A 44,094-nucleotide genomic window follows, 5' to 3' on the forward strand; every position below is an offset into this window, starting at 1 on the left:
GGATGTCAACATATCTGGCGTTGACTTTTGGCACGCTGTTGAGTTCTCAAGGAACGGACACTTCCTTCGGACCGCCTTCCAGCGGGCCCTCCGGGTGCTTCGTTCTTTCGTGTTTCCAGCTTATCAGATCCTCGCGGCCGTTCTTACCGGCTTCGTTTCTCCGAATTCCCGCTGGCGGGATTTCCTTCGAACTTCGCTCCGAAGCTTATCAAAGCTTTCGATGTGCTCAGTCCGCGGGATTTTGCTTCGTCGAAGGATGTGCATTCATAAAATGCGCTCACCTCGATTTGGCGGTGTCGTAGACACTAACGCCCGGGACTGACCGTTGTCCAGTCTGTCCCAACCGTTCAAACCTACTAGCCCACCCTCACCACGTCAATGGTTTGGTCGGGATGCGAGAAGAGTACCAGGTCAGAGGCATGTGGATCACCTCGCCTCAGGCCGCGACGGGTTGCAGATCCGCCCGATCCGCCGCGTCCAGATCACCGACTTCGCCGGCCTCGGCGGCCTTTCGGCCCCACACCAGCGCGTAGAGGAGGAATGCCGCCTCGGCCAGCACTCCGATCGAGATGCGTGCCCAGGTCGGCAGCCCGGAAGGGGTGACGAACGCTTCGAGCACACCGGAAACGGCCAGCACCGTGGCAAGGCCGATGGACATGCCGATGATGGAGCGGCCCTGTTCGGCCAGGGCCGTTCCACGGGTGCGCGGGCCGGGGTCGATGACCGTCCAGCCGAGGCGCAGACCGAGGCCGCCGGCCACGAACACCGCGGTCAGCTCCAGCAGGCCGTGCGGGATGAGCAGGCCGAGGAAGACGTCGAGTCGCCCGGCGGAGGCCATCAGCCCGACGCCGACACCGAGGTTGACCACGTTGGTCCACATCACCCAGAGCACCGGGAGACCCAGCGCGATCCCGAACAGCAGGCACTGCACGGCGATCCAGGCGTTGTTCGTCCAGACCTGCGCGGCGAACGAACTCGCCGGGCGGTCCGAGTAGTACGACTCGTACTGCCCGCCCGGGCGGGTCATCTCCCGCAGGTGATCCGGGGCGACGAGGCTGTTGCGGACCTCGGGGTGGGTGGCCATCCACCAGGCGAGCACCGCGGTGGCCAGCAGCGAGACGACCGCGACCGGCACCCACCAGCGGCGCGCGCGGTACAGCGCGGCCGGGAAGCTCACCGTGTAGTACCGGGCGACGTCGTGCCATCCGCTGCTGCGCGATCCGGTCACCGCGCTGCGGGCCCGCGAGACCAGGCCGGTCAGCCGACTGAGCAGGGCAGGGTCCGGTGCGGCGGCCTGGACCTTGGCCAGGTGGCCGGTGGCGCGCTGGTACAGGGTGACCAGCTCGTCGGCCTCCTCTCCGCCGAGCCGGCGCCGTCGGGCGAGGGCGTCCAGCCGTGCCCACTCCCCCTGGTGGGTGGCGACGAAGACGTCCAGGTCCATTCGGCGGCTCCATGGTCGGCGGTGGGCGCGAGGGGCCCGGTCGCGGGCGGGTGGACGGGCGGGTACGTACGGACACGCGCGGCCCAGCATGCCAGCAGCGGTGGGCCCCCCGACCGCCGGGATCTCACTTCCCGTGCGACCACCGGGCGCCGTATGTTTGCGGCTGCGGATCAGACTGCGGAGAGCAGGTCGTGGGGGCCGGTCCGGATGACGCCCCTCCCCTCGTCCGTGCCGCCCTCGGCGGCCTCCATGAGTGAGCTGTACGGCTCCACGAACGTGAACGGACAGGTGTCTTGAGCGACCTGGTGACGGGTGAGGCGGTCGTCCTCGACCTGCAGACGGCGAAGCTTCCCAGCCGGGCGCTGGCGATCACACTGGACCTGCTCGTGGAGTTCGCCGCCCTGTTCCTGGTCTCGCTCACCCTGAGCGTCGCCCTGATCGGACTGGACGGTGCGGCGCTGGCGGCCACCCTGATCGGGCTGCTGGTGTTCTTCCTGGTGGCCGTGCCGGTGATGGTCGAGACCTTCACCCACGGGCGCTCGCTCGGCAAGGCCGCGCTCGGCCTGCGGGTGGTGCGCACCGACGGCGGACCGGTGCGGTTCCGGCACTCGCTGGTGCGCGGGCTGGTCGGCTTCATGGAGCTGGTCGCCATGACCGGCGTGCCGGCGGTGATCACCTCGGCCGTGAACGTGGACGGCAAGCGGCTGGGCGACATCTTCGCCGGGACGGTGGTCGTCCGCGAGCGCACCCCGGGCGGGGGGACGCCGCCGCTGCCGCCCGTGCACCCGCACCTGCTCCAGACGATGGGCCGGGAGCTGGTCGCGATGGACCTGTCCGCCGTGCCGGAGCCGCTCTGGCTGGCGATTCGCCAACTACTTGGCCGCATAGGCCAGTTGGACCCCACGGTGGCGCTCCAGATGTCCACCCGGCTGGCCGGCGACCTGGCCGCCCGGACCGGTCATCCGGTGGCGCAGGGGCTGCACCCGGCGGCATACCTGGGCGCGGTGCTCACCGAGCGCCAGCGCCGGGAGTGGACGCGGGCCCAGGCCCAGTGGCAGCGGCAGCGGACCGCCGCCCCGGCACCCGCCGCGTGGCCGGCTCCCGCTCCCCAGCCGCCCACCGCGGACGGCGGGCCGCTGCGCGTCCTCGGCGTCCCGACGACGACCGCGGCAACGACCCCGCCGACGACCGCGGCCCCGGCCGCCCCCTCCTTCGAGAAGCCCGCCCCGCCCACCGCCGACCAGCCGTCCCCGACACCGGCCCCAGCCCCGACACCGGCCCCCGGCACCGGCTTCGCGCCGCCCGCCTAGGCTCACCGTGCCGTCGGGCCCGCCGCCCGACCCACTCAGCCCGGACCTACTCCCCGAACTGCGCCGGCCAGGCGTTCGGCGGCGACGCCAGCTCCTCCAGTTCGATCCCGTCGGCCGCCAGCACCACGTCCCCCGCGAGGTGCACGACCTGCTGCTCGCCGGTCTCCAGGTCCGCGACCTGGTACCGCTCGACCAGCAGCGGCCCGGAGTCGGTCTGGTGCGTGTCGACACCCTCCAGCAGCCACCCCTGGTCGAAGGTGCGCGGCGCCAGCACCGGTTCGGTGAAGGCGACCAGCCGCACCCGTGCACTCGCCCCCTCCCGCAGCCGCAGCAGCCGGGCGGTGGCGACCAGGAAGGCCGGCGAGCCGCCGGTGAACCCGTGCGCCCGGTCGTGCCCCTCCACGCTGTGCTCGCCGCCCGGGTCCGCCGCGTCCGTCCGGACCCAGGCGACGCCGTCCACCGCGCCGCCGCGCACCTGCCAGCCACCGGCCCGCAGCTCCATCCGCAGCGGGCGGGCCCGCGAGTCCAGGGTGAGGTCGACGCTGCCGATCACCCGCCCGTCCGGCGCGTAGGTCTTGGAGACGTACCGCCAGCCGGCCGCCCCGGGGGCGCAGCTGAAGCGCTCCTCCCCGAGCAGCACGCGGTCGTGACCCAGAGGAGTCATGGCTGTATGGAGCGAGTACCGGCCGTTGGGCATGCCCGAAAGCCTACGTGCGCACTTCGCATGCAACGTTCGGGGCGGGTGCCCGCATTAGGGGGGTGGACGGCGCGCACGAGCGCCGACGGTACGCGGGAGAAGGGGGGCGCAGATGGCGAAGCAGGCACGCGACGAGGAGTTCACGGAGTACGTGGCTTCCAGGAGCGGCTGGCTGCGCAAGGTCGCCTATCTGCTGTGCGGGGACTGGCACCGCGCGGACGACCTGGTCCAGGAGACCATCACCAAGCTGTACGTGAACTGGTCGCGGGCAGGCCGCATGGAGAACCTGGACGGCTACGCCCGCAGGGTGCTGGTCAACACCTTCCTGGCCGAGCAGCGCACCTCCTGGTGGCGACGGACCAGCCGGCCGGGCACCGACCTCGACACCGAGTCCGTACCCGTCGACCTCGATGCCTCGCTGGACCTGCGCCACGCCCTGGCGACGCTGCCGGCCCGCCAAGGGCGGCCGGCCTACTGGCTGGTCGACTCGGGTGGTACGGCCGCCCCGACGCTGCGCTGGCTGACCCCCGACGGCCGGTGGGCGGAGATCAGCGGAAACGGTGGCGGCCGCCTCGAAAACCTCTCCCAGGAGGTTCTGCTCAGGGTCGCGGCCGATGTCCGGTACGGCCACTGGGACGTCCCGCTGCCGGTGCGGTTCACCGGCCTGCCCGAGACGTTCAAGGCCACCGACGTCTCGCTCTGGCGGCCGGACACGGACGGCGTCGGCGCCTGGAGCCTGTGGCTGATGTTCCAGGTCGAGGGGAAGAACGTCTCGGTCATCCTGCGGCCGATCGGGCCGCGCCCGGTCCACACCAGCACGGACGGCTCGCCCTACACCGACCCGCACCCGCCCTTGGAGTCCGTCCAGAACGGGGTGGAGGTCTCCATCGGCACCGGAGCCGGCGATCCGCCCTCCCTGGAGCAGCTCGGCGGCCTCCCCTGGATGCTCGCCCACACCGAGGCCCTCGGCCCGGACGCCACCGACTGGACCACCGACGTCATCGTGCCCTGAACCGCCGACGGCCGACCGAACGCGCCGGTGGCCGGCACCCCTGCGCAGGGGTGCCGGCCACCGGCGTACGGCTCACCGCATCAGTAGCGGTACTGCTCCGCCTTGTACGGGCCCTCGACCGGGACGCCGATGTAGTCGGCCTGCTCCTGGCTCAGGGTGGTCAGCTTCACGCCGAGCGCGTCGAGGTGCAGCCGGGCGACCTTCTCGTCCAGGTGCTTGGGCAGCACGTAGACGCCGATCGGGTACTGCTCGGTCTTCGTGAACAGCTCGATCTGGGCGATCGTCTGGTTCGCGAAGGAGTTGGACATCACGAACGACGGGTGGCCGGTCGCGTTGCCCAGGTTCAGCAGGCGGCCCTCGGAGAGGACGATGATGGTGCGGCCGTCGGCCTTGCGCCACTCGTGGACCTGCGGCTTGACCTCGGTCTTCACCACGCCGGGCAGCTGCGCCAGGCCGGCCATGTCGATCTCGTTGTCGAAGTGGCCGATGTTGCCGACGATGGCCTGGTGCTTCATCCGGGCCATGTGGGAGGCCATGATGATGTCCTTGTTGCCCGTGGTCGTGATGAAGATGTCGGCCGTCTCGACGACGTCCTCCAGGGTGGCGACCTGGTAGCCGTCCATCGCCGCCTGGAGCGCGCAGATCGGGTCGATCTCGGTGACGATGACGCGGGCGCCCTGGCCGCGCAGCGACTCGGCGCAGCCCTTGCCGACGTCGCCGTAGCCGCAGACGACGGCGACCTTGCCGCCGATCAGGACGTCGGTGGCGCGGTTGATGCCGTCGATGAGCGAGTGGCGGCAGCCGTACTTGTTGTCGAACTTCGACTTGGTGACCGAGTCGTTGACGTTGATCGCCGGGAACAGCAGTTGGCCGTCACGGTGCATCTCGTACAGGCGGTGGACACCGGTGGTGGTCTCCTCGGTCACGCCCTTGATGGTGGCGGCGACCTCGGTCCACTTGTTCGGGGAGTCCTTGAGGGTGCGGTTGAGCAGCTCCAGGATGATCCGGAACTCGTCGTTGTCCGCGGTGGACGGGTCCGGCGCGGCACCGGCCTTCTCGAACTCGACGCCCTTGTGGATCAGCAGGGTGGCGTCGCCGCCGTCGTCCAGGATCATGTTCGGGGTCTTGCCCTCGGGCCAGGTCAGGGCCTGCTCGGTGCACCACCAGTACTCGTCCAGGGTCTCGCCCTTCCAGGCGAAGACCGGCACGCCCTGCGGGTTCTCCGGGGTGCCCTCCGGGCCGACCGCGATGGCGGCGGCCGCGTGGTCCTGGGTGGAGAAGATGTTGCAGGAGCACCAGCGGACCTCGGCGCCCAGGGCGGTCAGGGTCTCGATGAGGACGGCGGTCTGCACGGTCATGTGCAGCGAGCCGGTGATGCGGGCGCCGGTCAGCGGCTTCGACTCGGCGTACTCGGCGCGGATCGACATCAGGCCGGGCATCTCGTGCTCGGCCAGCTGGATCTCCTTGCGGCCGAACGGCGCCAGGGAAAGGTCGGCGACCTTGAAGTCACCGGTGGTGTCGGTCGACATGCGTCTGCTCCTCGCTGATGGGGTGGGCGTGGCCAAGGTCCTGTGTGTGCGGTCGCAGCGGGGGCGGGGCCGTACGGGTGCACGGCTACGCCGGGGCGGCCGGATCCGTGGTGGTGGACCGGTTCCCTGCTGCGCAGCACAAACCGTCGGAGGACCTCTCTCCCTCGACCGGGGCACACCCCACAGGGGCGGACCGCCGATCAACCGCCATCAGCAGCGACGTTCTGGCTCTGGTGACGAATCTACACCGGCGGCCCCACCGGCCGTCCGCCGATGAGCGATTTCGGCCTCGGACCGGACGGGTCCTCAAGCGGATCCCAGCCGGCCCCGGCCGGCGGCGGTCAGTGCGAGGCGCCGGGCCCGGGCCCGCCGGGGGTGGCCGCCGGGTCCTCGCCCGCGGCGGCCTTCTCGGCGCTGTAGACGTCGGGCTCCAGGTAGATCGCCCGCGCGATCGGGACGGCGGCCCGGACCCGCTCCTCCGCCGCGTCGATCGCCCGCGCGACGCGGGCCGCGCTGTCCTCCGCGTTGACGGCGATCTTGGCGGCGACCAGCAGTTCCTCCGGCCCCAGGTGCAGGGTGCGCATGTGGATCACGCCGGTGACGGCCTCGCCGTCCACCAGCGCCTCGCGGATCCGGCGCACCGAATCCCGGTCGGCGGACTCGCCGAGCAGCAGCGACTTGGTCTCCAGGGCGAGCACCACCGCGATCAGCACCAGCAGGACGCCGATGCCCAGGGTGCCGACACCGTCCCAGACGCCGTCACCGGTGACCACGGTGAGCGAGACGCCGAGCAGCGCGAGCACCAGGCCGATCAGCGCGCCGGCGTCCTCCAGCAGCACCACCGGCAGCTCCGGGGCCTTGGCGGTGCGGATGAACTGCACCCAGCCCTGGCCGCCCTTGGCCTTCGCCGACTCGCGCATCGCGGTGAGGAAGGACCAGCCCTCCATCGCGACGGCGAAGATCAGCACGCCGACCGCCCAGCCCCAGGAGTCCAGCTTCTCCGGGTGGTTGACCTTGTGCCAGCCCTCGTAGATCGCGAACAGGCCGCCGACGCTGAAGAGGACGATCGCCACCAGGAAGCCGTAGACGTAGCGCTCGCGGCCGTACCCGAACGGGTGCTCCTCGTCCGCCGCCCGGCGCGCCCGCTTGCCGCCGATCAGCAGCAGCACCTGGTTGCCCGAGTCGGCGACCGAGTGCACGCCCTCGGCCAGCATCGACGAGGAGCCGGTGAAGCCGAAGGCGGTGAACTTGGCCGCCGCGATCGCCAGGTTCGCGGACAGTGCCGCGACCAGTGCCTTGGTGCCGCCTTCTGTACTCATGCTCCGGGTCCCTCCGCCGCAATGGCTGGTCGCGCTGCTCCGTCGAGCGCTTACCGTACCGGCCGTACGACGCCGGCTCAGGACTGCGCGGCGGCGAGCCCGAGGTAGACGGCGGCGAAGTCGGTCAGCGCGACCAGGTCGGCGAGCGCGTGCAGCGGGTCCGGCCGGGTGGTCGCGTACTCGGTCAGCCGGACGTCGTGGGCGCCGGCCAGCCGGTGCGCGCGGGTGACGCCGAAGCTGCGCGGGCCCGCGTCGTCCTCCGGCACCTCGGCCGGCCCGTCCGCCTCGTCGGCCGCGCCGCCGGGCTGGGCCCCGGGCCGACCGCCGGGCGCCCCCGGGACGTGCCGCAGCAGCAGGACCTGGAGGTGCAGCGGATCCGGCTCGTCGACCCGGTCGCGGAAGAAGTCGTCCGGGTCCGCGCCCGCGCCCAACTGGCCGGTGAACATGCCGCGGTGGGCGGTGAGCACCTGCGGCAGCGGCCCGGCCAGCGCCGGGCGGCCGGCCCGTTCGGCGAGCTGGGCGGCGAAGCGGGTGACGACGGCCCCGGCGATCGGGCCCTCGGCCCACAGCAGCGGGACCGTCCCGGCCAGCCGGGCGGCCAGGCCCTTGGCCGGGTTGGTGTACGCGGCGGCGTCGGGGCGGCAGCGGACGGCGGTCGCGTCCAGCAGGTCGGCGACGGCCGGCAGCGCGTCGTACGGCAGCTGGGTGATGCCGATCTTCTGGGCGAGCGCGAGCAGCGGGGTGAGGTGGGACCACAGCGCGGCCGGGTCCTCGGCGGGGAGGTCCGGCTCGGCGGCCGGGCGGGCGGGCGCCTCGTCCTCGGGCAGCGCGGAGGCCACGTACGGCAGCGGCAGCGCGCGCACCTGCAACGCGGCCTCGGCCAGCGGGCTGCCCACCGGGGCGGTGACCGCGATCGCGCAGCCGCGCGCGTAGGCCTGCTCGGCGAGGCTGACCAGGCCCGGTTCGCCGCCGTCGGCGGAGCTGACCACCAGGAGGTCCAGCGGGCCGGCCCAGCCGGGCAGTTGCCAGCCGAGCCCGGTGGTGAAGGCGGGCGGCGCGCCGGCCCGGTCGGCGCGCGGGGCGGCCGCCTCGGTCGGCGGCAGCGTGGTGATCAGGCCGGCGCTGCCGGCCAGCGCGGTCAGGATCTCGCCCGCCGTCAGGGCGCTGCCGTGGCCCGCGACCAGGACGGCGCGCGGGCGGCCGTCCGGGCGCAGCCGGTCCAGGCCGGCCGCGTCGGCCAGCCGCAGCGCGGTGCGGACCCGCGCGCCGGCGCCGGCCAGGGCCAGCAGGGCGCGGTCGCGGTCGGCGCGCTGCAGGGCGGCCGGGTCGTCGAGCAGGGTGTCGTCGAGCATGCGGCGGGCCTCCGGCTGCTGTCCTGTGCGCGCTGGGCTGACGGGGTGGGGGCTTCGCCCCAAGGATCAGGCCGGGCGGCGGGCCTCGTCCACCAGCAGGACCGGAATGCCGTCCCGCACCGGGTACGCGAGGCCGCAGTCCGCGCCGGTGCAGAGCAGCTCGGGCTGCTCCTCGGTGCCGCCCTCGGTGAGCGCGGCCCGGCACTGCGGGCAGACCAGGATCTCCAGCAGGAAGGATTCGAGCTTCATGGGGCTCTCCAAAAGTCGGGGGGTGGCACGGCGGTGCCCCGGCCGATAGGCAACCCTACCGGCCGGGGCACAGCGGGCCTCGGTCAGGCGCGGACGATGGCGAGCACGCCGTCGCGCAGCTCGGCCATCTTCGCCGGGTCCTTGGCCTCGGCGTTCAGGCGCAGCAGCGGCTCGGTGTTGGAGGCGCGCAGGTTGAACCACCAGTCCGGGCCGGCCACGGTGAGGCCGTCCAGCTCGTCGACGGTGGTGCCCTCCAGGCCGGCGTAGGCGGCGCGGACGGCGGCGGTGCTGGCGGCCTGGTCGGCGACGGTGCTGTTGATCTCGCCGGAGGCGGCGTAGCGGTCGTACTCGGCGGTGAGCGCGGACAGCGTGCCGGGCTGCCCGCCGAGCGCGGCCAGCACGTGCAGCGCGGCCAGCATGCCGGTGTCGGCGCGCCAGAAGTCGCGGAAGTAGTAGTGCGCGGAGTGCTCGCCGCCGAAGACGGCGTCGGTGACGGCCATCTCCTGCTTGATGAAGGAGTGGCCGACCCGGGTGCGCACCGGGTTGGCGCCGAGCTCGCGGACCACCTCGGGGACGGTCCAGGAGGTGATCAGGTTGTGGATGACGGTCGGCTCGGCCTCGCCGGCGGCCTGGGCGCGGGCGATCTCGCGGGCGGCGACCAGGGCGGTGATGGCGGACGGGGAGACCGGCTCGCCGCGCTCGTCGACGACGAAGCAGCGGTCGGCGTCACCGTCGAAGGCCAGACCGAGGTCGGCGCCGACCTCGCGGACCCTGGCCTGGAGGTCGACGATGTTCTTCGGGTCGAGCGGGTTGGCCTCGTGGTTGGGGAAGGTCCCGTCCAGCTCGAAGTACATCGGGACGAGCTCGATCGGCAGGCCGTCGAAGACGGTCGGCACGGTGTGGCCGCCCATGCCGTTGCCCGCGTCCACGACGACCTTGAGCGGGCGGATCGCGGTGAGGTCGACCAGGCCCAGCAGGTGGTCGGCGTAGCCGCGCAGGGTGTCCTGCTCGGACAGCGCGCCCGGCTTGACGTCCTTGGCCGGGACGGTGACGGTGTCGTCCTCGCCCGTCCAGGACTCGACCAGCTCGCGGATCTCGGCGAGGCCGGTGTCCTGGCCGACCGGGGCGGCGCCGGCCCGGCACAGCTTGATGCCGTTGTACTGGGCCGGGTTGTGGCTGGCGGTGAACATCGCGCCGGGCAGGTCGAGCTTGCCGCTGGCGTAGTAGAGCTGGTCGGTCGAGCAGAGGCCGATCTGGACGACGTCGGCGCCGTAGGCGGCGGCGCCCTCGGCGAACGCCCGGGTGAGCGACGGGGAGGAGGGGCGCATGTCGTGGCCGACGACGATCGCGGACGCGCCGGTGACCTGCACGAACGCGGCGCCGAAGGCCCGGGACAGGTGCTCGTCCCACTGGTCCGGGACGACGCCTCGGACGTCGTAGGCCTTCACGAGCTGCTTGAGGTCGCGCACTGCGGCTCCACCCTGGTCTCTGTACTGGTCGGTGTGCGTGTGATCGGCGGCTGGCCGCCCACGGTCACGATACGTCGGGGTCACCGCCCGTTCGGTCGACGGTCCGCGGTGACGGTAGACGGGCAGCGTACCCAAGTCGGACGAACGCCCGGTGCGGGCCCGGGCGGGGTACGGCGTCGGCTGTGCGGCGTCAGTTGTCCGGCGAGCGCAGGACGCGCAGGTGGCCGCGGCGGCCGCCCTCGGTGGACTCGCCCTCGGACCCGCGGCCCTGACGGGGGGTCTGCGGCCGGGCGGCCTCGCGGACGGCGTTGGCGAGGGCCTCCAGGTCGTCGCTGCTGCGGCGCAGCGGCCCGGCCTCGGCGGCCAGCCGGACGACCTCCCAGCCGCGCGGGGCGGTGAGGCGCTCGGCGTGCTCGGCGCACAGGTCGTAGCAGTGCGGCTCGGCGTAGGTGGCGAGCGGGCCCAGGACGGCGGTGGAGTCCGCGTAGACGTACGTCAGCGTCGCGACGGCCGGCCGGCCGCACGCGGTCCGCGAACAACGACGTACAGAGCTCACGAAGGTGGACGGTACCGCACTCCTCGCCGGGGAGCGAAGACCGCCTGTCCGGCGGGTGTGCCGTGTCGCGGTCCGCACGCCGGTCCGCGCCCCGCCGCCCCGGGCGTTTCCCCGTCGGAGTAGTCCACTTCCGACCGTCCAAGGACTACCCTCGGCAGTGATATGGACAGCTCTGCACCGCAGTCATCGACGGGACCCTCGCGCCGTCCCCGGCATCGCGACCGGCACGGCAGGGGGCTGCGCGGCCCGCTGGCGCCGCCCCAGGTGCCGATCTCGCTCACCCGTTCCGAACTGTTCGACGACTACGTGCGCGAATCGGTGGAGCGTCTTGAACGGCGCTGGCCGCAGTTGATCGAAGTGGAGTTCGCCGTCCAGGAGGTGCCGCTGCACGAGCCCGACGCGGCCGACGGCGCGGACGGCGTGCCGCTGGGGCGGGTGTTGCCGGGCAAGCAGGGGCGCAAGAGCCAGATCGTGGTGTACCGGCGGCCGGTGGAGATCCGGGCGAAGACCCGGGAGGACCGCGCGGCGCTGGTGCACGAGATCCTGATCGAGCAGGTGGCGGAGCTGCTGGGGCTGTCCCCGGACGCCATCGACCCGCGCTACGACGAGGACTGAGCACGCGGACGGGGCGGTACCCGGGCCTGCCGGGTACCGCCCCGTCCGACCGGTCAGCGCAGGACGACGCCCGGATCCTGGCCGGCCCGCGGGACCCTGACGGTGCTGTGGTCGTCGCGCAGCGACTGGATGGTGAACATCGGCACGTCCTTGGCGGGCAGCGAGAGCATCCGGGCGGCCATCACCGGGCCGCCGGAGACGGTCTCGACGGTGAGCGCGAAGCTGCCGTTCAGCCCGCCGGGCTCGGGCGCCGGGAGGGCGACCGTGCCGCCGGCCGGCAGCTGGACGTCCTTGCTCACCGGGGTGCCGCCGCCGCTGCCGGCCGAGGCGGTGACCCGGACGGTGGCGGCGTCGCCGGCGGAGGTCAGGAACAGCGTGGACGCGCCGGCCCGGTTGTCGGCCACCGTGGCGCGGGCGCCGACCGGGCCGGTGCCGGTGAGCCAGGCGGCGTCGCTCTTGCCGCCGCCCCCGGCCCGGTCGACCCGCAGGCCGGCCACGACCGGGGTCGGGTGCTTGTCGTCGGTGGGCGACAGCCGCAGCCCGGCGACCTCGTCGCGGGTGACCTTGCCGAGGTCGACGGCGGCCACCATGCCCGCCTTGATGTGGATGGACTCGTTGCCGGCCGGGGTGAACCAGCCGTTCTTGCCGGACAGCTGGATCTTCAGGTCGGCGTCGTCCTCCGGCGGCGCCCAGACCACCAGGTGGGCGGCGGAGGTGTCGGCGGGCAGGCCGGGCAGCACCTGGGTGGCCGCCGGCTCGGCCGAGGCCGGGATCCAGTCGGCGCCCTTGCCGCCGTCGGCGGCGTGCAGCGCGGCGCCGACCCGCCCGCTGCGGGCGACCACGTGCACGGCGAGGTCGTTGACCGCGCCCTTGCTGATCGTCGGCAGCAGCACGGACTGGGAGCTGCCGGGGGCGACGGTGATGCCGTTGGCGGCGTCGTTCTCGATCAGGCCCTTGTCGCCGTACAGCTTGATGTCGACCACGGCGGCGGAGGACTCGGTGTTCACCAGGCTGACGTAGTCGACCCGGTCGCCGGCCGTGCTGGCCCCGGCGAACCAGAAGCTGGTCCCCGCGGGGGTGCAGGTGAGGCCGGACAGGCCGAGGCCGCGCTGCTCGGTGACCACGGTGGTCTGGGTGACGGTGAAGCCGGGGGCGAGGGCGCCGGTGGCGACGGCCCCGGTGCCGGGCGCGGTGTCGCCGTTGGCGGCCGGGCCGGTGGCCGGGGTGCCGGGCTTGGCCAGGGTCAGCCGGGCGTCGGCGGGCGCGGCGCCCTTGTCCGGGGCGGCCGGGGCGGCCGAGCCGGACGGCGCGGCGGGGGCGCCGGCCGCCGGGGCGGAGGGCGCGGTGGTCGGCGGGGTCGCGGGCGCGGCGGCGTCGGAGAGCCAGCCGGCCCCGCCGGTGGCGCCGCCCGTCCCGGGCGGGGTGTAGGCGGTGAGCGTGGTCGAGCCGGTCAGGCCCTGGAGCGGCTGCGGGCAGACCGCCGCCGTCCGCTCGACCTGCGCGGTGGTCGGGGCGACGCCACCGTCCGCCTTGGCGGGGGAGGCCGGCGGGCGCGTCTCGGCGATCCCGAACACCGCCGCGAGCACGACGGCCGCGGCCAGCAGGGACTGCGTGGTCCTGGTGCCCCCGGACCGCCCGGCCGGCCGGGCGGAGGCCGCGGGCTCCGGCGCCTGGGCCGGAGCGTGCCCGGACTTCCCGGCCTCGGCGGCCTCGGCGGCCTCCGTCGGCTCGACGGCCTCGGGCGCGGACTTCTTCCTGAATGCGGGCTTCTTCATCGCGGGTCAGCTCCCCGATCCGTGCTGGTGCGGGTACCGGCCCGTGCCGTTGGGGTCGTTCGGGTCGTTGGGGTCGTAGTAGGGCTCGGCCTGCGGCTGCCCCGGCACCCACGGCTGCTGGTGCTCCGTCTGCTGGTAGGGCTGCTGCTCGTAGCCGTACTGCTGCTCCTGCGGGTACGGCTGCTGCTCGTAGCCCTGCTGCGGGTACGCCTGCGGCTGGTAGCCCTCGTAGCCCTGGCCGTCGTACCCCTGGCCGCCGTACGGCGCGGCCACCGGCTGCTGGGCCGCGTACTGGTCGTAGCTGTACGGGTCGGCCTGCTGGTACGTCTGGTACGGGTCGGTGTACGGCTCGGCCTCCTGGACGGCGGCGGCCGCCTGGACCGCTTCGGCCACCGGCTCGCCGGCGGGCTGCGCCGGGATCGCGCCCGGCGGGCCCTCGTACACCCCGCCGTCCTCGCCGCCCTCGCCGCGCTCGGCCATCCGGCGGGCCCGGCGGCTGCCGGGGGCGGGCGCCTGCGCCTGGGCCGCGGCGGCCAGCGCGGCGGCGGCCACCACCTCCTCGGGCAGGTCGTCGTCCTTGTGGCTGCGGCGTCCGGGCAGGGCCAGCACGAGGATGGTCAGGCCGAGCAGCACCTGGGCCCAGATCCAGCCGGTGTGCGCGAAGCCGTCCTCCCGGGTGACGGACAGCTTGCCGCCGCCGGCCGGGAGCTTGAAGCCCTGCGCCCAGCCGTCGACCGTGACGGACTCCAGCGCGGTGCCGCCCACGGTGGCCTTCCACTCGGGGGCGGCGGACTCGGCGAGCCGCAGCACCCGGCCTTCCGGGCCGGCCGGGACGGTGGCGGTGAGGTCGCGGGCCCCGGCCGGGACGACCACCGGGGCGGCGCCCGGGGCGGTGATCACCGCGCGGACGGCGGGGGCGCCGGTGACCTGCCAGAGCGCGGAGTCGCCGTCCTGGTTGGCCTTGACCAGGCCGGGGGTGGTGTCCAGGACGTCCTTGTAGGTGGCGATCACCGACTTCTGGACCAGCACGTAGGCGATGCCGTAGCCGGAGAGCGCACCGGCCTGGTCGGCGCCGGAACCGGCCAGCAGGCTGCCGACCATCTTGTTCAGGCCGTCCTGGGTGCCGGTCGCCGGGTCGACGGTGGACTCGGCCTGGCCGAGCGTCAGACCCGCGCCGCGGACCACGGTGTAGCGGACCGCGCCGCCGCCCGGGTCGCCGGTGACGACCAGGGTGCGGGACCGGTCGGTGGTGCCGGCCTCCTCCGCGATGAACGCGGGCACCTGGCCGGCCTGGGCCCGGTGCAGCGGCTTGCCGGCGCCGGTGAGCGCCCACCACAGGCCGGTGCCCAGCGGGGCCAGCACCGCGGCGGCCACCACCAGCGCGGCCACCGGCTGGCGCCAGCCGAAGGCGATCCCGGCCACGCGGGCGTTGGCGCCGTCGGCGCCGATCGCGGCGGCCGCCAGCAGGGCGATCCCGGCGATCAGCGAGGCCGGGCCGGCCCAGGCGGGCACCGCCGGGCCGCCGGAGGCCGGGGTGACGGAGGTGCCCGCCACCGCGACCGCGAAGACCAGGCCCGCACCGGCCGCACCCCAGGCGGCCAGCACCGCGCGGCGGCGGTCGGCGCGCAGCAGTGCGGCGAGCGCGGCGAGCACCACGCCGGCCGACAGCCAGACCGGCGGCACCCCGGCGCCGCCGGGGTTGACCAGCAGCAGGCCGGCCGCGCTCGCACCGGTGCCGTGCAAGCCGGGCAGGCCGGCCTCCAGCAGCAGCCACTGCGGGTGCGTCAGCACCGTCAGCGACCACGGCGCCAGCACCAGGACGGGCAGCGCGAGGATCACCAGGACGCGCAGGCCGAGCAGGCGCAGCGCGGCGCCGCCCGAGCCGAAGGCGCCGCCGCGGACCACCGCGACGACCAGCGTCGCCAGGCACAGCGGCAGGGCGAGCGCCCAGGTCAACGGCACGAAGGAGGTGGCCAGGGTGAGCAGCAGGACGGTCATCCAGACCGGCCGCCACCCCGGGCGGGCACCCTTGGCGGCGCTCTCGTCGCGGATGCCGAGACCGGCCGCGATCGCGGCGGCGCGGGCCAGCGGCGGCAGCAGCACGGCGAGGACGGCGGTGCCGATCCGGCCCTGGGCGAGCGCGCCGGTCGCGGCGGGCAGCAGCGCGTAGGCGGCGCTGGCCCAGGCCCGGACCAGCTTGGAGTCCAGCAGCGGCCGGGACACCAGGTAGGCGCTGACCGCCGACAGCGGCACGGTGAGCACGATCAGCAGGGTGAGCGCGAGGTCGGCGTGGTCGAACAGCACCCAGGACAGCACCGCGAGCACGCCGAGGTACGGCGGCGCGGCGGCGGTGGAGCCGGTGCCGATCGGATGCCAGGCGTCCGCGTACATCGACCAGAGGCCGCCGGCGCCGTCGGTGGCCGGCAGCAGGGCGCCGCCGAACAGCTCGCCGCTGCCGAACAGGCCGCGGCAGGCGATCAGGGCGAACACCAGCAGGGCCGCGAACAGCACCGGCGCCGGACGCCGGGCCAGCTTCTTGATCAGCGTGAACTGCTCGACGACCAGGTCCTCGTCGTCCTCGCCGCCCGGCCCGGCCTCGACCGAGCCGTGCCGGCCGGTGTCGTCCCCTCCCCCTATGCCGAGGGAGCCGATCACGCCCTCGACGGCGAGCCGGGCGGTGGCGCCGGGCGGCGGGAAGAGCGTGCGGTCGTCCAGGGCGTCGGCGGCCCGGGTGCGGGCGCGCTGCTTGCGCGCGGCCAGCAGCCGGGGGAAGCGGACGAGTTCGTGGCCGAGGCCGGTGAGCTCGTCGAAGGCCTGGCGCGGGTCCTTGCCGAGCAGGTTGGTGACGGCCCGCAGCAGGGTGCCGAGCACCAGCCGCAGCAGGACGTAGGGGAAGAGCGCGCCCTTGCAGTTGGCGAGCAGGGTGTAGACGGCGCCGGCCTTGTCCACCCGGTGCGGGTGGGCGGGGCCGCAGTCGATGGCGCGGCGCTCGCGGCTGGCCGCCTCGGCGTGCCGCAGCACGGCGTCGGGGGCGATCACCACGCGGTGGCCGGCGGCGTTGACCCGCCAGCAGAAGTCGGCGTCGTCGCGCATCAGCGGCAGCGCCTTGTCGAAGCCGCCGAGTTCCTCGAAGACGTCGCGGCGCACCAGCATGCCGGCGCTGGAGACGGCGAGCACCGGGCGGACCTGGTCGTGCTGGCCCTGGTCCTGCTCGCGGCGGTCGAGGCCGGTCCAGCGGCGGCCGGAGCGGGCGATGGTGACGCCGACCTCCAGCAGCTGGCGGCGGTCGTACCAGCTGCGCAGCTTGGGGCCGACCACGGCGGCGCTGGGGGTGGAGTCGGCGACCTGGAGCAGCCGGCGCAGCGCGTCGGTCTGCGGCTCGCAGTCGTCGTGCAGCAGCCAGAGCCATTCGACGGGCTGGGTCTCGCGCGGGCCGCCGCGGCCGAGGTCGTCCTCCTGGGCGAGCGGGTCGCCGAAGTCGTCCCAGCCGCCGGTGACCGGGTCGTAGCCGGAGGGGTCGAGCCGGTACGGCAGGTCCTCCGGGCGCAGCGGCGGGCTGCTGAAGACGGCCTCGGCGACGGCGGTGCCGAAGCCGGCCCGGCGGCCGAGGAGCAGCGGGCCGCTCTCGGGCAGCCAGTCCGCGAGGGTGTCCGCCAGCAGTTGCGGAGAGTTGTCGGTGGAACCGGTGTCGACCGCGAGCACCCGCTGGACCTGGCGGTCCTGGCCGAGCAGGCCGGCGAGGGCCTGCGGCAGCCAGCGGGCCCCGTCGTGCGAGACGATCACCGCGGTGACCAGGTGGCGCGGGTAGGCGGGCGGCCTGGCAGCGGTGAAGCCGCTCTGGTGGCTGTAGACGGTCATCGAGTGCGCGGGCCTCAGTTCTCGGTGGACACAGCCGGTGAACGGCAACCGGATGGCGCACCACACTAACGGCTCCGGATGGCGGCTTCGTCCGCGGTGCCGGTGCGGGACCGGTGAAGAGCCGGCAGGGAACACGAAAGCGCCCCACCGCCGCGGTGAGGCGCCCGTACTGCCGTGTGGTTGTCGAAGGGTCAGCGGGGGTCGGCGGCCGCCCCGGTCAGACCGCGCTCTTCTTGAGCCGGCGGCGCTCGCGCTCGGAGAGGCCGCCCCAGATGCCGAACCGCTCGTCATTGGCGAGGGCGTACTCCAGGCATTCCGAACGGACCTCGCAGGCGAGGCAGACCTTCTTGGCCTCGCGCGTGGAGCCGCCCTTCTCGGGGAAGAAGGACTCGGGGTCGGTCTGGGCGCACAACGCGCGCTCCTGCCAACCGAGTTCCTCTTCCTCCTCCGTGATGCCGTCACCGATCAACAGCTCAAAGAGCTCGCTCATGTGGCGCGCCTCCTCTGCCCCTACTTGGCGTCCCCGTGGTTGCCGTTGCCTCGTGCGGCCGACGACACGAGTGAAATTACAGTTGCGTCACTCTGGCTCAGTCAAGCCGAGCTCTGGTATTGGGGCGAGGATTCACTCCCCGGCACCAAGCCGTTACGAATAGTGTACATATTCGGACACATTGGACCTTCGATCCGAAAGCCCCGAACGGCGTCGAACCAGCCACAACCATTCGGCGAGTGACGCTCGGTCACCATCACAGGCCGGTCATCGCCCTGCCTTCCCGGCGATCTTCCCATCGAAACATAGAGCGTGATTTATCACCCCATCCGGGCAACTTCTTGGCGTAACCCCCTCGAATGCCGCATCCCTGTGTTTGACACCGGCCCCACGGATGCGGTCTCCTTTCCCCTATGTCAGAGTTCGCCAGCCCCCGGAGCGGTTCCACGCTCCGCCGTGCCGTGAGCTCTTGTTGTCGCCTCTGTTCCTGCTGTATCTAGGCGCCCGCGTCCCACCGCGCGCCGCCCCCAGGAAGCACAGAGGCCGCCCGCGATTCCCGTCCCAGGACATCCCGGATCCGGCTGATCCCCGACGAACAGCCGCCACTCCGAGGACGACTCCCGTGCGTATGACCCGTATCCGCAAGCGGAACCGCGACCGCAGCAAACTCGCCCGCCGAAGCCCCGCGCCCACCGCGCCCACCGCTCCCGCCGCGCCCGCCCGGGGCTGGACCGACGGCCTCAGCGACGTCTCCATCGCCGGCGACCCGCTCGCCTTCCCGCACCTGGCCCGCACCGATCTGCCCCGCCACCCCACCACCGTGGCCGGCCACGCCCGGCTGATCCGCGAGATCGCCGCCGACCGCGCCCGCTGGGAACCCCTGGTCCGCTACGACGCGCTCACCCGCTGGTACGCCCGGCTGGAGACCGGACCCGGCTACGAGGTCTGGCTGCTCAGCTGGCTGCCCGGCCAGAGCAGCGGCTTCCACGACCACGGCGAGTCCTCCGGCGTGATGACCGTCGTCCAGGGCGAGCTGATCGAACGCTCGCTCACCCGCGCCGGCGAGGGAGCCCGCACCCTGCGCCCCGGCGGGCAGCGGGTCTTCTCCTCCGGCTACCTCCACGAGGTGGTCAACGGCACGCTCGAACCCGCCGTCTCCATCCACCTCTACACCCCGGGCCTCACCGAGATGAACCAGTACGGCGGCACCGCCGTCCCCGAGCAGCACCCGCAGGCCCAGGCCGAGGCGCACTGAGCACCCGCCCACGTCAGCCCGGCCGTCGCACCCGCCGGCGGCCGGGCCGGCGACCGGGCTGACGGGCAGTCGGACCGTGGCAGGATGAACCCATGCGCATCGTGGCACTGGCAGGCGGAATCGGCGGAGCGCGCTTCCTGCGCGGACTCCTCGCGGCGGTCGGACCGCAGGACGAGATCACCGTCATCGGCAACACCGGCGACGACATCCACCTCTACGGCCTCAAGGTCTGTCCCGACCTCGACACCGTGATGTACACCCTCGGTGGCGGCATCCACGAGGAGCAGGGCTGGGGCCGCACCGACGAGACCTGGTCGATCAAGGCCGAGATGAAGGAGTACGGCGTCGGCCCCGAGTGGTTCGGGCTCGGCGACCGCGACTTCGCCACCCACCTCGTCCGCAGCCAGATGCTCACCGCCGGCTACAGCCTCAGCCAGGTCACCGAGGCGCTGTGCGTGCGCTGGAAGCCCGGCGTACGGCTGCTGCCGATGAGCGACGACCGGGTCGAGACCCACGTGCGGATCACCGACGAGCAGGGCACCCGGGCGATCCACTTCCAGGAGTACTGGGTCAGGCTGCACGCCGCCGTCGACGCCGAGGCGATCATCCCGGTCGGCGCCGACACCGCGAAGCCCGCGCCCGGCGTCCTGGAGGCCCTCGCCGCCGCCGACGTCATCCTCTTCCCGCCGTCCAACCCGGTCGTCTCCATCGGCACCATCCTCGCCGTCCCCGGCATCCGGGAGGCCGTCGCCGCCGCCCCCGCCCCCGTCGTCGGGCTCTCCCCGATCATCGGCGGCGCCCCGGTGCGCGGCATGGCCGACAAGGTGCTCGCCGCCGTCGGCGTCGAGGCCACCGCGGAGGCGGTCGCGCTGAACTACGGCGCCGCACTCATCGACGGCTGGCTCGTCGACACCGCCGACCAGGCCTCGGTCGCCGCCGTCGAAGCCGCCGGGATCGCCTGCCGGGCCGTCCCGCTGCTGATGACCGACGTCGAGGCCACCGCCGAGATGGCCCGGGCCGCCCTCGCCCTCGCCGAGCAGGTGCGCAAGTGAGCGGGCGCGGGCGCAACGGGGCGGGCGCATGAGCCTGCGGATCCTGCCGGTCGAGGGGCTGCCGGAGATCGACGCCGGGACCGACCTCGCCGCGCTGCTCGCCAAGGCCGGCGAGTACCAGGACGGCGACATCCTGATCGTCACCTCGAAGATCGTCAGCAAGGCCGAGGGCCGGCTGCTGCACGCCGCCGACCGCGAGGCCGCGATCGAGGCCGAGACCGTCCGGGTGGTCGCCCGGCGCGGCCCCGCCCGGATCGTCGAGAACCGCAACGGCTTCGTCATGGCCGCCGCCGGCGTCGACGCCTCCAACACCGCCCCCGGCACCGTCCTGCTGCTGCCCGAGGACCCGGACGCCTCCGCCCGCGCCCTGCGCGGGCGGCTCCAGCAGCTCACCGGCCGCCGGCTCGCCGTCGTCGTCACCGACACCTTCGGCCGGCCCTGGCGCAACGGGCTCACCGACGTCGCCATCGGCGCCGCCGGGCTGTCCGTGCTGGAGGACCACCGCGGGCGCACCGACAGCCACGGCAACGAGCTGGCGCTCACCGTCACCGCCACCGCCGACGAACTCGCCGCCGCAGCCGACCTGGTGAAGGGCAAGACCAGCGGCGTGCCGGTCGCCGTCGTCCGCGGGCTCGGCCACCTCGTCACCGCCGAGGACGGCGACGGCACCCGGCCGCTGGTCCGCCCCGCCGCCGACGACATGTTCCGGCTCGGCACCTCCGAGGCGCTGCGCCGGGCCGTCACCCTGCGGCGCACCGTCCGCTCCTTCACCGACGCCCCGGTCGACCCCGGCGCCGTGCGCCGCGCCGTCGCCGCCGCCGTCACCGCGCCCGCCCCGCACCACACCACGCCGTGGCGGTTCGTCCTGCTGGAGACGGCGCGGGCCCGCACCCGGCTGCTCGACGCGATGCTCGCCGCCTGGCAGCGCGACCTGCGCGAACTCGACGGCTGGGACGACGCCCGGATCGCCCGCCGCACCGCCCGCGGCGACGTCCTGCGCGACGCGCCCTACCTGGTGGTGCCCTGCCTCGTCATGGACGGCTCGCACCACTACCCCGACCAGCGGCGCGCCGCCGCCGAACGGGAGATGTTCACCGTCGCCGCCGGCGCCGCCGTGCAGAACCTCCTGGTCGCCCTCACCGGCGAGGGCTACGGCTCCGCCTGGGTGTCGTCCACCATGTTCTGCCGCGACACCGTCCGCGCGGCCCTCGACCTCCCGGGCGGCTGGGACCCGATGGGCGCCATCGCCGTCGGCCGCCCCGCCGAACCCCCGCGCGAACGCCCGGAACGCGACGCCGACGCCTTCATCGAGGTGCGGTAGCGGTTCAGAGACCGCGATGGATCTCGCGGCGATTTCCAACGGCCACCACGAGGATCACCAACACGCCGTCGTGGATCTCGTAGGCCACGCGGTGGACGCCGACGCGGAGACGGTAGAGGCCGACGTGACCCGCCAGCTTCTCGGCATCCGGGCCATCGGCGTACGGGTCCTCGCCGAGAACGGTGAGTGCGGTGAGGATCCGCATCGCGTCGACCCGGCTGATGTCACGCAGCTGGCGCTTGGCGTGCGCGGTGAAGCGGAACGCGTACTTCACGCAGCGCTCCCGGACGGGTCCCTGGGCGAGTCGAACAGGTCGGCCAGGAGCTCGGCCGTGGTCACGGTGGGATCGTTCCGGTGCTGCTCGGCCTCACGGGCGAGCAGTTCGTCGGCGGCATCCTCGATGGCGTCGAGGATCTCGATCGCACGACCGCTCCGACCCGCTCGCCCTTCCGAGTGATCACGGTGATCTCGCCGGCCTCGGCCTGGTTGACCACCTGGGCGATGTTCGCACGCAGTTCCCGGATGCTCAGTGCGTCAGTCGTGCGTCGAGCGTACACATCGGTGTGTACACCGCACGGCGCTTCCGGCTCATCGCCGCCGGTGGTCGTTGGGGGTGAGGCGGGGGCCGTAGCGGGGGGCGTGGGGGGTGGTGGCCAGCAGGAGGCGGCAGAGGCGGTGGCGGTGCGGGCGGTAGGGCTCCAGCAGGGCGAGCATCTGGGCGTCGTCGCTGCGGGGGCGGCCGGCCAGGGCCCAGCCGACCAGGTTGGGCAGGTGGAAGTCGCCGACCGAGACCGCGTCCGGATCGCCGTTGCTGCGCTGCAGGGTCTCGGCGGCCGTCCAGGGGCCGATCCCCGGGACGGCGGTGAGCCGGGCGAAGGCCTCGGCGTGGTCCATCGCGGCGGCCTCCTCCAGCCGGGGCGCCAGCCGGACGGCGCGCATGACCGTCGCCGAGCGCTTCGGGTCCACCCCCGCGCGGTGCCACTCCCAGCTCGGCACCAGCGCCCACTCCCGGGCCGACGGCGCCACCCGCATGCCCTCGGCCGGGCCCGGCGCCGCGGTGCCGAAGTCCCGTAGCAGGGTGCGCCAGGCGCGGTAGGCCTCGTCGGTGGTCACCTTCTGTTCCAGGATCGCCGGGACGAGGGACTCCAGGACCAGCCCGGTGCGGGTGAGGCGGACCGCGGCGGTGCGGCGCTGGGCGTCCCGCAGCGGGCCGGGCGGCAGCACCAGGGCCTCCGGGTCGTCCCGCGCGCCCAGCAGCACCGGCAGCCGCTCCAACAGCCACGGCGCGCCCGGGCCCCAGGCGGTCGCCTCCACCTCGCCGGCGGCCGGGCGCGCCAGCACCCGCAGCGTGCCGATCCCGGCCGGGGTCCGGGACGCCCGCCAGAGCGCGCCGTCGCCGGTGGTGCGGTACGCCGGGTCGGCGGGGCCCCGGCGCAGCGGCAGCAGCGTCCGGGCGACGTCCAGCGGGAAACCCGGCCGCCAGCGCCGTACCGACTCGCCCGTCACCGCCGCGCACCTCCTCCGCTGTCCGGCTCCACCGCCTTCGTCGACCATGGGGATATGAACGATACGCGGCTGCCGGAGCTGTCCTCCGGGGACGAGAGCGCGGTGCGGGCGCTGTACCACCGGGCGCTGGACGGGTGGAACCAGCGGGACGGTTCGGCCTTCGCCGGGCCGTTCGCCGAGGACGGGGAGGTGATCGGCTTCGACGGCACCCGGCACTGCGGGCGATCGGTGATCGCCGCCGAACTGGGGCGGCTCTTCGCGGACCACGCGACGCCGGAGTACGTGGCCAGGGTGCGCCGGGTCCGCGCGCTGGGGCCCGGGGTGGCGCAGCTGGACGCCGTCGCGGGGCTGGTGCCGGACGCCGCGGAGGACCTGGACCCGGCGCTCAACGCGGTGCAGACGGTGATCGCGGTGAACGCCGGGGCGGGCTGGCGGATCGGACTGCTGCAGAACACGCCGGCGCGCTACGACCTCCGGCCGGACCTGGCGGCGGCGTTGACGGCGGAGCTGCGGGGGCTGGTCGGGCGGGGGCCCGGGCCGGCGTAGGGCGGTGCGGTGCGGCGCGTCAGGGGGCCTGGAGGTGGGCCGCGGCCGTGCGGAGGGCGGGGAGCCGGGCGTAGAGGGCGTTGCCGGGGCATTCGGTGTTGAAGGCGTCGCGGTGGCCGGAGACGGCGTCGAAGTCGACGACGGTGCCCTTGGGGTAGCGGCTGGCGTCGGAGGCGGAGGTGAGCTTGGTGCGGCCGTCGGCGGGGTGGCCGGCGAGGCCGAGCTTCCAGCCGGCGATGGCGGCCAGGCCGTCCAGGAGGGGCTGGGGCGGGGCGTCGCCGACGTAGGTGCCGATGGCGGCGACGCCGGCCGAGTCGGTGTTGAAGCCGAGGGTGTGGGCGCCGTGGACGGGCAGGTCGACGCCGCCGGCCCGGCCCTCGTAGACGGTGCCGCAACGGTCGACCAGGAAGTTGTAGCCGATGTCCCGCCAGCCGCTGCTCTGAACGTGGTACTGGTAGATCGACCTGATCACCCGGGGGGCGTCGGAGCAGGCGTAGTCGGTGGCGGTGGCGGTGTGGTGGATGAACACCTCGTGGACCGGGCCGGTGTACTCGAAGGTCCGGTCGCGCAGGGACTCGTCCGCGCCCCAGCCGGCCCGGGCGACGATGGCGGGGCGCGGGGCCTGGTGGCCGTCGGCGGGGCGGCTGGGCAGGACCCGGGCGGCGGGCGAGGGCGCGCCCTGGCCGGGGTCGACCAGGTCGAGCCGCAGGCCGGGCGGGGGCCCGGCGGGGCCGGGGCGCACCTCGACGGCGACGCCGTCGCTGCGACCCGTCCACAGCGGCGCGGTGGCGCCGCGCGGGGCGCGGTCGGGGCCGTCCTCGGTGTCGGCCTCCAGGTCGTGCCAGTCGCCCCAGCGGCCGGTGGCCGCGTCCCGGGTGCGGACCCGGACGGCGCCGCCGGCCAGCGCGTCCGCCGGGCCGTCCCAGCCGACGCCGAGGAGTTCGAACGGCCGGGTGGTGCGCGGGGCCAGGGCGGGGCCGGGGCCGAGCGGCAGCGAGGTGACCGACCCGCCGCCGGCGGAGCCGCGGCGCCGGGCGCCGTCGGGGTCGGCCGGGCCGGCGGTGGCGGCGGGCTGGAGGAGCAGGGCGACGGTGCAGCCGGCGAGCACGGCGGCCGGGAGGGAAAGGCGCATAAACCGGATGGTGGCGGCAAATCGGGCCGCTCGCCACGCCGCCTCGCGCCCGGTCCGCCACCCCTCCCGACGGCCCACTCGAAGGCCGTAGGCTGGGGCGCACCATGACTGCGCATTTCGCTGCCGATGCCCGCACCCCCGTCGAACTGCTGCACGCATATCTGCGAGGCGGCACGCCCACGGTCGATCCCGCGGCCCCGCTGGTCACCTTCTACGACGACGCCACCGGCGAACGGGTGGAGCTGTCCGCCCGGACCTTCGACAACTGGGTGGCCAAGACGGCCAACCTCCTCCAGGACGAGTTGAACGCCGGCCCGGGCGACCGGGCCGTGCTGCTGCTCCCCGCCCACTGGCAGAGCGCCGTCTGGCTGCTGGCCTGCTGGTCGGTCGGGGTGACGGCGGTGCCCGGCGGCGACCCGGCCGACGCCGACCTGGTGGTCAGCGGTCCGGACGGACTGGCGGCCGCCCAGGCCTGCGAGGGCGAGCGGGTGGCCCTGGCCCTGCGCCCGCTCGGCGGACGCTTCCCGCAGCGCCCCGACGGCTTCCTCGACTACGCCGCCGAGGTGCCCGGCCAGGGCGACCGCTTCGCGCCGTACTCGCCCGTCGCCCCGGACGGCCACGCGCTGGAGACCGCCGTGGACGGGCTGCCGCTGAAGCTGACCGGCGAGCAGACCGTCGCGCTGGCCCGGGAGGGGGCCGCCCGGCTCGGGCTCAAGCCCGGCGACCGGGTGCTGTCCACCCTCTCGTTCGACGACTGGACCGGTCTGGAGGCCGGCCTGCTGGCGCCGCTGGCGGCCGGCGCCTCGGTGGTGCTGTGCCGCAACTCGCAGGGGCTCGAACCCGAGCAGTGGGAGAAGCGGACCGAATCCGAACGGGTGACACTGCGCCTCGGGTAACCCCCGGGTCGGACCGGGCGGGTAGGGATCCCTGCCATGGCCGAGGACGACACCGCGCACCCCCCGACCGACCCGCCCCCGACGGATGCGCACCCTTCCGAACCCGAACACCCGCGTCGGCGCCGGCGGTGGCTGATGATCACCGCCGGCGTCGTCGCGTTCCTGCTGGTCGCCACCGGGGCACTGCTCTGGATCGCCTACCGCAAGCTGGACGGCAACATCCGCACCGACTCGGCCACCGACCGGTTGCTCGCCCGGCTGGAGGCCGAGCGGCCGAGCCGGACCGCCGGGGCCAAGGGCTCCGAGAACATCCTGCTGATCGGCAGCGACGACCGCTCCGGCACCAACTCCTCGTACGGCGGCGAGCCGGGCACCCAGCGCTCGGACACCACGATCCTGCTGCACCTGGCCGCCGACCGGAAGCACGCGACGGCGGTCTCCCTCCCGCGCGACGTCATGGTCACCGTCCCCGTCTGCGAGAAGCCGGACGGCACCCGCAGCAAGGCCGGGCTGATGCAGTTCAACTGGGCGTTCGAGATGGGCGGCGCGGCCTGCTCGATCCGCACCGTCGAGCAGCTCAGCGGCATCCGGATCGACCACTACGTGATCCTCGACTTCAACGGCTTCAAGACGATGGTGAACGCGATCGGCGGGGTCGAGGTGTGCGTCCCGCAGGCGATCCACGACAAGGACGCCAGGCTCGACCTGCCCGCCGGGCGGCAGACCCTGCACGGCGAGCAGGCACTCGGCTACGTCCGGGCCCGGGAGAGCCTGGGCGACGGCAGCGACACCCAGCGGATGGGCCGTCAGCAGCAGTTCCTGGCCGCGCTGGTCCGCAAGGTGCAGTCGCAGGGCGTGCTGCTGAACCCGGCGCGGCTGTGGCCGGTGCTGGACGCGGCCACCTCCTCGGTCAAGGCGGACGGCGGGCTGTCCTCGCTCGGGGCGCTGTACGACCTCACCCAGGACCTGCGGGACATCCCCTCGGCGGATGTGGTGCTCCTGACCGCGCCGCGCCGCCCGTACCGGTACGACTCGGACCGGGACGAGTTCGTGCAGCCGCAGACCACCCAGCTGTTCACCGCGCTGCGGGACGACCGGTCGGTCGCCGTCCGGCCGCCCGGTTCGGCGCCGTCGCCGAGCGCCTTCGCCGGGGCCGGTGTCGGTGCCGGTGTCGGTGCCGGGGCCGGGGCGGGCGTCGGGGTCGGGGCGGGTGCGAGCCCGAGCCCGGTGGCGACGGGTGCAGGTACGGGCGCGGGGTCGGACGGGGCTGCGGGGGCTGCGGGGGCTGCGGCGAAGGCGTCACCTTCGGCGGACGCCTCGCCCACCTTCGAGGGACGCACGGCCGACGTGGACGCCTGCGCGCAGCACTGACCGCGGCTGCGCCGCAGGTCGGCACGGGTTTTCCGGAAATCCCGCACACCCAGGGGACTTTACCCAGCCATTACCTGAACATGGCGCAGATCACACCGGAAGGATTCCGCCGTTCGGCTCGTCTAGTGTGTCCGGATCGGCCCGCCGAACGGGCGAGCCGGAGCCGTGACCGGTCGGAGGTAGGGAACCCCCGTGCAGCAGGACAAACCGGAGGTCGATCCCGCCGACCAGTGGACGCGCGACCCGGAAACCGGCCAGTACCGCCTCGACCCGGCCGCCGGAATCCCCGGGCAGCGCCGCCGGACGGCCGAACGGAGAGCCGCCGAGGAGACGCCGGCCACCGAGTCCGGGACCGGGACCGCCGGCACCCCCGGGCCGGGCCGCCGCGACTCCCGGCGCCGAGCGGCCGCCGCCGCCAAGCGGACCCGGCGCCGCCGGGCGCTCAAGTGGACCGCCGGGGCCGGCGCCCTGGTGATGGTCGCGGGCTGCGGCGGGGCGTACTACCTGTACCAGCACTTCAACAGCAACCTGACCTCCGTCAAGGTCCAGCTGGGCAACGAGGAGGAGCGGCCCAAGGCCGCCGGGGACGCGCTCAACATCCTGGTGCTGGGCACCGACAGCCGGCAGGGCCTCGGCCGCGAGTACGGCGACGAGGGCAGCGCCGGGCACGCCGACACCACGCTGCTGTTCCACATCTCCAAGGACCGCTCCAACGCGACCGCGATCAGCATCCCGCGCGACCTGATGGTGCCGATCCCGGAGTGCCAGAGCAGCGACGGCAAGAAGATCCCCGGCTCCGCGCGGGACATGTTCAACAACAGCCTCGGCCAGGAGGGGCGCGACCCGGGCTGCACCTGGAAGACCGTCGAGAAGATGACCGGGATCCGGGTCGACCACTTCGTGCAGGTCAACTTCGAGGCGGTGAAGACGCTGTCCAGCGCCGTCGGCGGGGTCGAGGTCTGCGCGGCCAAGGACATCAACGACACGGACTCGCACCTGAAGATGAGCAAGGGCCGGCACGTGGTCCAGGGCGACGAGGCGCTGGCCTTCGTCCGCACCCGGCACGCCGTCGGCTTCGGGGGCGACCTCACCCGCATCCCGCTCCAGCAGCAGTTCATCAGCTCGATGATCCGCAAGATCAAGAGCGACGACACCCTGACCAGCCCGAGCAAGCTCTACAAGCTCGCCGACGCCGCCACCAAGGCGCTCACCGTGGACTCCGGGATCGGCAGCGTCGACAAGCTCAAGGACCTCGCGCTGGACCTCAGCAAGGTCGACACCAAGAACATCACCTTCGCCACCGTGCCGGTCCTGGACGACCCCAAGGACAAGGACCGGCTGGTGCTCAAGCAGCCGGACGCCGGGCAGCTGTTCTCGATGGTCGCGGGCGACCGCTCGCTGACCGAGACCGCCGCGCCCGCCGACGCCGCCACGGCCGCACCGGAGACCGCGGCGGCGGCCCCGACCGCCGCCGCCCCGACGGTGGACCCCAAGGACGTCCGGGTGACGGTGCGCAACGGCAGCGGGACGCGCGGGCAGTCGGGGCCCACCGTGGACAAGCTCCGCAGCAAGGGCTTCGCCAAGGCCACGACCGCCCCCGACGCGCCCGTCACCGCGACCACCGCGGTGTCCTTCCCGGCCGGGCAGGACGCCGCGGCCGCCGCCCTGGCCGCCGCGCTCGGCCTGCCGGGCGACGCCGTCCGGCCGGACCCGAAGGCGGATCCGAAGGGCCCGCTGGTGCTGGTGCTGGGCAAGGACGTCCTCGCCGCTCCGGCGGCGGCCCCGACCGAGGCGCCGAAGGACCTCCAGCGGGTGCAGGCGGACGACACCGACGCGTGCGCCAAGTAGGACGTGTGCGCCGAGTGGTCAGGCCCTACGCCGGCGCGAGGGTTCCGTCCGTCTCCCGGTAGTGCTCGCCGGTGCGGGGGCAGTGCCAGCGGCCGTCGCCGGCGGGCTCCAGCGGCTCGCCGGCGCGGCCGACCCAGCCGATCCGGCGGGCCGGGACGCCGGCGACCAGGGCGAAGTCCGGGACGTCCCGGTGGACCACCGCGCCGGCCGCGACCAGCGCCCAGCGGCCGACCGTCACCCCGGCGACCAGGACCGCCCGGCCGCCGATCGAACAGCCCTGACGGAGCGTCACTCCTTCGGCGCACCAGTCCTGTTGACGCTTGGGCCGACCGTCCGGGGTCACCGCGCGGGGGTGGCGGTCGTTGGTGAGGACGGCCGCGGGGCCGATGAACACCCCGTCCTCGACCAGCGCGGGCTCGTACACCAGCGCGTGGTTCTGCAGTTTGACCCGGTCCCCGATCCGGACGCCCGGGCCGACGTAGGCGCCGCGGCCGATCACGCACTCGGTGCCGATCACCGCGTCCTCGCGGACCTGGGCGAGGTGCCAGACCGTCGTCCCCGCGCCGATGACGGCCCGTTCGTCGACGTCCGCGCTCGGCTCGATCCGGGCCGCGCCGGGCCCGCCCTCAACTGTCGCCATGCGCACCGACGATAGCGGCGCGGGCTCGACTCTCAGGATTCGTCCGACAATTCGCGCGCCCGGCGGAAATTGTCGGACGAACCCTGCCGGGTCGGCGTCAGCTCGCCCTGGAGAGCACGTCCTTGGCGGCCGGTCCGACGCTGCCTATCACCCGGCGGGCCAGTGAGCGGGGCGAGGTGAGGAAGCCGAAGCCCCAGCTGAGGTGCATGGTGGCGAGCGCCACCGGCAGCATCGCCCTGGCCTTGAAGGACAGGCCGCGGCCGCCGACCAGCCCGCCGCCGAGGATGCCCAGCAGGTAGGCGCCGGGCACCGCGAGGAGGGCCGGGTGGACGGCGACGCCCAGCACCAGCCCGAGGGTGACGGCCAGCAGGGCGGTCGGCGGGGCCAGGTAGCGGAGGTTGACCGAGCCGCGGTGGTAGCGGGTGACCACCCGGCGCCAACGGCCGTAGTCCTTGTACTGCTTGGCCAGCGCCTTCACCGACGGCCGGGGCCGGTAGGTCACCTTGAGCTGCGGGGTGAACCAGACCAGCCCGCCGTCCTGGCGGATCCGGTAGTTGAGCTCCCAGTCCTGGGCGCGGATGAACTCCTCGTTGTAGCCGCCGAGCTTCTCCAGCACCTCGCGCCGGAACACCCCGAGGTAGACGGTGTCCGCCGGGCCGGCCAGGCCGCCGGTGTGGAAGGCGGCGTTGCCGACACCGATCTTGGAGGTCATCGCGGCGGCGACCGCGTTCTCCCACTCGGTCTCGCCCTCGGCGTGCATGATGCCGCCGACGTTGGCGGCGTCCATCTCGTCGAGCAGCCGGACCGCGGTGGTGATGTAGCCGGGGGTGAGCAGGCCGTGGCCGTCCACGCGCACCACTATCGGATGGCGCGAGCCGCGGATCGCGGCGTTCAGCCCCGCGGGGGTGCGACCGGTGGGATTCGGCACGGTCCGTACCCGCGGGTCCTCCGCCACCAGTTCGGCCGCGATCTCCGCGGTCCGGTCGGTGGACGGACCGAGGGCGATCACCACCTCCATCGGCCCGGGGTACTCCTGGTCCAGGATGCGCCGGACCGCCGTCCGCAGGTGTCGTTCCTCGTTGAGCACCGGCATGATCACGGAGACAGCCGGCAGCTCCTCAGCAGCCTTGGTGTTCATCGGGGCCAACCGTACCGGTGCGGACACGTCTCCGTCTTGTCCCGGTCCGGGCCGCTGCACGCAGCCCGCGACGCCCGGTTGGGCTCCTTGATCACGCCCACCGTACTCCGCTCCCCGTACGGGCCCGCAGCCGGGTCGGAACGGGCGGTTTCCGGAGGACGGGACGGAGCCCGGGAGGGCGCCCCCGGCGGGGTTCGGCGGTGGCCGCGCGGGTTCGGTGCAGGTTCGGCGCAGGTTCAGAGCAGGTGGTGAACGACGGTGAAGAGCGCGTAGCCGGCCAGCGACAACCGGTTCAGCAGGTGCTGCGGGCCGCCCAGCCGGTCCGGCAGCGACCGGTGCGGGCGCAGGTCCGGCCGGTGGGCGGCGGTCGCGACGGCCCGGGCCAGCTCCACCGGGTCGTAGCGGTCCCCGAAGTGTCCGGCCAGCCAGGCGGCCGGGCGGCTGCCGACGGTGACCTCCTCGCCCGAGCGCAGCTGGACGGTGAGCAGGTTGCGGTGGACCGCGGCCGCGTTGATCTCCTGCCACCGGAAGGTCCGGGTGCGCAGCGCGGTGGCCATCCGCAGGCCGTCCCGGTCGACGACCATCTGCCAGGAGAGGGTGCGGCCGCAGGCGAGGATCGCCACCGTGCCGGTCAGGAGCGGGTGCACCAGCCCGCCCCACCAGCCGCTCCTGCCGAGCAGCACGACGAGGCCCGCGAGCAGCAGTGCGGGCACCGGACCGGCCACCGCCCGCAGCGGCAGCGGCATCTCCCAGCGCCGGGCGGGCACCGGTTCGGCGTCCGGCCCGGCCGAGGGGGCGGCGGCCACCGTCTCGGCGGTCAGGGCGGCGACGGCCAGTTCCCGCTCCCGGTAGCCCTCGGTGCGCCGGCCCGGCCGCGGGGCCCGGGCGGCGGGGGCGACCACGGCCGCCACCCACCGCGGGTCGTGGTCCAGCAGTCCGGGGCGGACCAGGAGCTGCTGCTCCGGCCCGTCGGGCCCCCGGTACAGCACGGCCGGCACGCTCCGGCCGGCACGGGCGAGCCAGGCGGCGGCCTGCTCCGGGGTCAGCCGGTCGAAGACGTCCCCGAGCTCCTCCTCTTCCTCGTCGTAGGAGACCTCGAGATCGAGGTGGTCGGCGTCGTCGTCCTCGGTCTCCAGGTGTTCGGGCACCCAGGCCGGGCCCTCGCCGCCCGGGGCGCCGTAGCGGGCCCAGCGGTAGCGGTCGCCCTCGACCAGCCGCCAGAGCGCGGGGCCGTCCGGCGGGCCGTCCAGCGGCTGCACCAGCAGGTCGCCCCGGGCGTCGGCGCGGACCCGGACGGCGAGGGCGGGCGCGGAGCCCGCGAAGGAGGGCCGGGAGCGGCGGGCGTTCGCGGTGGCGGCCGAACCGAGCAGCAGCAATCCGGGCAGGGCGAGCAGGCCGCCGGCGGTCAGCGCGCCGGTGAGGTCGTAGTCGTCGCCGACGGCGCGGACGGCGGCGCCGTCCACCAGCAGCGGGACGGCCTCGCCGGGCTGCGGCGGCCGGGCCCACCAGACGTCCAGCCGGGCGGTGCGTTCCGGGCCGCCGCCGGGCGGGTGGAAGCGGACGGTCAGGACGCCGTCCTGGTCGGTGTCGCCCGCGGTGCCGGTGACCTGGTCGGCCCGTTCGGCGCTCGCCTGCTGCCGGGCCTGCCCCCACAGCCCGTACAGCGGGAACGCCAGGGCGGCGGCGAGCAGCAGGCCCCCGAGCGCGCGGCGCAGCACCGGCGGGCCGTCGGGGTGGACGGGTGAGGGCGCTCCGGCGGCGGTCCAGGGGAAGGGGACGGGCGGGGCCATCAGTTCGTCGAGCTGCTGGCGGGCGCGGCGGCGGCCGAGCTCGGCGCCGATCAGCGCGGCGGAGAGCAGCAGGTGGACCAGGACGGCCGTCCAGCGGCCGAGCGGGGTGACCAGGCCGTGCGGGGCGTACCAGAGCACCGCGAGGACGGCCGGCGGGACCAGCGCCCGGCCGCGGAACCGGCCGGCCAGCAGGACCACTTCGGCGAGCACCGACCAGGCGGCCAGCGAGGAGCCCCAGGTGTCCCGGCAGACGCCCTGGACGTTGCAGTCGCCGGGGGTCGGCTCCACCGCGGTGGCCAGGATGACGAAGGCGGCCGGCAGCAGCGCCGGCCAGCGGCCGTCCAGGCGCCAGGCGGTGCGGGCGGCGCGCCAGCGGGTGGCAGCGGCGGCGGTGAGGGGCGCGGCGCTGGGCAGCGGCGGGGCGTCCGGGGTATCCGGGGCGAACATCGGACGATCATCTCAGTCGGCCGGGGGCGGCCCGTGCCGCAGGGGCCGGGTGCTGCCCGCACCCGGCCCCTGCCCCCCGTTTCCCCCCCTCGGCGGCCCCCCCCACCGCCGGGTCCTGCGGCCCGCGCCGCCCGGCCGGTCCGTCGTGACGGCCGCGGTCGGTCCGTCGCGATGGCCCCGGTCAGTCCGTCGCGATGGCCGCGAGGACGTTCATCCGCCCGGCCCGGAAGGCCGGGACGAGGGCGGCGACCAGCCCGATCACCACCGAGGAGACCAGCGTCACCGCGAGCGTGGTGGTCGGGACGGAGAGCGTGGCCAGACCCTGGTCGCGCAGCACCCGCTGGGCGGTGACGCCCCAGGCCAGCCCGAGCCCGGTGCCCAGGACCGCGCCGAACACCGAGATCACCACGGCCTCCAGCCGGATCATCCGGCGCAGCTGGCGGCGGGAGAGCCCGATCGCCCGCAGCAGGCCGATCTCCCTGGTCCGCTCGACCACCGACAGCGCCAGGGTGTTGACCACCCCGAGCACGGCGACCGTGATGGAGAGGCCGACCAGGCCGTAGATCAGGTAGAGCAGGGTGTTGACCTGGGACTGCACGACCTCCTTGTAGCCGGCCTGGTCCTTGATGGTCAGCTGCGGGTACTCCTTGAGCGCGCCCTCCAGGGCGGTCAGCGTCTTCGCGACGTCGGCTCCGGAGGAGGCCTTGGCGAAGAACGTCCAGACCGGCGGCTGCTCGGCGGCGGGCACGGCCCTGGCCATGGTGTCGAAGTCGACGAAGGAGCCGTCGCCGAACAGCGAGCCCTTCGCGAACACGGCGCCCACCGGCAGCACCTGGGTGCGGCCCTTGCCGTAGGCGACGGTCACCTGGTCGCCGACCTTCAGGCCGTGGTCCTTCGCGAAGGCCTCGCCGATCCCCAGCTCGCCCCGCCCGATCGCGTCCACCGAACCGGCGGTGACCGGGAGGTGGAAGTCGGTGCCGAAGAAGGCGGGCGGCGCGGCGGTGAGGTTGGTCTTCACGCTCCGGCCGTCCGGCAGCTGGAGCTTGGGGCCGAAGGACTTCTGGGTGGTGACGTGGTCGATGCCCGGGGTCCGGCGGACGGCGTCCAGCATCTCGGGGGTGATCGAGGTGCGGCCGCCCTGGACGATGTAGTCCGCGCCCACCGACCGGTCGATCTGCGCGTTGGCCGAGGTGACCGTCGAGGCGCTGAACACCGAGGAGCCGATCACCAGCGCCAGTCCGATCATCAGCGCGGCGGCGGTGGCCCCGGTACGACGCGGGTTGCGCATCGCGTTGCGCTGGGCGAGCCGGCCGGACGGGCCGAACAGCGCCGGCAGCAGCGCGCCCAGCACCCGCACCACGGCGGTGGCCAGCAGCGGGCCGAGCACCACGAAGCCGACCAGGGTGAGCAGCACGCCGAGACCCAGGTACTGACCGCCGGTGGCCGCCTTCTCCGCCTGCGCGGCCAGCACCAGCAGACCGCCGCCGCCCGCCGTCAGGACCAGGCCGACCACCGTGCGGACCAGGTTGGCGCGGCCCTCGGCCGGCGTGCCGTGGTCGCGCAGCGCGGCCATCGGCGCGATCCGGCTCGCCCGGCGGGCCGGGACCCAGGCCGCCACCAGGGTCACCACGATGCCCAGGGCGTACCCGGCGAGGAACACCGTAGGACCGATCTTCAGGTCGCCCGCGTCGAGCTTCATGCCGATCGCGTTCATCAGCTTGATCAGGCCGACCGCGATGCCCAGACCGGCCGCGACCCCGAGGGTCGAGCCGAGCACGCCGAGGATCAGCGCCTCGACCAGGACCGAGCGGTTCACCTGCCGGCGGCTGCCGCCGATGGCGCGCAGCAGGCCGATCTCCCGGGTGCGCTGGGCGACCAGCATCGAGAAGGTGTTGATGATCAGGAAGCAGCCGACGAACGCCGAGATGAGCGAGAAGCCGAGCATCGCGTTCTTCATGAAGCCGAGGCCGCTGCCGATGCTCTTGGTGTTCTCGTCCTTCTGCTCGGCCGCGGTCTTCACCTGGTAGCCGGCGCCCAGCTTGGCCAGGGCGTCGGCCTTGAGCCGGTCGTTGCCCCGGCTGCCGTCGCCGAACGCCTCGACCGAGGTGTACGCCTGCTCGCCGAGCAGCACCTGCTGGGCGGTCGGGGTGTCCAGGAAGGCCAGCGCCGCACCGGGGTTGGTGGTGGTGAAGGAGGCGATGCCGGAGATCGTGAACTCGTGCCGGCCGTCGGCGTTGTCGACCCGGAGCTTGGCGCCGAGGCCGAGCCCGGCCTTCTTCGCGGTGTCCGCGTCCAGCACCAACTCGCCCGCGTTCCGCGGGGCGTGGCCCTGGGTGAGGTGCACCGCGCTGCGCGGGGTCTCGGTCCAGTTGCCGACCAGGGTCGGCGCGCCGGAGGTCGGGCCGACCAGCTTGTTGGTGGCCGGGTCGACCAGGGTCGCGTTCTCGACCATGACCTGGCCGACCGCCGACTTCACCCCCGGCACCGCGGCGACCTGCTGCGCGGCCGCCACCGGGACGGTCCGCGGCTTGTCGGAGGCCTGCTGGTCGTCGTCCTCGGCCGGCTTGGGCGGCTGGACGGAGACGTCGGAGGCGGTCGCGGCGAACAGCTTGTCGAAGGTGCTGGTCGCGGTGTCGGAGAAGACCAGGGTGCCGGAGACGAACGCGACCGACAGCATCACGGCGATCAGGGAGAGCACCATGCGGCCCTTGTGGGCGAAGAAGCTCCGCAGAGCGGTCTTGAGCAGCATCTGTCCCGTCCCGCCCGCTCAGCTGGTCCGCTTGCCGTCGAAACGGCGCATGCGTTCGAGGACGGAGTCGGCGGTGGGCGCGTGCATCTCGTCGACGATCACGCCGTCGGCGAGGAAGAGCACGCGGTCCGCGTAGCCCGCGGCGACCGGGTCGTGGGTCACCATCACGATGGTCTGGCCCAGTTCGTCGACCGAGCGGCGCAGGAAGGTGAGCACCTCGGCGCCGGCCCGGGAGTCCAGGTTGCCGGTGGGCTCGTCGCCGAAGATGATCTCGGGCCGGGCGGCCAGCGCCCGGGCCACCGCGACGCGCTGCTGCTGGCCGCCGGAGAGCTGCGCCGGGCGGTGCTTGAGCCGGCCGGCCAGGCCGACGGTCTCCACCACCTGGTCCAGCCAGGCCTGGTCCGGCCGGCGGCCGGCGATGTCCATCGGCAGCGTGATGTTCTCCAGCGCGGACAGCGTCGGGAGCAGGTTGAACGCCTGGAAGATGAAGCCGATCTTGTCCCGGCGCAGCCTGGTCAGCTGCTTGTCCTTGAGTCCGGTGATCTCGGTGTCGCCGATCCAGATCCGCCCGCCGCTGACCGTGTCCAGGCCGGCCAGGCAGTGCATCAGGGTCGACTTCCCGGAGCCCGACGGGCCCATGATCGCGGTGAAGCGGCCACGCTGGATGTCGACGTCCACCGCGTCGAGCGCGGTGACCCTGGTCTCGCCCGCGCCGTACGCCTTGCTGACCTGACGGGCCGCGGCGGCGACGGCGGGCGCGCCGCCGGGAAGCTGGGGGTCGTACACGGCTGTGGCTGCCGTCGTCACTGGAGTCTCCTAAGAAGTGGGCCCGACCGTCGACCCCGGCCGGCCCTCCGTGCGCGGGCATGCCGCAGGACGCGGGCATGGCGCGGGAAGGGTCGTCGACCGGGAGTTGACCCCACCCACCGGGCCCGGCGGGCGCCGGTTCCCGGGAGAACCTCGCCCCTCGTCGGCACGAGCGGGGACGTCCACAACGTTAGGAGGAACAGCGGGCGCTCTCGTCATCCGCCGGAATGAAGCCGTCCAACCAAGGATCTACGGGGCGCGGCGCCCCTCCCCCTAAGGGGTGCCGCGCCCCGTCTCGGGGACGCCCCGTACGGGGCCCGGGCCCCGGTTCCTCAGCCGGTCAGCGCCGGTACGGCCAGCCGCTCCAGGGCCTGCGCGAAACCCTCCACGACCGGGGCCAGCAGGGCGTCGGTCTCGCGCTCGACCAGGGTCGTCCCGTCCTCCCCGGTGGTGATGTGGCGGTCGAGCACGAACCAGCCCTGGGTGATGTGGCCGGCGCCCATCGAGCTGAGCACCGGGCGCAGCGCGTAGTCCACCGCCAGCACGTGCGCGGGCGAGCCGCCGGTGGCCAGCGGCAGGACGGCCTTGCCGGCCAGCGCGTACTGCGGGAGCACGTCCAGCAGGGCCTTCAACAGGCCCGAGTAGGCGGCCTTGTAGACGGGGGTGCCGATCACGACGCCGTCCGCCCGGGCGAACAACTCGGTCACGGCGACGATCTCCGGGTGGTCGAAGTCGCCCGACAGCAGCGCGTGCGCGGGCAGGCTGCGCGCCTCGAACGGGACGACGTGGTGGCCGCGGGCCTCCAGCCCGGCGTCGACGTGGCGCAGCAGGCGGGTGGTGCGGGAGGTGGCGGACGGGGAGCCGGAAACGGACAGGACGGTGGCCATGGGGTTCACCTTTGGCTGGAAGCGGGGGCGGCGCCACGCGGCGCAGGAGGACCGCTGCGGGTCGGAGCCCTGGAAGGTGTTTCGACGTGCTCGGCGTGCTCGGCGTGCTCGGCGTGCTCGGCGTGCTCGGCGTGCTCGGCGTGCTCGGCGTGCTCGACGCGTTCGAGGTGAGGTGCTCGGCGCGGGTGGGGTGACGCCGAGGTGATCCGGTGGGCGCGCTTCAGCCGCGACAGAGCGAACAGGCCACACCACGCCGCAGGTCGACGTGCCGCCGACGCGTGAGTGCCCAACGCTGATCCATACCCGAAATGCAAACACGCTGCGTTCGAGCCGGTCAAGAATCGTTTCGCCAGTTGAACGGCGGGTGACGTGACGCGTGGTGACCGGGCTCACGTCGACCCGGCGCCCGCGCCGCCCGTCCCCACCGTCGTACGGCCGCGCGGAAGTTGCGGCGGAACGATCCGACCCGTGCATCAAAACTGCTACAAGCGACCTGGTGGAGTACCCCGGGGGGAGTCAGCACGAGCGGGGTCGGGCATCCTCGACGACATGAACACGTGGCAGGAGGGCCGCCCGGGAGGCGGCGGGAACCCGTACCGAGACGGGAACCCGTATGGGGGCGGCGGCAACGGCGGCGCGTACGGGCGCGGCGGGGGCGGCGCGGCGGCCGAGCCGCCGCTGCCGTCGTCGATGAACCCGCGCGGGCCGGGTGCGCCCGCGCCACGACAGCCGGAGCCGTCCCGGCTCGGCGGCGTCCCGCCGCAGGGTCCGGGCGGGCAGCCCGGCGGCCGCCCCGGTGGGCCTGGGGGCCCCGGCGGTCCCGGCGGTCCCGGCGGTCCCGGACGACCGGGTGGGCCCGGGGGCCCGGGCGGCGCCCAGCCGGGCGGTATACAGACCAAGCGGTGGCCGCGGCGCCGGATCGTCAAGTGGTCGGTCTTCGGCCTCCTGATCGCCGTCATGGTCACCGCCGTCTCGACCTGGTTCTGGGCCGACTCCAAGCTCAACCACGAGAACGTGCTCGCCGACTACCCCGGCCGCCCGCCGGCCGGCAAGGGCACCAACTGGCTGATCGTCGGCTCCGACAGCCGCCAGGGCCTCACCGACTCGGAACAGGACGACCTGCACACCGGTCACGACACCGAGGGCAAGCGCAGCGACTCGATGATGATCCTGCACGTCGGGGACAACGGGAACACCCTGATGAGCATCCCGCGCGACTCCTGGGTGCCGATCCCCGAGTACAAGAGCAGCAGCGGCAAGACCCTCAAGGGCACCACCTCGAAGATCAACTCGGCCTTCGGCAACGGCGGCGGCCGCCTCCTCGTCCAGACCGTCGAGCTGAACACCGGCATCCGCATCGACCACTACGCCGAGATCGGCTTCGCCGGCTTCGTCGGCATCGTCGACTCCATCGGCGGCGTCGAGATGCACATCGACCAGGACCTCAAGGACAAGGACTCCGGTCTCGACCTCAAGGCCGGCGACCAGACCCTCAGCGGCAAGCAGGCCCTCGCCTTCGTCCGCCAGCGCCACCAGATGGCCGACCAGGACCTCGGCCGGATGCGCAACCAGCAGAAGTTCCTCGGCGCCCTCGCCCACCAGGCGGCCTCCCCCGGCACCGTGTTGAACCCGTTCACCTTCTACCCGCTGGTCGACTCCGCCCTCGGCACCCTCATCGTCGACGACGACGCCGGCCTCACCGACCTCGGCTCGCTCTTCCTCGCCATGAAGGACGTCAACGGCGGCGGCGGCAAGACCCTGACCGTCCCGATCGGCAACCCGGATTACCGGACCAAGACCGGGGAGTCGGCGGTGCTGTGGGACGCCGCCAAGTCCAAGCAGGTCTTCGACGCCTTCAAGAACGACACCGCGGTACCGGACATCAAGTAGCCCGCCGTGACGTGAAGTGGCCGCGCCGACACCATGGGTGGATGTCGGCCCGGGCCGCGGTCGCCTAACCCGCCTGCGGGAGCAGGCCGGTGCCGCACTCGGGGAAGCGGACCAGCCACTCCCCCTCGCCGCCGGCGGCCTCGGTGGCGCCCGCGTAGCCGTAGTGGATCAGCCGCCCCTCGCCGCCCGCCAGCCAGCGGGCGCCGGTCAGGTGCACGGTCAGGGCCGCCGGGCGGTGCGGGTCGGGCCGCTCCAGCACCAGCTCGTGCTCGGCCTCGCCCGGCCGGAAGGCCACCGCGGTCTCCGTGGCCGGCCGGCGCGGGCTGCCGCCCTCCCGGTACGTCCAGTACGCGGCCACCGTCACGGTGAGCGCGCCGTCCACGCCGCCGGTGCCCGGCCGCACGTACTCCTCGTCCGGCACCCAGCGCGAGTGGTGGCGGATCTCCTCCGGCCCCCAGCGCTCGTCCCAGCGCACCCAGTAGCCCGCCACCCGCTTGACCGTCATGACCTCGCAGGCGACCCGCACCGCGATCCGCGCCGGATTGACCGGCTCGCACGAGGCCAGCGAGACCACCGTCACCTGCTCGTACGTCACCGCGCCGTCGTCGGCGTCCTGTTCCATCGGTGAACCACCTTGCCGGAGTGTCGAGTTCGCCGCGGCTCCGACCGCGCACGGAGAGCCTAGAGCGACCGGATCGGCACACGGAGTGATTGCGCGGTTCCGGCCCGCCCGCCCGCTCACCGGGCTACCCTGCCCCCGGACACGCCACCGCCCCGGAGTGGGAAGTCGACTGATCGGACTTCCCCGGCCGGGGCGGTGTGCGGTTTCGAACCGATGAACCGGTGACTACTCGACGATGCCGGACTTGGCGATGGTGACCTTCGCCGAGGTGCGGCCGCTCTGCGAGCCGAGCTTCTCGACCGCCGTCACGACGTCCATGCCCTCGACGACCTCGCCGAAGACGACGTGCTTGCCGTCCAGCCAGTCGGTGACGATGGTGGTGATGAAGAACTGCGAGCCGTTGGTGTTGCGGCCGGCGTTGGCCATCGACAGCAGGCCCGGGCGGGTGTGCTTGATCTTGAAGTTCTCGTCGGCGAACTTCTCGCCGTAGATGCTCTTGCCACCGGTGCCGTTGTGGTTGGTGAAGTCACCGCCCTGCAGCATGAACTGCGGGATCACGCGGTGGAAGCCGGAGCCCTCGTAGCCGAAGCCGTTCTGGCCGGTCGCGAGCTCGCGGAAGTTCTGGGCGGTCTTGGGGACGACGTCGTCGTACAGCTTGAAGACGATGCGGCCCGACGGAACGCCGTCGATCTCGATGTCGAAGAAAACGTTGGAAGCCATGCAGGGATCATGGCACGACCCGTCGGCCGACGCGCGTCACCCCCGGCCCGGCGCCGGGTGGCGGCCCCGTGTTATCCGGCCGGCGCGAGGGCCGCGGAAGCTACCATCACCGTCGGGTTCAAGCGTTCGGTCACGGCGACGGGGTGGGCGGCATGCGGATCGGTGAACTGGCCCGACGGACGGGCGTGAGCGAGCGCTCGCTGCGCTACTACGAGCAGCAGGGCCTGCTGGTCGCCCGACGGACCGACGGCGGGCACCGGGAGTACCCGGAGCCGGCGGTGGACCGGGTCGTGCTGATCCAGGAGCTGTTCGCGGCCGGGCTGCACAGCCGCACGATCTACAAGATCCTCCCCTGCATGCGCGACTCCGACGGCGGCCCGAACGAGATCGCCACCCCGCTGCTGGTCGAGGAACTGGCCTCCGAACGGGACCGGATCGACCGGATGATCACCGACCTGCTCCGCTCCCGCGAGGTGCTGGACGAGGTGATCGCGACCGCCTCCGGCCGGCCGCGGGCCGGGGCGGCGGAGGCCGACGCGGTGTAGCCGAGACCGCGGAGGCCCGGGGCCCGGGGCCCGGGGCCCGGGGCTCGGGGCTCGGGGCTCGGGGCTCGGGGCTCGGGGCTCGGGGCTCGGGGCTCGGGGCTTCAGGCCTTCAGCTTGCGCCAGACCGCCTCCAGGGCCGCGATGTCGCCCTCGTCGAGCCGGTCGGTGAAGACCGGCGCGAGGACGGCCCGCCGGGTGGCGTCGGCCTCGGCGAAGGCGGCGCGACCCTGCCCGGTCAGTTCGATCCGCACCGACCGGGCGTCGGAGGCGGAGGGCGTGCGGGCCACCAGGCCGCGTGCGGCCAGGGCGTCGACCACCCGGGAGACCTGGCTGCGGCTGAGCATCGTCTTCGCGCCCAGGTCGGAGGCGGCGACCGGCTCCTGCTGCCCGTTGAGCCAGAGCATCACCTCGAACCAGGACAGCGACAGCCCGTGCACCCGGGTGAGCTCGCGGTCCACCTGGGCGGCGAGGGTGGTGCCGGCCCAGACCAGACCGTAGAAGGCGTGGTCCTGCTCGGACAGCGGGCCCAGGGAGAGGTCGGCACGGTTCATGACGTTCATCGTACCGAGGTGCGTGCGCGTGCACGGACTCCGCGCACGCGCACGACTCCGGCGGCTGCACCGCCAGAGCGTCCTGGCTAGAACGCCTGGTGGTCCGGCTCGCAGACCGTGCCGGGCGGCGGGAGTTCACCGCTGACCAGGTACCGCTGCTCGCGGTCCCAGGCGCAGGCGCTCGGGTTGCCCAGCGCCGTGTGGCCGTAGCCGTGGACGGTCAGCAGGCGGCCGCGGGCGAGGGTGTCGGCGAGCGCGCGGGACCCTTCGTAGGGCCAGGCCGGGTCGCCGGTGAGGGCCACGACCAGGATCGGCGCGGAGGTCGGCCGGTTCCACGGGCCGGTGTAGCGGTCCCGGGCGGCCTCGGCCGGCCAGGCGGCGCAGCGCTGGTTCTGCCAGACCAGGTACGGGCCGGTGGCGCCCGCACGGGCCCGGGCGAGGGCGGACAGCGCCGGGTACGTGGTGTCGGCGGCCGGGTCGGCACCGGAGACGGGCGGGTTGACGGTGTCGGCGCAGAGCGCCCCGAGGGTCTGCGCCTGCTTGGGCTGGCCGCCGGTCGGCAGTGGCGCCGAGGCGTCCGGGGCGGCGGTCCACAGCTGCTGGAGCAGTCCGCCCAGCGCCGGCCAGCCGGTGCCGGGGGCGTTCGGCACCGGGGTGGCGGCGTAGAGCATCGGCAGGACGGTGGAGGCGGTGGAGGCCTGGTCGAAGGTGGCCGCCGCCGGCGGGGTGCCGAGCGTCACCGGCGCCCGGCCCAGCCGGTCGAGCAGTTCGGCGAACTTGGCGCGGGTGGCGTCCCGGTCCGCCGCCGCGAAGGCGCAGGCGGCGGGGCCGGCGTCGGCGCACTGGTCGAGGAAGGCGTCGAGGGTGCGGGCGCCGGCGAGGTCGCTGCCGGTGCGCAGGAACGGCGGCAGGGCGCGCTGCTGCGGCGAGCGCCCGGTGGACCAGGCGACCGGGTCGGGGGCGCTGTCCAGCACCATCGCGCGTACCCGGGTCGGGAAGAGGTTGGCGTAGGTGGCGCCCAGGTAGCTGCCGTACGAGGTGCCGAGGTAGCTCAGCCGGCGGTCGCCGACGGCGGCGCGCAGCAGGTCCAGGTCGCGGGCCGTGTCGGCGGTGGACAGGTGGGCGAGCAGGCCGGTCCGCTCGTTGTCGGCGCACTGGCGGCCGAAGCGCGCGTACGTCGTCGCCCAGGCCGACTCCTGGGCGGCGCCGACCGGGTAGCCGGCCGGCAGCCCGGCGAGCAGGCCCTGCTCGGCCGCCGCGTCCGGGAAGCACTGCGGCACGGTGGAGTCGCCGACGCCGCGCGGGTCGAAGCTGACCAGGTCGAACCGCTCCCGCACCTGCGCCGGGAGCATCCCGTACACGGCGGGCAGCGCCTGGGTGCCGGGCACGCCCGGGCCGCCGGGGTTGAAGAACAGCGAGCCGATCCGGTGCGCCGGGTCGGTCGCGGGGTGCCGGATGACGGCCAGCTCGACGGTGCGCCCGGCCGGGTCGCGGTAGTCCATCGGCACCGTGGCGCGGGCGCAGTCGAAGTCCGGTACGCAGGACCGCCAGTCCAGCCGGGGCACCGGCCCTGCGGGGGCGGCCGCCGCCGAGGCGGCCGGGGCGAGACCGGCCAGCAGCAGCCCGGCGGCTGCGGCGGCGCCGGTTCTGAGGGCGGAGGTGAGGCGGGGTCGGGGCATGGGCAGGGCCTCCCGTTTCGGTGGACTGACGTGCAGTCACCAAGACTCGGGGCGCCCGCTGCCGGACCTCTCACATCCCACCGGCACCGCTGTCATGCCGCTGTCACCGCCGCCCCGCGCGGCTCAGGCGGGCTTGCGGGCCAGCAGGTAGGCCTGCGGGGTCGGCTGCACGCCCTCCTCCGGCTCACGGAGCGTGCGGGAGGTGAGCCGCAGTCCGGCCTCGCGGACCAACTCCGCGATCCGGTCCGGCTGCTGGCGGCGGAAGTCCAGCGCCACCGGGTGGCCGAAGGGCTGGTCGATCCGCAGGGGCTCGTCACCGACCTGGAAGGCGAGCAGCAGGTGGCCGCCCGGGGCGAGCACCCGCGCGAACTCGGCGAACACCTCCGGCAAGCGCTCCGCCGGGGTGTGGATGATCGAGTACCAGGCGACCGCGCCGGTCAACTCGCCGTCCCGCAGCGGGAGGTCGAACAGCGAGCCCTCGGTGAAGTCCAGCCCGGGGTACGTCGCGCGGGCCAGCTCGACCATCCTCGGCGACAGGTCGATGCCGCGGACGTCGAGGCCGAGGCCGTGCAGGTGGTGCGTCACCCGGCCGGGGCCGCAACCCAGTTCGGCCACCGGGCCGTCGGCGCGCCCGGTACGGACCGACTCGGCGCGGACCAGCTCGGCGAAGGCCGCGAGCACCGCCCGGGACAGCGGCTCGCCGGCCAGTTCGTCGCGGAAGCGGTCGGCGTAGTCGACGGCGATGGCGTCGTAGAACGCCCTGGTCGTGGTGAGGAAGTCCGGCTCGGCCATGGTCCGGCACCCTACCCGTCACCGCCGGGTCTGGCGCGCGGCCGGCTCCAACTCCCGCTCCGCCACCGTCTGGTCGCCGCCCGTCTCGCCGGTCGGCGTCGACGAGCAGGCGCCAGAGGCCGGAGCGGGGGCGGTCGTCCGGCTACGGCAGGTTGCGGGCCATGACGATGCGCTGGACCTGGTTGGTCCCCTCGTAGATCTGGGTGATCTTCGCGTCCCGCATCATCCGCTCCACCGG

38 protein-coding genes and 1 pseudogene are annotated in these 44,094 nt (G+C 74.1%); 12 read left to right on the top strand and 27 right to left on the bottom strand.

Features of this window, described 5'->3' with window-relative positions; translation table 11 throughout:
• Positions 1-436: 436 nt before the first annotated feature.
• Entirely contained in the window at positions 437-1,441 is a 1,005-nt protein-coding gene (locus AB0O19_RS36140; protein WP_363625776.1) for a stage II sporulation protein M, read from the bottom strand.
• Between the two features lie 293 nt (positions 1,442-1,734).
• Here AB0O19_RS36140 and AB0O19_RS36145 point away from each other — a divergent pair, with 293 nt between their 5' ends.
• On the top strand, positions 1,735-2,751 hold the full coding sequence (locus AB0O19_RS36145) for an RDD family protein (protein ID WP_363625778.1): 1,017 nt from the start codon (positions 1,735-1,737) through the stop codon (positions 2,749-2,751).
• Positions 2,752-2,797: 46 nt separating this feature from the next.
• Here AB0O19_RS36145 and AB0O19_RS36150 read toward each other — a convergent pair whose 3' ends face one another.
• Entirely contained in the window at positions 2,798-3,448 is a 651-nt protein-coding gene (locus AB0O19_RS36150; RefSeq protein ID WP_350886472.1) for a hypothetical protein, read from the bottom strand.
• 112 nt (positions 3,449-3,560) lie between these two features.
• On the opposite strand from AB0O19_RS36150, the gene AB0O19_RS36155 reads away from it, so the two are divergent.
• Positions 3,561-4,460 (top strand): sigma factor, encoded by a 900-nt coding sequence (locus tag AB0O19_RS36155; RefSeq protein ID WP_363625779.1) that lies wholly within the window; start codon positions 3,561-3,563, stop codon positions 4,458-4,460.
• 80 nt (positions 4,461-4,540) lie between these two features.
• On the opposite strand, the gene ahcY is transcribed toward AB0O19_RS36155, so the two are convergent.
• From ahcY to AB0O19_RS36185, 6 genes are all read right to left on the bottom strand, one after another.
• Positions 4,541-5,989 carry an adenosylhomocysteinase gene (gene ahcY / locus AB0O19_RS36160; RefSeq protein ID WP_363587584.1) on the bottom strand — a complete coding sequence of 483 codons (1,449 nt, stop codon included), beginning with the start codon at positions 5,987-5,989 and terminating at the stop codon, positions 4,541-4,543.
• Positions 5,990-6,330: 341 nt separating this feature from the next.
• On the bottom strand, positions 6,331-7,308 hold the full coding sequence (locus AB0O19_RS36165) for a cation diffusion facilitator family transporter (RefSeq protein ID WP_363625781.1): 978 nt from the start codon (positions 7,306-7,308) through the stop codon (positions 6,331-6,333).
• 77 nt (positions 7,309-7,385) lie between these two features.
• Positions 7,386-8,660 (bottom strand): SIS domain-containing protein, encoded by a 1,275-nt coding sequence (locus tag AB0O19_RS36170; protein ID WP_363625783.1) that lies wholly within the window; start codon positions 8,658-8,660, stop codon positions 7,386-7,388.
• A gap of 66 nt (positions 8,661-8,726) precedes the next feature.
• Positions 8,727-8,909, bottom strand: coding sequence for a Trm112 family protein (locus AB0O19_RS36175; protein WP_063349138.1), 183 nt, complete (start codon positions 8,907-8,909; stop codon positions 8,727-8,729).
• An 83-nt stretch (positions 8,910-8,992) separates the two neighbouring features.
• Entirely contained in the window at positions 8,993-10,378 is a 1,386-nt protein-coding gene (locus tag AB0O19_RS36180) for a phosphomannomutase/phosphoglucomutase (protein ID WP_363587590.1), read from the bottom strand.
• Positions 10,379-10,568: 190 nt separating this feature from the next.
• Positions 10,569-11,012 carry a DUF3499 domain-containing protein gene (locus AB0O19_RS36185; RefSeq protein ID WP_363625785.1) on the bottom strand — a complete coding sequence of 148 codons (444 nt, stop codon included), beginning with the start codon at positions 11,010-11,012 and terminating at the stop codon, positions 10,569-10,571.
• 84 nt (positions 11,013-11,096) lie between these two features.
• On the opposite strand from AB0O19_RS36185, the gene AB0O19_RS36190 reads away from it, so the two are divergent.
• Positions 11,097-11,549, top strand: coding sequence for a metallopeptidase family protein (locus AB0O19_RS36190; protein WP_363625787.1), 453 nt, complete (start codon positions 11,097-11,099; stop codon positions 11,547-11,549).
• A 53-nt stretch (positions 11,550-11,602) separates the two neighbouring features.
• Here the strand turns inward: AB0O19_RS36190 and AB0O19_RS36195 are convergent, their stop codons facing one another.
• From AB0O19_RS36195 to AB0O19_RS36205, 3 genes are all read right to left on the bottom strand, one after another.
• Entirely contained in the window at positions 11,603-13,324 is a 1,722-nt protein-coding gene (locus AB0O19_RS36195) for a DUF5719 family protein (protein WP_363625789.1), read from the bottom strand.
• A gap of 6 nt (positions 13,325-13,330) precedes the next feature.
• A complete protein-coding gene (locus tag AB0O19_RS36200) occupies positions 13,331-17,182 on the bottom strand; it encodes a glycosyltransferase family 2 protein (RefSeq protein WP_363625791.1) in 3,852 nt (1,283 codons plus the stop codon).
• A gap of 217 nt (positions 17,183-17,399) precedes the next feature.
• Complete coding sequence (locus tag AB0O19_RS36205; protein ID WP_045702141.1) at positions 17,400-17,672, bottom strand: WhiB family transcriptional regulator; 273 nt, start codon at positions 17,670-17,672, stop codon at positions 17,400-17,402.
• 622 nt (positions 17,673-18,294) lie between these two features.
• On the opposite strand from AB0O19_RS36205, the gene AB0O19_RS36210 reads away from it, so the two are divergent.
• The 3 genes and pseudogenes from AB0O19_RS36210 to AB0O19_RS36220 form a co-directional block, all read left to right on the top strand.
• Positions 18,295-18,927, top strand: coding sequence for a cysteine dioxygenase family protein (locus AB0O19_RS36210; RefSeq protein ID WP_363625793.1), 633 nt, complete (start codon positions 18,295-18,297; stop codon positions 18,925-18,927).
• 92 nt (positions 18,928-19,019) lie between these two features.
• Complete coding sequence (gene cofD, locus AB0O19_RS36215) at positions 19,020-19,979, top strand: 2-phospho-L-lactate transferase (RefSeq protein ID WP_363587598.1); 960 nt, start codon at positions 19,020-19,022, stop codon at positions 19,977-19,979.
• A gap of 25 nt (positions 19,980-20,004) precedes the next feature.
• Positions 20,005-21,300 (top strand): annotated as a pseudogene (locus AB0O19_RS36220) (coenzyme F420-0:L-glutamate ligase); the annotation flags it as partial.
• 4 nt (positions 21,301-21,304) lie between these two features.
• Here AB0O19_RS36220 and AB0O19_RS36225 read toward each other — a convergent pair.
• The 3 genes from AB0O19_RS36225 to AB0O19_RS36235 all read right to left on the bottom strand — a co-directional run bounded on the left by AB0O19_RS36225 (position 21,305) and on the right by AB0O19_RS36235 (position 22,806).
• Positions 21,305-21,574, bottom strand: a complete 270-nt coding sequence (locus tag AB0O19_RS36225) for a type II toxin-antitoxin system RelE/ParE family toxin (RefSeq protein WP_363625795.1) — start codon at positions 21,572-21,574, stop codon at positions 21,305-21,307.
• A 61-nt stretch (positions 21,575-21,635) separates the two neighbouring features.
• The gene (locus tag AB0O19_RS36230) at positions 21,636-21,857 is read right to left on the bottom strand and encodes a type II toxin-antitoxin system prevent-host-death family antitoxin (protein WP_363625797.1); all 222 of its coding nucleotides are present in this window, start codon (positions 21,855-21,857) and stop codon (positions 21,636-21,638) included.
• A 31-nt stretch (positions 21,858-21,888) separates the two neighbouring features.
• A complete protein-coding gene (locus AB0O19_RS36235; protein ID WP_363625798.1) occupies positions 21,889-22,806 on the bottom strand; it encodes a DNA-3-methyladenine glycosylase 2 family protein in 918 nt (305 codons plus the stop codon).
• Positions 22,807-22,860: 54 nt separating this feature from the next.
• Between AB0O19_RS36235 and AB0O19_RS36240 the strand changes: the two genes are divergently transcribed.
• The gene (locus AB0O19_RS36240; RefSeq protein WP_363587604.1) at positions 22,861-23,352 is read left to right on the top strand and encodes an SgcJ/EcaC family oxidoreductase; all 492 of its coding nucleotides are present in this window, start codon (positions 22,861-22,863) and stop codon (positions 23,350-23,352) included.
• Between the two features lie 19 nt (positions 23,353-23,371).
• Here the strand turns inward: AB0O19_RS36240 and AB0O19_RS36245 are convergent, their stop codons facing one another.
• Positions 23,372-24,484: an N-acetylmuramoyl-L-alanine amidase gene (locus tag AB0O19_RS36245; protein WP_363625800.1), complete on the bottom strand. Its 1,113-nt coding sequence runs from the start codon at positions 24,482-24,484 to the stop codon at positions 23,372-23,374.
• Positions 24,485-24,588: 104 nt separating this feature from the next.
• On the opposite strand from AB0O19_RS36245, the gene AB0O19_RS36250 reads away from it, so the two are divergent.
• The 3 genes from AB0O19_RS36250 (at position 24,589) to AB0O19_RS36260 (ending at position 28,599) form a co-directional block, all read left to right on the top strand.
• The gene (locus tag AB0O19_RS36250) at positions 24,589-25,380 is read left to right on the top strand and encodes a TIGR03089 family protein (protein WP_363587608.1); all 792 of its coding nucleotides are present in this window, start codon (positions 24,589-24,591) and stop codon (positions 25,378-25,380) included.
• A gap of 135 nt (positions 25,381-25,515) precedes the next feature.
• Positions 25,516-26,751, top strand: a complete 1,236-nt coding sequence (locus AB0O19_RS36255; RefSeq protein WP_363625817.1) for an LCP family protein — start codon at positions 25,516-25,518, stop codon at positions 26,749-26,751.
• A gap of 192 nt (positions 26,752-26,943) precedes the next feature.
• Positions 26,944-28,599, top strand: a complete 1,656-nt coding sequence (locus tag AB0O19_RS36260) for an LCP family protein (RefSeq protein ID WP_363625802.1) — start codon at positions 26,944-26,946, stop codon at positions 28,597-28,599.
• A gap of 25 nt (positions 28,600-28,624) precedes the next feature.
• Here AB0O19_RS36260 and AB0O19_RS36265 read toward each other — a convergent pair whose 3' ends face one another.
• From AB0O19_RS36265 to ssuE, 6 genes are all read right to left on the bottom strand, one after another.
• On the bottom strand, positions 28,625-29,239 hold the full coding sequence (locus tag AB0O19_RS36265) for an acyltransferase (RefSeq protein WP_363625804.1): 615 nt from the start codon (positions 29,237-29,239) through the stop codon (positions 28,625-28,627).
• Positions 29,240-29,336: 97 nt separating this feature from the next.
• A complete protein-coding gene (locus tag AB0O19_RS36270; protein ID WP_063349120.1) occupies positions 29,337-30,377 on the bottom strand; it encodes a glycosyltransferase family 2 protein in 1,041 nt (346 codons plus the stop codon).
• 236 nt (positions 30,378-30,613) lie between these two features.
• Complete coding sequence (locus tag AB0O19_RS36275; protein WP_363625806.1) at positions 30,614-32,614, bottom strand: hypothetical protein; 2,001 nt, start codon at positions 32,612-32,614, stop codon at positions 30,614-30,616.
• Positions 32,615-32,795: 181 nt separating this feature from the next.
• The gene (locus tag AB0O19_RS36280) at positions 32,796-35,363 is read right to left on the bottom strand and encodes an FtsX-like permease family protein (RefSeq protein ID WP_363625808.1); all 2,568 of its coding nucleotides are present in this window, start codon (positions 35,361-35,363) and stop codon (positions 32,796-32,798) included.
• Positions 35,364-35,381: 18 nt separating this feature from the next.
• Positions 35,382-36,149, bottom strand: coding sequence for an ABC transporter ATP-binding protein (locus AB0O19_RS36285; protein WP_363625818.1), 768 nt, complete (start codon positions 36,147-36,149; stop codon positions 35,382-35,384).
• A gap of 353 nt (positions 36,150-36,502) precedes the next feature.
• The gene (gene ssuE, locus AB0O19_RS36290) at positions 36,503-37,057 is read right to left on the bottom strand and encodes an NADPH-dependent FMN reductase (protein ID WP_363587622.1); all 555 of its coding nucleotides are present in this window, start codon (positions 37,055-37,057) and stop codon (positions 36,503-36,505) included.
• A 957-nt stretch (positions 37,058-38,014) separates the two neighbouring features.
• On the opposite strand from ssuE, the gene AB0O19_RS36295 reads away from it, so the two are divergent.
• Positions 38,015-38,947, top strand: coding sequence for an LCP family protein (locus AB0O19_RS36295; RefSeq protein WP_363587624.1), 933 nt, complete (start codon positions 38,015-38,017; stop codon positions 38,945-38,947).
• Positions 38,948-39,011: 64 nt separating this feature from the next.
• On the opposite strand, the gene AB0O19_RS36300 is transcribed toward AB0O19_RS36295, so the two are convergent.
• Entirely contained in the window at positions 39,012-39,569 is a 558-nt protein-coding gene (locus AB0O19_RS36300; protein WP_363587626.1) for a hypothetical protein, read from the bottom strand.
• Between the two features lie 225 nt (positions 39,570-39,794).
• Positions 39,795-40,289 carry a peptidylprolyl isomerase gene (locus tag AB0O19_RS36305; protein ID WP_363625809.1) on the bottom strand — a complete coding sequence of 165 codons (495 nt, stop codon included), beginning with the start codon at positions 40,287-40,289 and terminating at the stop codon, positions 39,795-39,797.
• Between the two features lie 152 nt (positions 40,290-40,441).
• Between AB0O19_RS36305 and AB0O19_RS36310 the strand changes: the two genes are divergently transcribed.
• On the top strand, positions 40,442-40,834 hold the full coding sequence (locus AB0O19_RS36310; RefSeq protein ID WP_363587630.1) for a MerR family transcriptional regulator: 393 nt from the start codon (positions 40,442-40,444) through the stop codon (positions 40,832-40,834).
• Positions 40,835-40,935: 101 nt separating this feature from the next.
• Here AB0O19_RS36310 and AB0O19_RS36315 read toward each other — a convergent pair whose 3' ends face one another.
• The 4 genes from AB0O19_RS36315 to AB0O19_RS36330 all read right to left on the bottom strand — a co-directional run.
• Positions 40,936-41,385 carry a MarR family transcriptional regulator gene (locus AB0O19_RS36315; RefSeq protein ID WP_363625811.1) on the bottom strand — a complete coding sequence of 150 codons (450 nt, stop codon included), beginning with the start codon at positions 41,383-41,385 and terminating at the stop codon, positions 40,936-40,938.
• Between the two features lie 86 nt (positions 41,386-41,471).
• Positions 41,472-43,064: an alpha/beta hydrolase gene (locus AB0O19_RS36320; protein ID WP_363625813.1), complete on the bottom strand. Its 1,593-nt coding sequence runs from the start codon at positions 43,062-43,064 to the stop codon at positions 41,472-41,474.
• A gap of 123 nt (positions 43,065-43,187) precedes the next feature.
• On the bottom strand, positions 43,188-43,856 hold the full coding sequence (locus AB0O19_RS36325) for a class I SAM-dependent methyltransferase (protein ID WP_363625815.1): 669 nt from the start codon (positions 43,854-43,856) through the stop codon (positions 43,188-43,190).
• A gap of 142 nt (positions 43,857-43,998) precedes the next feature.
• Positions 43,999-44,094 (bottom strand): acyl-CoA dehydrogenase family protein (locus AB0O19_RS36330; RefSeq protein ID WP_157849844.1); only part of this gene is annotated, 96 nt, incomplete at its 5' end.

Source organism: Kitasatospora sp. NPDC091276, assembly GCF_040684355.1.
Lineage (GTDB): Bacteria > Actinomycetota > Actinomycetes > Streptomycetales > Streptomycetaceae > Kitasatospora.

Coding starts and splice junctions, on each gene's coding strand:
- AB0O19_RS36140 (WP_363625776.1), bottom strand. CDS start 1,441: ATGGACCTGGACGTCTTCGTCGCCACCCACCAGGGGGAGTGGGCACGG.
- AB0O19_RS36150 (WP_350886472.1), bottom strand. CDS start 3,448: ATGCCCAACGGCCGGTACTCGCTCCATACAGCCATGACTCCTCTGGGT.
- AB0O19_RS36155 (WP_363625779.1), top strand. CDS start 3,561: ATGGCGAAGCAGGCACGCGACGAGGAGTTCACGGAGTACGTGGCTTCC.
- ahcY (WP_363587584.1), bottom strand. CDS start 5,989: ATGTCGACCGACACCACCGGTGACTTCAAGGTCGCCGACCTTTCCCTG.
- AB0O19_RS36165 (WP_363625781.1), bottom strand. CDS start 7,308: ATGAGTACAGAAGGCGGCACCAAGGCACTGGTCGCGGCACTGTCCGCG.
- AB0O19_RS36170 (WP_363625783.1), bottom strand. CDS start 8,660: ATGCTCGACGACACCCTGCTCGACGACCCGGCCGCCCTGCAGCGCGCC.
- AB0O19_RS36175 (WP_063349138.1), bottom strand. CDS start 8,909: ATGAAGCTCGAATCCTTCCTGCTGGAGATCCTGGTCTGCCCGCAGTGC.
- AB0O19_RS36190 (WP_363625787.1), top strand. CDS start 11,097: ATGGACAGCTCTGCACCGCAGTCATCGACGGGACCCTCGCGCCGTCCC.
- AB0O19_RS36195 (WP_363625789.1), bottom strand. CDS start 13,324: ATGAAGAAGCCCGCATTCAGGAAGAAGTCCGCGCCCGAGGCCGTCGAG.
- AB0O19_RS36200 (WP_363625791.1), bottom strand. CDS start 17,182: ATGACCGTCTACAGCCACCAGAGCGGCTTCACCGCTGCCAGGCCGCCC.
- AB0O19_RS36205 (WP_045702141.1), bottom strand. CDS start 17,672: ATGAGCGAGCTCTTTGAGCTGTTGATCGGTGACGGCATCACGGAGGAG.
- cofD (WP_363587598.1), top strand. CDS start 19,020: ATGCGCATCGTGGCACTGGCAGGCGGAATCGGCGGAGCGCGCTTCCTG.
- AB0O19_RS36240 (WP_363587604.1), top strand. CDS start 22,861: ATGAACGATACGCGGCTGCCGGAGCTGTCCTCCGGGGACGAGAGCGCG.
- AB0O19_RS36245 (WP_363625800.1), bottom strand. CDS start 24,484: ATGCGCCTTTCCCTCCCGGCCGCCGTGCTCGCCGGCTGCACCGTCGCC.
- AB0O19_RS36250 (WP_363587608.1), top strand. CDS start 24,589: ATGACTGCGCATTTCGCTGCCGATGCCCGCACCCCCGTCGAACTGCTG.
- AB0O19_RS36255 (WP_363625817.1), top strand. CDS start 25,516: ATGATCACCGCCGGCGTCGTCGCGTTCCTGCTGGTCGCCACCGGGGCA.
- AB0O19_RS36265 (WP_363625804.1), bottom strand. CDS start 29,239: ATGGCGACAGTTGAGGGCGGGCCCGGCGCGGCCCGGATCGAGCCGAGC.
- AB0O19_RS36270 (WP_063349120.1), bottom strand. CDS start 30,377: ATGAACACCAAGGCTGCTGAGGAGCTGCCGGCTGTCTCCGTGATCATG.
- AB0O19_RS36275 (WP_363625806.1), bottom strand. CDS start 32,614: ATGTTCGCCCCGGATACCCCGGACGCCCCGCCGCTGCCCAGCGCCGCG.
- AB0O19_RS36280 (WP_363625808.1), bottom strand. CDS start 35,363: ATGCTGCTCAAGACCGCTCTGCGGAGCTTCTTCGCCCACAAGGGCCGC.
- ssuE (WP_363587622.1), bottom strand. CDS start 37,057: ATGGCCACCGTCCTGTCCGTTTCCGGCTCCCCGTCCGCCACCTCCCGC.
- AB0O19_RS36295 (WP_363587624.1), top strand. CDS start 38,015: ATGGTCACCGCCGTCTCGACCTGGTTCTGGGCCGACTCCAAGCTCAAC.
- AB0O19_RS36300 (WP_363587626.1), bottom strand. CDS start 39,569: ATGGAACAGGACGCCGACGACGGCGCGGTGACGTACGAGCAGGTGACG.
- AB0O19_RS36305 (WP_363625809.1), bottom strand. CDS start 40,289: ATGGCTTCCAACGTTTTCTTCGACATCGAGATCGACGGCGTTCCGTCG.
- AB0O19_RS36310 (WP_363587630.1), top strand. CDS start 40,442: ATGCGGATCGGTGAACTGGCCCGACGGACGGGCGTGAGCGAGCGCTCG.
- AB0O19_RS36315 (WP_363625811.1), bottom strand. CDS start 41,385: ATGAACCGTGCCGACCTCTCCCTGGGCCCGCTGTCCGAGCAGGACCAC.
- AB0O19_RS36320 (WP_363625813.1), bottom strand. CDS start 43,064: ATGCCCCGACCCCGCCTCACCTCCGCCCTCAGAACCGGCGCCGCCGCA.
- AB0O19_RS36325 (WP_363625815.1), bottom strand. CDS start 43,856: ATGGCCGAGCCGGACTTCCTCACCACGACCAGGGCGTTCTACGACGCC.